Origin of the sequence: Pseudomonas sp. Sample_21 (assembly GCF_004307525.1) — a bacterium.
GTDB lineage: Bacteria > Pseudomonadota > Gammaproteobacteria > Pseudomonadales > Pseudomonadaceae > Aquipseudomonas > Aquipseudomonas atacamensis.
Genome location: NZ_RCNZ01000104.1, coordinates 1 through 56,081, shown reverse-complemented (window position 1 = coordinate 56,081; position 56,081 = coordinate 1). Strand labels below are relative to the sequence as shown.

Below are 56,081 nucleotides of genomic sequence, written 5' to 3'. Positions count from 1 at the left end.
CAGATGAAGGCCGCGGCCGGCTACTTCGACTTCCTGCTCGACACCATTCCGGTGCAACACGATTTGAACCCGTACCTCGACACCCTGCGTTTCGACGGCGTGCACATTCTGGTCGGCCTGATCGAGCCGGTGAACCCGCCCGTTCACGCCGGCAAACTGGTGATGAGCCGCCGCGTATTGGCCGGCTCCTTGATCGGCGGTATCGCCGAAACCCAGGAAGTGCTGGATTTCTGCGCCGAGCACAACATCACCTGCGACATCGAAATGCTCGACATCCGCCAGATCAACGAAGCCTACGCGCGGATGATTGCCGGTGACGTCAAGTACCGCTTCGTCATCGACATGGCCACGCTGAAGGCCTAAACCTTCACGGCTTACACCTTCAAGCCCAGCTCCGCCGACAGCCGGGTTGTGACCCCTTTCAGCAGGGGGATCAACTCGGCCATTTTTTCCAGCGGCATGTACGGCACGGTGCTGGCGATACTGATCGCCGCGACGATGCCCTTGCTCGCATCACGAATCGGCGCCGCCACACAGCGGATCGACGGTTCGTTGTCTTCCAGATCGAACGCATAGCCACCGGCAACGTATTCGCCCATGCGCTGCTCAAGCTGTTCCCACGACTGCTGCGGATGCTGCGGCCAGAACTGACTTTTCCCACCTGCCGGCAGGCTGATGTCGTACAGCCGCCGCCAATCCTGCGGCGAATCATCGAGCATCAAGGCCTTGCCGATCCCGGTGCGCACCAGCGGCATGCGATGGCCGACCCGCGAGCGCATTTCCGGGCCGTTGCGTCCTGGATTCTTCAGCAGGTACAGCACTTCGTCGCCTTCGCGGATTCCGAGGTGCACTGTATCGCCAGTCAGTGCCGAAAGCTCGTCCAGATACGGCCCGGCCAGGGTCACCATCGGCAACTCTTCACGGGCCTGAAAGCCCAGTTCGATCAGTTTCGGCCCGAGCAGATAACCGATCTGCGGCACCACGCGCAGATAACGCTCGTCGACCAGGCAACTGGCCAGACGATGGGTGGTGCTGCGCGTGGTGCCGATCAGCCGGGCAATCTCCTTGAGATCACGCGCGCCACTGGCCACCGCCTGCACCACACCGAGGCCGCGCAGCAGCGTCTGGGTGCCGGTGGGCGCGGCGTCCTTGGTTTTTTCCGGGGCGTCTTCCTGCATATCCAGCCTTTTACCGTTGAGCGAAGGAACGGGCGGCATTATGGTCGCCCGAGACTGAGCACTACAACTCGATACGCTCGACCTTGCCCACCAGCAGCACGTAGGACAAGGCACCGACCAGTGCGAGCACGGCGATGTAGGTGATCGCCGGCGCGAACGAATCGCCGCTGGCGAGGAAGCCGATCACAATCGGCGTAGCAATCGCCGACAGGTTGCCGATGAAGTTGAACACGCCACCGGTCAGGCCGAGCAACCGCGCCGGTGCCAGCGTTGACACCAGCGACCAGGTGATCGACGCCAGACCGTTGCCGAAAAATGCCAGGGCGAGGAAGGCAATCACCAGCGGCGTCGACTCGACAAAGTTGGCGCCGATGATCGAAGTCGAAATCAGCAGCCCGCCAATGATTGGCAACTTGCGCGCGAAGCCCACGGTGTAGCCGCGCCGGATCAGGAAGTCGGAAAAGAATCCCGAGCACAACACGCCGACGAACGCGGCAAGAAATGGCAGCGATGCGAGCAGACCGGACTTGATGAAGTCCATGCCGCGATATTTCACCAGATAGGTCGGAAACCAGGTGAGGAAGAACCACAGCGTCGAGTTCAGGCAGAACTGGCCGAGGTAGATGCCCCACAACTTGCGCTTGCTGAGGACGATGCCCAGATCGGTCCAACTGAATCTGGCTTTGACCTTGGCCGCCTCGGCCTGGATATCGACCAGCCCGCCGCCTTCGCGGATCAGGTCGATTTCCGCCTGATTGGTGCCTTTGAAATCGCGCGGCTCGCGATACACCGCGTACCAGATCAGCGCCCAGAGAATGCCCACCGCGCCGGTGGCGACGAACACCATGTGCCAGCCGAATGCATGTTGCAGCCACGCCAGCACCGGGGTCAGGAAAGCCAGACCGACAAACTGTCCGGAGGTGTAGAAACCGATCGCCGTGGCGCGCTCGCGCTCAGGAAACCAGGTGGTGACCACGCGGCTGTTGATCGGATAGGCGGGCGCTTCCAGCGCACCGACGGCCATGCGCAGCACGAACAGCGCGATGAAGCTGCTGACGAATCCGAGCATCACTGTGGCCACCGACCACAGCAGCAGCGCGACGCTGTAAAGGATGCGCGGCGGCACCCGATCGACCAGCCAGCCGCCGGGGATCTGCATCGCGGCGTAAGTCCAGCCGAACGCGGAGAAGATCAGACCGACATGAACCGGATCGATGCCCAGCTCACTGGTCAGCGCCGGCGCGGCAATCGACAGGTTGCTGCGGTCGAGGTAGTTGATGACCACGGTGATGAACAGCAACACCATGATGAAAAACCGCTTGCGGCTAGGCGTGACTAAAGACGCCTGCCCGGAGAGGGTGTGCGTTTGCATGAGAGATGCCTCTTTTTATGTTTGTTGAGGTCATGACGCAGATCTCCTCTCCCTCGGAGAACTGATCGTTCCCACGCTCGGCGTGGGAATGCAGCCCGGGACGCTCCGCGTCCCAGCAGCGGACGCAGAGCGTCCATTGAGGCATTCCCACGCAGAGCGTGGGAACGATCTGATGCTAGCGAGTCAGAGACTCACCACTCGGCAAAGCTGCCATCGGCATGACGCCAGATCGGGTTGCGCCAGCGGTGGCCGACGGCGGCACGCTCGATCACGTATTCCTCGTTGATCTCGATGCCCAGCCCCGGGCCGTTCGGAATCTTCACGAAGCCTTGGTCGTAGTCGAACACACGCGGATCCTTCACATAGTCGAGCAAGTCGTTGCTCTCGTTGTAATGGATGCCCAGGCTCTGCTCCTGGATAAACGCGTTGTAACAAGCCGCGTCGAGTTGCAAACACGCCGCCAGGGCGATTGGTCCCAGCGGGCAATGCAGCGCCAGCGCGACGTCGTAGGCTTCGGCCATGTTGGCGATCTTGCGGGTTTCGGTGATGCCGCCGGCGTGGGAGGCATCCGGCTGGATAATGTCGACGTAGCCTTCGCTCAACACCCGTTTAAAGTCCCAGCGCGAGAACAGCCGCTCGCCGAGGGCAATCGGCGTGCTGGTCAGCGGCGCCAGTTCTTTCAATGCTTCGTAGTTTTCGCTGAGCACCGGTTCTTCGATGAACATCAGTTTGTACGGGTCGAGTTCCTTCATCAGCACCTTCGCCATCGGCTTGTGCACGCGGCCGTGGAAGTCGACGCCGATACCGACGTTCGGCCCGACCGCATCACGCACGGCGGCAACGTTGGCCAAGGCGAGGTCGACTTTCTCGAAAGTGTCGAGGAACTGCAGTTCTTCGGTGCCGTTCATTTTCACCGCCGTGAAACCACGGCTCACTGCTTCTTTCGCCGCACGCGCGGTGTCGGCCGGACGGTCGCCGCCGATCCACGAATAGACACGAATCTTGTCGCGCACCTGGCCACCGAGCAGATCGCTGACCGACACACCAAGGGCCTTGCCCTTGATGTCCCACAGCGCCTGATCGATACCGGCCAGCGCGCTCATGTGGATCGCACCGCCACGGTAGAAGCCGCCGCGATAGAGCACGGTCCAGATGTCTTCGATATTGCGTGGGTCTTTGCCGATCAGGTAGTCGGACAATTCTTCCACCGCAGCCGCTACGGTATGCGCGCGCCCTTCGACAACAGGCTCGCCCCAACCGGTCACGCCCTCGTCGGTTTCGACCTTGAGGAAGCACCAGCGCGGCGGAACGATGAAGGTCGTGAGTTTGGTGATTTTCATCTCTGCTCTCTTTTGTAAATGCAGCTTTTATTAGATGCAGCGCACACAGCGCCCAAAAATTCTTAACGCAGGGCTTTCCAGGCAGCCACGTAGGCCTTGGCATTGACCGCCACCTGCTCGGCCGTCATGCCCGGTTTGAACAGGCCGGAACCGAGACCGAAACCTTTCACACCGGCATCGATAAAGGCCTGCATGTTGTCCGGCGTAATGCCGCCGACCGGCGCCAGCACCGTGCCGGCTGGCAACACCGCGAGCCAGGCCTTGACGACCGCCGGGCTCGTTTGCTCGGCCGGAAACAGCTTGAGAATGTCCGCGCCCTCGGCCAATGCGGCGAAGGCTTCGGTCGGCGTAGCCACGCCCGGCGACAGGTACAGCCCCGCCGCTTTCGCCGCGCGCAACACCTTGGCATCGCTGTGCGGCATGACGATCACTTGGCCGCCAGCCGCTTTGACCTGCTCGACCTGCTCAGGGCTGAGCACGGTGCCGGCACCGATCAGGCAATCGGCGGGCAGCGCATCACGCAGGATGCGGATACTTTCGTACGGCGATGGGGAATTGAGCGGTACTTCGATGACGCGAAATCCGGCGGAATACAGGACTTCTCCGACAGCCGCCGCTTCCTGCGGTTGCAGGCCACGCAGAATCGCGATCAGACCGTTTTGTGCCAGTGCTTGCTTGAGCATGTCAGGCCTCCAGTCAGGGTTAACGGGATGAGGAATCGATCAGTCCGGCGGCGCGCGCCAGTTGCCACAGGCCACGCTCGGTGGCCTGCTCGGCCAGCGTCACCTGAGCAAAGCCGCAGGCGTCGAGGGCACGGCGATATCGCGTGCACAATTGCGCATTGCCGATGAGCACGATCGCTGGAAGATTCGCTTGATTGCGCCGGCGCCGCTGCACATTGGCGAGCGCGGCCAGCTCATGGCCGATCATCAGGCCGGACAGATAGTCCGCCTGAGCAGTCGGGCTCAGTTCACCGGTCAGGCCGAGGGTGCGGGCGCTGAACAAGGTCGAGAGCACACCGAGCGCGGCATCTGTCGACAGCGCGATCTGTACGCCGCGATCGAATGCCTGCGCATCGAAGGTCGCGCTCGGCTTCTGGGTACGGCCAAGAATGCTGTGCTCGCTGAGCACGGCAAACACTTCGCCGGTCATGAACGTGTCGAAATGGATGATGCGGCCATCGACCACATCCACCCATTTCGAGTGGCTGCCGGGCAGGCCGATCAGCAGATCGCTACCCGCCTCGGCCGGCAGACTTTGCAGCACGCCGAGGACTTGGGTTTCTTCGCCACGCATTACATTCGGCAGTCGCGAACGCTGAATCACGCCCGGGACGATATGCACCGGCGTACCGCGCAAGCTGACCACGGTTTGCAGGGAATTTCCGAGATGGGCGACGTCGGCCGGCGTCTCGCAGTAAGCCGCCTCGCGCCAGCCCTGCGCACTGCCGACCATGCCGCAAGCGATTACCGGCAGATCCGGCTGCGCATCGAGCCAGTCACCACAGGCTTCGTCGAAGGCCAGTTCAAAACCATCGGCGCATTCACGGCCGTGGATGATCCGCGGGGTCTTGGGCAACTGCATGATCCCGGACGACAGCGCACGCTGCTCCAGCACCACACCGTCCGCCGCGAGTTTGTAAGCACGTAATGAGGTCGTCCCCCAATCGAGCGCGATCAATTGCGCCTGCATCGCTTCACCTGTTTTGTTTTTGGCAGTGAGTGCGACGGACTATAAACCCGAGGGACGGGAAATCTCAATATATAAATATCAATCCCACATTATGGGAAGATCAACAGTAACGGTATCACCTCACTCAAAGCGCCCCCTCTTGGGCTGCAACGATGGCGATCGAAGGGCCGAGTCAGGCTTGCACGGACAAAAATGCAAGGTTCGCCATGCCGCTGCGGTCGGGAAATACTCAGGGAGAGCGGCCCTCGAAAGAGGCAAGGCCGGACGGGATACTTTTTATTTTGCAGGTCCAGTTGTCAGCAAATCCGCGCTAGGTACCCGCATAATCTTGGAAAAATACGTCTTGTATGTAGTGGAGTGGACTCTATAAACACAGGAAAAGGAATCTCTGGCTTTTAAAAAGGGATCCAGTGTTTCCCCTTTCAGGCGCCTTTCTCCCCCCTCATCGTCTACCGACTCGTCAAAAATGACATCTGCTCTATAGATTAACGAGTCCGGCGAAACCCTCTCGATAAACCCGAAGCCGGACTGTTTAATTCGGTGTGCCTGAGAGAAATCAAGGTCATTCGTCAACGAGCAGACCAGCCCACGCCCTATAGACGACTTGAACAGGCCGAGAAGTTCCACGTCGGACTTGAAATAAATTTGATAAATTCCGGTAGTACGAAGCCGCTCTGTCTTTTCGTATTTGAGGTTAGCAATGGGCCGACCATGATTCAAAGAACAAGCCGAGAGTACCGACATACATATTGTCAAGATTAAAACCTTCACAGGTAGTTACCCCTTAATCCATTTGAATATTGACTCCGCTACAATCTGTCGCGCTGACTTTCCACCGGGCAAGGCGTGAGCATACATAGAGTTGGCATCTGCGTGATTGATATCGAGCCGCCCCATGACGTTCGGTCCTTCGGAGATCTCCCATTGCTCACCGAAGTCTGCAACCAGATCTGACAGGTTCCAATCGACCGCAGCTGCCCTGATATTTATCCAATACTGCGCTTTAGGCTTGGGAACCTGACGATATATTTTCGAAATACCATATACGATTTTGCCGTGTCCTACGGGATCCAGGGTCACCAAAATTTTTATTTTGAAACCGCGCTCGGTTAAAATCGCAGACAAATGAGCACCGTTCCAGCCGCCCAAACTGTGGCCAATGATATAAATCGCAGTATTGCAACTTGGAATTTTTCGAATAACGTTACGCTCCAAATCCTCCTCACTCATAAATGAGTTATAACCAAGAGGCAACGTCGTACAAGATTTCTGTATTTCCAGCGCTTCGATGTCCGCGTCGACCATGTCTCGCACATAGTCGACATTGTGATTGGGACCATCAACGTAATACCGTTCCTGATCGCCAGCTCCACCAACAAGAAAAACCATTGCATCGCGGACGCTTACTGTTACTTGCTTGACCGATTGATCTGTCTTGCAAGTAAGTGTATGACTCACCGGATCCCTTTTCGCCATTGGCGGTGGTGGAGCCTCTGCTGTAGCACTTCCATTTGCCATCTCTAATTACTCCACAAATAATTTAATCGTCTCAGCCAGGTGCGAACTGACGGTATGGGTAAATCCCGCCGCATCCGTCACGCCAGACTCTTCACTGCCGTCACCCCGCTGAATGATGTAAGGGTGATAAGAGACCGGCTCTCCGGTGTCCTGATTGACTACTTGCAACCTGTCAGTGAAATGCACCGGCATCGGCGACAGCCCACTAAATGCGGCCCCTCCCCCACTTTGGCCGATGATCACCGTGCCCGAGCCACCGGTCACGACATTGCCATGCCCACCAGTGCTATCGAGCATCGCGGCATTCAGGCCGTTAATGAAAACAGTGCCGGAGACCGCTCCGGTGATAGGGCTGCCACACGCTGATTTATCGGTCATGCGCGCAGCAGCGAGGCCGTCGAAGAATACGTCCGGCGAGCCGGAGACAATCGGGTTGGTGCCGTGACCTGGCAGTGGGCAGGCGGTTGGGTCGGTGACGCGAGCTGCGGGTTTACCACTCAATTCAAAGCTCCTTGCTTAAGGGGTGCCGGGGATGGCTGATAGCTGTCGATGTCGGTCGCGGCAAAGCGCCAGCGATTATCGACCGGGTCGAACAGAGCATGACAATGCTCACGGCTTTCAGGTGATGTCGCGGTTTGTATGGCACGCCAGGCTTCGTTGGCTTGCCAACTCAACTCGGCAGGCGTTGCATCATCAAGTTCGTTGAGCCAGGCGTTGTAGTTGCGCAGGTGATTGCGCTCGAAAGTCGATTGCAGCAAGTCGCCCATTTCCACGCCAAGGTCCAGATGATGCCTGGAGGTCCAGCGCCCCACTTCGGAGTAGACGTGCCAGCCCATCGGGATCAACGCACCGTTTTTCAACAGAGAATGGCCGGCGAGAGCGACGAAGCCGCAACAGACGTGCAGCATCAGCCAGCCTTGATGGGCGTCGATAATCGCTGTGGGATCAAAGGTTCTCAGCGCTACCACGCGGTAGTCGCCAAGGTCGGCACTGCGCGTCATCAACTCGGCATCAAGCCGCGACACGAAAGCCCGTATAGCCACGCCGCCAGTGCGCTGGGCCATGCAGAGAATTTCCACAGCCTGTCGATTCGGGTCGTCAGAAGAGCCGGTAGTTTTCACCAGACCATACAGACGCATGGACGCCTGCAGTCCGCTCATAGCTGGTCACTCATTGACGCAGCGAGGGTTCCACAGGCGCGGAGAAATTTTGCCAGATGCATTGCAGGTGTCGTCCGTGAGCGCGCAAAAATGGCGCACAGAATGCCGGACTAGAGCGGTGGCGACAACTGAATCAGCAGTAGATTGCCATCATTGTGCTCAGCCCTCGGCAAATTCGCGCAACACCTTGCCATCCATGCGATACCGCACCCATTCCTCCTGCGGTTGCGCACCGAGCGATTTATAGAATTCGATGGCCGGGGTGTTCCATTCCAGCACGCTCCATTCGAAGCGGCCGCAGTCGTTGGCGCAGGCGATTTTCGCCAGGTGGCGCAGCAGGGTTTTGCCGGCGCCGCCGCCACGTTGTTCGGGGGTGATGTAGAGGTCTTCGAGGTACAGGCAATTGCTGCCCAGCCACGTTGAATAACTGAAGAAGAACACCGCGAAGCCAATCGGCAAGCCGTCGCGCAGGCAGATCAGGCCGTGGGCGGTGGCGCCTTCGCCGAACAGGCTGCGTTCGATGTCAGCGACGCTGGCGATGACTTCGTGACGGGCCTTCTCGAAATCTGCCAGTTCGGTGATGAAGGTGAGGATTTGCGGCGCATCGCTGGGGGTCGCCGGGCGGATTTCGATCGTCATGGACGGGCCTTGTATGCAAATTAAAGCGCCATACTAAGGCGCGCAGCGGCGCTCGTCACATGGCAAACATACTGATCTGTCCAATTTGCTGAACACTGTTGCCCTTGTGGGAGCGAGCCTGCTCGCGAAAGCATTCTGTCAGTTGAATCAACGTCTGACTGATATGACGCTTTCGCGAGCAGGCTCGCTCCCACAGTTGATATCGCAAATTCTGAAAGGATGCTTATGACCGTTAACTGTTTTGCGCCGCCGGAAACACTAGCGATCGGTATCGTCTGAACAGCAGACACGCGCGCCCGGCATAGACCGTTCGTCGATCATCAGGCACCAATCCGTCACCAGGGCTGACCAACCAAGTGTAAGGATTCCAATCACTGGAGAAGCCCTATGATCCCGTCAAGGTTGACCGCTTTAGTCTTCAGCGCCCTGCTTTGCCCTGCGGTGTTCGCCGCCTCGTCCACGGCAGCGGGCACTGGCCCTACCGATCCGACCCCGCCACGCGCGCCCGCCATTAACAGTGCCCCCGGTATGAATACCGATGGTTCCGGCGTGCCGCTGATCAATCAGCCACCCGCCACCGGCACCGATCCGCGCACTCAAGGCAGCGATCCGGGGCGTCAGGGTGGCATGAACACGCCTGATTCTCCTGCCACTGCGCCTGACAATGCCGGCCCCGGTGTCGGCTCGAAGACCACCACTGGTGGCTCCGGTTCCGAAGGTGCCGGTCAGTAGTTCGCCGACGCGAGCGCCCTATTCACTCCCATGAAGAGGTAACCATGAACGTCGACAAAGACCTGGAAAAAGAAGTCCTCACCCGCCTGCTGCACGCGCATCCCAACGGCTTGGGCAAGGAGGTGCTGGACAATTACCGGGGCGAGAAAGTCGTGGCCAGCGCCCTCGCCGCCCTGCAGGATCGCGGGCTGATTCATCATGGTCACGTGACCTTGAGCGAAGCGGGTGAACACTCGCTGAACCTGCCGATCAAGCTCAGTTCTGCCGGCGTCGAAGCGGCGCGCAAACTGGATCTGCAGTAGTGCCAAGCCGCTCGCCGTCGAAGCGGCGAGCGGCCGGATCCGCAATTTGAGGAGAAATCCCATGCCTCGTGGAAGCAAAGACAAATACACCAGCGAACAGAAGCGCAAAGCCGAGCACATCGAAGACAGCTACGAGAAAAAGGGCGTGTCGAAAGATGAAGCTGAGGCGCGCGCCTGGGCGACGGTGAACAAACAATCCGGTGGCGGCGAGAATTCCGGTGGCTCGGGGCGCAAGAAGCCCGCCAGTGCCAAGTCGGAAGATCGCAAAGAGTCATCGCGCCGCGCGGTGGCCAGCCGCAAGGGTCATTCGCGTAACAGCGAAACTTCGAAGGATACGCAGACTGTCGATAGCCTGATGAAAGAGGCCCGGGCAAAGAACATTCCGGGGCGCTCATCGATGCGCAAGCAGGAGTTGATCGAGGCGTTGCGCAAGGCGAGCTAGAACGACGCCCACTGTAGGAGCTGCCGAAGGCTGCGATCTTTTGCTTTTCAAGATCAAAAGATCGCAGCCTTCGGCAGCTACACAAGATTTGTGTACGACGTAGATATAAAGTGGGAGCGAGCTTGCTCGCGAAGGCGTCGGGTCACCCGCCGCAGGACTCGCGGATAAACGCATCCACCTCCGCCGTACCCGGCGATGTAGCCGGTCCCCAGCGAGTCACCGCCAGTGCCGCTGCCGCATTGGCCCGCCGTGCCGCTTCCAGTGCATCCAGCCCCTGCGCCAATCCGGCAATAAATACCCCGGCATGTGCATCACCAGCGCCATTGCTGTCCACTGCTTTGACAGCAAACCCCGGCACCTGTCGACGCGCGCCACGCTGCTGAATCCAGCAACCCTGCGGCCCGTCGCGCACCACCATCAGCACACTTTCCGGCAGCAGTTCCGCGAGGCGATCCATCGCGATACCAATCTCATCAGCTCCGGTAAACCGCAGCGCCTCGACACTGTTGCTGGTCCACACATCAATGCGCGGCAGCAACGTCTGCATCATCGGCGCGTCAGGTGACTCCACCAACGGCCCCGGGTCGAACACCACATTGACCGACGCCGGCAGCGCCAGCGTCCAGTCGAGCAACGCCTGCGCCTTGCCCTCGTGCAGCAGACTGTAACCGCTGAGATAAACGTAATCGTCGGGCTCGGCAGCCACACTGTTCAGGTCCTCCTCGGTCACCTCGCCTTCAGCGCCGATGTAGGAAATGAAACTGCGTTCAGCCGAGGCATCGGTCAGCGCCACGCACAGACCGGTATCGCGCTCGGCCGGTTCGCGGATGCCGATGCAGATACCTTCCGCCTGCATCGCTTGGCGCGCCAGGTCACCGAAACGCCCCGTGCCATGGCGACCGAGGTAAACCACCGGCAGGCCGTTGCGCACCGCAGCGGCCATCACGTTGAAGCCGCCGCCGGCTTCGAACCCTGCCGACTGCGCCAGCACGTCGCCGCCAATCTGCGGCAGTTTATCCACGGCCATGACCAGGTCGATGATGACCTGGCCGGTGTGCAACATCTTAGGCATGAGCATTCTCGGGTTGCGCGGCGCGGCGATCTTTCGCGCCGCCAAGGACCAGGTAAATGCCACCGGCGACGACGAAGGTCACGATCCAGCCGAGGCCGTTGTGGCCCAGCCAGGAGTCAGACAAAAAGCCCTTGAACCAGACGTTCTCCGCCGTGGTGCCGATGGTGGTGAAACTGAAACCAAGGACGATGGCGATCGCCCAGGCGCCAAACGCGCGCCACTCGATGCCGCCGCGATACCAATAGGCGCTGCTCGGGCTGACGTCGAGCAGGTCTTTGGGGCTGTAGTAGTGACGGTGAATCAGGTCGACCACGAAGATCCCGACCCAGGCAGTGATCGGCACTGCCAGCAGGGAAATGAAGGTGATGAACGGGCCGTAGAAACTGTCGGCGATCAGCATGAAGTAGATCGAGCCGGCGAAGATCGCGACGATATCCACCACTACCGCGTAGACGCGTTTGACCTTCAGGCCCAGGGTCAGCGTGGTCAGGCCGGCGGAATACACCGACAGGTTGTTCGACAGCAGCAGGCCACCGAACGCGGTGATCAGGTACGGCACGGCCATCCACGTCGGCAGCATGTCGCGGATCGCCACGATCGGATCAGTCGCCGACGCCAGATCATTGTTGCCCACCGACAACAAGCCGCCGAGAGTGATCAGCAGCACCAGCGGAATGCCCGCGCCGAACGCCGCCGACGCCACCAGGCGCACAGCCTTGACGCTGCGATGCTGATAGCGCGACATGTCAGCGCCAGCGTTGGCCCAGCCGATGCCCGTACCGGCGGCCATGGTGCCGATGCCGATGATCATTGCGCTCAGCGGTGCTGGCGTGGCGTTGAATACCGCGCTCCAGTCGATCGTCGCGCAGAGAAAACCACCGACGAGAATGTTCAGCGCGCCGAACACGTACGTCGCCCACTTCTGGATCACCAGCAGGGTCGCGTGGCCGAGGCCGGACACCGACAAGGTCAGCAGGACGAAGATGGCGATAAAGATCAGCGTCAGTATCGGCGCACTTTTCGCCTCGACCGGCGAGCCGAACAGGATCGAACACAGCGACAGCAGAACGAAGGCAGCGGTGGTGGTGTTGACGGTTTCCCAACCCAGACGAGACATCAGCGAAACCAGCGTCGGGCCGATGTTGCCGCGTACGCCGAAGATTGCCCGCGACAGCGTCAGGCTCGGCGCGCGGCCACGACGCCCGGCAATCGAAATGATCCCGACCACGGCAAACGAACCGGCGGCACCAAGAATCGCGACGATGATCGCCTGCCAGATCGCCAGCCCGCGAAACGCCACCAGCGTGGCGCCCAGCGGCAGGCCGAGGATGGAAATATTCGCCGCAAACCAGACCCAGAACAGTTGCAGCGGATGACCGTTGCACTCCGCTTCCGGCACCGGCTCGATGCCCCGGGTTTCCAATTGCCCGACGCTTTGCCCGGCGGTTGATGAACTCATGAAGATGCTCCTGTTTGCCTTTTTTGTGGTTGTGGCAATGATGCAAAACGACAAGACAACCGGCCTTCCGAGGCCTGTCTGTGCGATCCATTGCTGTGTGAATTCATTAGAAATGCGCGGCCCCTTTCGCGAGCAGGCTCGCTCCCACAAGGAAATGCATTCCAATTGTGGGAGCGAGCCTGCTCGCGAAGAGGCCAGCCAGTCAACGCAAGGCCAACAGCCCCTGCACCAAAGGCTCAAGCTCCAGCTGATTAACAGCTTTCACCGTTTCGATCATCGGCTGCGGCCAGCACTCAAGCCCCAGGCAAGCCCCGAGCATGGCGCCGAGAATCGCCGCGATGGTATCCGTGTCGCCGCCCAGGCTGGCCGCCATGCACAGCGCTTCGAATGCCGTCATCTCGCCGATGGCCACTTGCTGGGCCAGTGCGAATGAAACCACCACCGACTCCTGCGACGCCACCGATGTACCGATCACGTCATAGAGCAGATCGGCAAGCAATGCTTTGTCGCTGTCGACACTGATACTGCGCGCCCAACTGATGCGCGAGGCCATGCGCCCGCCAGCCACCCAATGCCCGTGCGCTTCGGCTTGCTGCGCGATCTGCTGGCCGAGGTTCAGCGCCTCGCCGAGATCGACGTCATTGATGCCAGCGGAGACCACCGCCGCCACCGCCGCCGCACTGGAAATCCCCAGCGTGGTGTTATGCGTCACTTGGCAAGCCTGCACGACCGCCGAAATGAAGCGCTGCGGATCGGCCACGTTCGCGGCAATGCCCACCGGGGTGATGCGCATCGCCGCGCCGTTGGTGGTGCCATAACGCCCGGCTTCTTCCGGGGAATGCCCGGCGAGGATCATCTCAATGGCGCGTTTGGTCGAGGGGCCGAGCAAGTCCTGCGAGCCTTTGGCCTGCATCTCGGCTTCCCATTCGATCAAGCGCTGGGCGAGAACCGCCGGCTCGATACGGCCGTGACCTTCGACCAATAACTCGCCGACCAGGATCGCCTGCTCGGTGTCATCGGTGATCGAGCCTTTGGGCATGTTCGCGGCGATCGGTTGCAGTGGGCCGGCGTCTTGCAGATCAGTGATCTGGCCGAAGCGCGCCTTGATCGTTTCACGATCGAGCGATTGCGTCGGCATGCCCAGCGCGTCACCCAGGGCCAGACCATAGAAAGCGCCAAGCGCACGATTGAGCGCGGTCATTTCGATTCTCCGAATTGCAGGTGCAGACGAAAGTGCACCGGGTCGAGCAGGCTTTCGACCTGTTCCATGAAACGGTTCTGCCGGTCGTAGGTGGTGCGCAGGGCTTTGAGAAACACCGTGCCGACCGGACGGCCGAGCAGCTCGGCGTCTTCGGCATTCAGCGGCTCGGCGCCGATCCACTGATCGCCGCGCTCGCCGATGTAGCCGTAGGCGGCCAGGGTGATGGTCAGGGAATTGTCGATCAGGCCAACGCGGGGCAGGCTTTCCAGGCCGCCGTTAGCCGGCATCAAGGATCGTTCCAGAGACACCAGCGTACCGTCGGTGGCGCGCCGGCGACGGTCGAGCGTGATGAATTGATCGGTGCCGAAACGCACCAGCAGATCCGGGCGAGTCACGGCTTCGAGGCGCAACACTTCGGTATTGATTAGCGCCCCGCTGTCGGCCAACGCCTGCGCCCAGCCGCTGCGCTGATCCAGCGCGACGCCGTCGAAAGTGACGATGGAACCGACACCGCTCTGCGTGGCGATGTAATTACGCCGCTTCAGTTCGGCCAGCGCCTCACGCAAGGTGCCACGGCTGACCTGGAATTCTTGAGCCAACTGATGTTCGCCGGGCAACAGAAAACCGTCCTCCATGAGGCCGCTCTCGATGCGTCGGACGAGCTCGTCGACCACCCTTTGTTTCTTGTCGAATCGTACCTGTCTAATCATGTACAAATTGATAACCGAAACGGGGCGTGGCGGGCAAGGGATATTTGTGGGAGGTGACCGATGGGAAGAGCAAAATCAAAAGCCCCTCACCCTAGCCCTCTCCCGGAGGGAGAGGGAACTGATTGGGGGATGCTCAGGAGATACGCCGACCTGAAAGTGTTGCGCCGAATCCGAAATCGACCTGTTGCCGAGTAATTGTCGAATCCGTAGTCAACTCGGTATTTCACGTCGATGCAGAACGCAAGACACCTCGGTCGGCCCCCTCTCCCTCCGGGAGAGGGCTGGGGTGAGGGTAGCTTTTGACGTTACCGTTGTTTCAAGCGGTCAATGACCACGGCCAGCAACAGAATCGAACCACGAATCACATACTGATAAAACGTATCGATGTTCTTCAGGTTCATCGCGTTTTCGATGATCGCGAGAATCAACACCCCGGCAATCACATGGCGAATCATGCCGATGCCGCCACTCAGCGAAACCCCGCCCAGCACGCAAGCCGAGATCACCGTCAGTTCAAAACCCTGACCAATCATCGGCTGCCCGGAAGTCATCCGCGAGGCCAGAATCACACCCGCCAGCGCACCGATCAAACCATGCACGGCGAAGATGATGATCTTGGTCCGGTCAACGTTGACGCCCGCTAGCAGTGCCGCTTCCTGGTTGCCACCGATGGCCATGGTGTTGCGCCCGTACGTGGTGTAGTTCAGCAGCCAGCCGAAAAACAGGAAGCAGACAATGGTGATCAGGATCGGCACCGGCACACCGAACAACTGGCCGTTACCAAAGACGAAGAACGATTCCTGCGACACACCGACCGCTTTGCCGTTGGCAAAAATATAGGCCAGACCGCGAACGATCTGCATGGTCGCCAGCGTCGTGATCAACGCATTGACGCGCAACTTGGCAATCACGATGCCGTTGATCAGACCAACGATCAGGCCCATCACCAGTGCTGCGCTGACGCCGAGAAACACGCTGTTGGTGTCACGCATCACCACCGCCGCGACCACGCCGGCACAGGCGATCACTGAGCCGACCGAGAGGTCGAAGTGCCCGGATGCCAAGCAATAAAGCATGGTGCACGCGGCGATGCCGGTGGTGGAAATCGCCAGGCCCAGGCCACGCATGTTCAGCGGCGAGAGGAAGTTGTCGATCAGCAAGGTGCAGGCGACAAAGATGCCGATCGCCGCCAGCAGCATGACCCAGTCATCGAGGAAGCGCCGCAGGTCCAGCGGTTTGCGCTCGGTCGGCAGGGTTTCGTTTTGCGTAGTCATCATAGTTACCTCTCAGTTCGCCACGCCGTCAGCGCGGTGGCGTGGCAAAGCCAGTTGCAGCAGGTTGGATTCATTGGCCTGGTCGCGGCTGACTTCGCCGCGCAGGGCGCCTTCGCACAGCACCAGGATGCGGTCGGAAATGCCCATCACTTCCATCAGATCGCTGGACACCACGATCACCGAAATACCGTCGGCGGCGAGGTTATGAATGATCTGGTAGATCTCGGCCTTGGCGCCGATGTCGATGCCACGGGTCGGTTCGTCGAGCAGCAGGACTTTCATCGGCATCGACAGCCAGCGACCGAGAATGGCCTTTTGCTGATTGCCGCCGGAAAGGAACTTGATCTGCTGGCCGGCGTGCGGTGTTTTCACTTTCAGGGCCTTGATCTGCTTGTCGGCGTTGCCCTTTTCCCACAGGCCGCGGATCAGGCAGCCGAGCCCGGAATGCGCGCCCCGGGCACTGATGTTGATGTTCTCGGCGACGCTGGCCAGGGGGATGATGCCTTCTTTCTTGCGATCTTCCGGGCAGAGCAGAATGCCGGCGGCAATCGCATCACGGGGCGAGCGCAGCTTCAGCTCATGACCGCGCAATTCGAGACGGCCGGCGGTGTTGCGCTCCAGTCCGCTGAGCAGGCGAAACAGCTCGGTGCGCCCTGCCCCGACCAGTCCGAACAGGCCAAGGATTTCGCCTTTGTGCGCTTCGAAACTGATCGGCTCGCGCAGGCCCGGGCCGAGCAAACCATCGACTTTCAACGCCACGGCGCCACGCGGACGATGGCGGTAATCGTAGATGTCCTGAATGTCGCGACCGACCATGCAGGTCACCAGTTGATCGTGGGTCAACTGGCTCATGTCCTCGAAGGTACGCACGTAGCGGCCGTCCTTGAACACAGTGACGGCGTCGCAGATACGGAAGACTTCTTCCATGCGATGGGACACGTAGAGCACCACTTTGCCTTCGTCGCGCAGACGACCGATGATCGCCATCAAGCGATCGATCTCGCGCGCCGAAAGGCTGCTGGTCGGTTCGTCGAAAGCGATAACGTGGGCGCCGCGCGACAGCGCTTTGGCAATTTCCACCAACTGCCGCTGACCCAGCGACAAGCGTCCGACCTTGGTTTGCGGATCGATTTCGTCGGCCAGGCCTTTCAGGCAATTCAAGGCTTTCTGACGCAGCTCACTGCGATTGATCAGGCCGAAACTGGCCGGCAGATGCCCGAGAAACAGGTTCTCGGCCACGGTCATTTCCGGGACCAGATGCAGTTCCTGGTGAATCACCGCGACGCCGCTGCCGATGCTGTCAGCGGTGGACTTGAACGCCATCGCCTGCTCGCCGATCTGCAGCTCGCCGCTGCTCGGAATGTAAGCGCCACCGAGGATTTTCAGCAGGGTCGATTTGCCCGCGCCGTTCTCGCCCATCAAGGCATGAACCTGGCCGGGGTGGGCGACGAAGCTGATGCCGTCGAGCGCTTTCACGCCGGGAAAGGTCTTGCCGATCCCGTTGAAGCGCAGGCTGCCGCTGGCGCCGTGTTGTTCTTGTGTCTGTACTTGCGCGTGCATAAAGCCACCTCTTCACACCGAAAAACGGCCCGGCTGCCCGGGCCGTCGCTGCCTCAGTTCCACAAGCCGATTTTTTCCAGCTCTTGCTTGAAGTTTTCGCGGGTGATCAGGGTGACGTCATCCATGGCGGTGTACTTCGGCGGCTCTTTGCCGGCGGTGATCCACTCGTACATCATCTCGGCGGTCTTGTAGCCTTCGATGTGCGGGCTTGGCAGCATCGAACCGAAGAAGCCGCTGTTAGGCTTTTTCAATTCGCCGATGGCGTCGGTGCCGTTGATGCCGATGCCGATCACGTTGCTCGCGGCAAAACCGGCCGCTTCGGTGGCGCGCACGCCGCCGAGCACGGTGTTGTCGTTCATGCCGCCGATGATCAGGTTTTTCGCCGCGCTCGGCAGTTTCACCAGCGCCGAGTTGGTGGCGTCCATGCTGCCCGGTACGTCGAGGGTTTTCAGCGCGGCGAAAAGGATGTGGTCCTCAGGCATGCCGGCCTTCTTCAGGGCATCGACCGAACCGTCGGTGCGCTTCTTGCCGGTGTCGAGTTCGTTGTAGGTGTTGACCACCGCGTAGGTGTCTTTCCAGTCCCAGTTACGCTTCTTCGCTTCGGCAGCCATGGCGGCGCCCTGCTTCTGGCCGACTTCAAACGCGGCCATGCCCAGGTACGGCACGTCTTCCATGAATTTGCCGTTGGCATCGACAAAACGGTCGTCGACGGCAATTACTTTCAGGTCGTTGATCTTGGCTTTGGCCATGATGGCCGGGCCGAGGGACACGTCCGGCGGGCAGATCACGAAGCCCTTGGCGCCGTTGGCGGCCAGACTATCGATGGCCGAGAGGGTCTTCTCGCCATCCGGTACGGCAATCTTGATCAGTTCAAAGCCTTTGTCCTTGGCGGCTTTTTCGGCAAAAGCCCATTCGGTCTGGAACCACGGTTCTTCGGCCTGCTTGACCAGAAAACCGATCTTCACCGCGTCGGCGGCGAGCAGCGCACTGCTCAGGCTGAACGCAGTGACCGCCAGGGCAGTGCTGCACAGGGTACGAATCCCGAAACGACGTTTCATCAGATGACTCCTTGTTATTTTTTTTGAGCAAGGTTTGAAAAGCGTTGAAGCGTGTTCTCAGTGAAGCTGGTTGAAAATAGTCATATCGTATGATGATTGGATTTCAAGCGTATTTCAGCGCTGGAGATCCGTTTTGTTCAGTCGTGGTACATCACCGAGCGACCACCATCGATGGTGATGCACGAAGCGTTGATAAACGGTGCCTCATCGCTGGCCAGAAACACCGCCGTCATTGCCACTTCGATCGGCTGGCCGATGCGCTTGGGCGGGTGCAGGTCAAAGGCGCGTTGACGCTCGGCATGCGGATCGGCAAAGCCATTCCAGTAATCGACGTTCAGCTGCGTTTCGATGTAGCCCGGCGCGATGGCGTTGACGCGAATGCCCTTGGCCGCGTATTCGATGCCGAGCGCACGAGTCAGGCCGAGCAAGCCATGCTTGGCCACCGGGTACGGAAAGCAGCCGGGAATGATGTGGCTGGAATGGGTCGAGGCGATGTTGATAATGCTGCCGACGCCCTGCTCGATCATCTGCGGCAGCACCGCTTTGCAGCCATACCAGGCGCCGTCCAGATCGATGGCGAAGCAGCGGCGCCAGTCTTCTTCGGTCATCTGCAAAGGATCGCGGAATACATTGACCCCGGCACAGTTGACCAACACATCGATGCGGCCATGCAATTCCACAGCACGTCGGGCCAGGGCATGCAGATCCTGCTGATTCGATACGTCGACCTTGAGCGCCTGCACGTCATGGCCCTGATCGCGCCAATGGGCGGCGACCTGCTCGACCTTGTCGGCCTGGATATCGCTGATGAGTAATCTGGCTTGCTGCGAGGCGAACGCGGCAACGATAGCTTCGCCGATGCCCTGAGCGGCCCCGGTCAACAGCACGACCTTGTTTTTCAGGCGCTCGCCTTTCGGCGGCGCCGGCACTGCCGGCAATGTCAGCGCTTCAGCCATGGCTCAGGCCTCCTGCACGCTGGCGCAAAAAAACCGGGCATTGGTCGATGTCCGGTTTTGACGGCTGGGGAAAACAAACAGGCAAGCGTCGCCGACGGCATTAAGCCGTGACGAAAGGCGGATCCCGCTTGCGCGGGCGAGAAGAATTCGCTGCATCACTTCACCTGTTTTGTTCTTTTTAAGTGTGAGTGCGTGTTACTGCTGGAGCCGACTATAAACCCGACCGCCAAATAATCTCAATATATAATTTTGCATCCCATATTTTGGGATCTAACCAGCAAAACGCGTACAGAGTTTTCCTGCAACATCAACGCGCATGCTCAGCACCGCACCGTCCAAAGGATGATTCAGCGGGCTCTTGGCACTGGTGATGAACAGGGTTTTCAAGTCTTCGCCACCGAACACGCAACTGGTCGGGCGACTGATCGGCAGATCGATTTTGCGATCCACCTGCCCGTCCGGCGTCAGGCGCAACAGGCAACTGCCGTCCCAGCGTGCATTCCACACGTAGCCTTCGGCGTCCATCGCAGAGCCATCGGGACCACCGTGTTGATCGGACGAGTAAAACACCTGCGGCGCATCAAGACTGCCGTCGGTGCGGATGAAATATCGATTGAGCGTGCTGTCGAGGCTGTCACCAAACAGCAGCGTGGTGCCGTCGTCACTCCACAGCAGGGTGTTGGGGATGCCCAGACCGAGTATCAGCGGTGTGACGCGCTGATCGGGGTCAATGCGGAACAGGCCACCGGAACGGCGTACGAGCGGCAGATCCTCGCCGTGCTCGCCAATGTTGTTCTGCATGGTGCCCAACCACAACCGGCCCAAGGCATCGCAACGGGCTTCGTTGGGGCGGTTGCCCGGTTGCGGGTCGGCGACGCAGAACAGCGTCAAGCGTGGCTCGAGGCCGGGCGAATCGAGATCCAGTCGATAGACACCGCTGCTCAGCGTGACCAGCGCATCGCCGCTGGCGCAGGGAATGAAGGCGGAGATGTGCTCCGGCATCTGCCAGATCTGCACGTTCTGACCGATCAGGCGCAACGCTTGTTTACCGGCGATATCGACCCAGTACAACGCCTGGGTCGGCGCATCCCAGAACGGGCCTTCGCCGAGTTGCGCGCGGTGTTGGGTCAGGGCGGTGAACGGCATATCAAGTCCTTCTGAGTTGTTGTTTTACTGTGAGAGCGAGCTTGCTCGCGAAGGCGGAGTGTCAGTCAATGATGATTTATCTGACCTGACGCATTCGCGAGCAAGCTCGCTCCCACAGGATGTCTCGACATTTTCAGCTAGCTTTTTTACTGGCCATGACTTTCGGGTAAAAGCGTTTTATCGCCAGATCGGCGTTGTCGATCAAGGTCATGCACGCCCACACGCCACGGGTCGAATCGCGCGCGGCGATGGCGTCGGCCATGTCTTTATGGATCGGCAAGGTGCGGCGCAGTTCATCGGGGTCGGCGGCGGAGACTTCGAACGACACCGCCAGCAACGCGCCGAGGGCCGGGACCATTTGTTCGATGAACTGATTATGGCTGGCGGCCAGGATGCATTCGTGGAAGGCCTGGTCGGCACGGTTGTAATCGATGCCACTGTCGACCGCACGTTCCAGTGCGTTGAAGGCCAGTTGCACCGCTTCGATCTGCTCCGGCGTCGCCCGCTCACAGGCCCAGCGCACCGCCATCGGCTCGATGGTGCGACGCAAATCCAGCAGGTCATCGACGAAGTTTTCCGGCAAGCCGTTGCGCGATAGCCAACCGACCACTTGCGGATCAAACAGATTCCAGCGCCGGACCGGCAACACCCGCGTGCCGACTTTCGGCCCGACTTCGAGCATACCTTTGGCGACGAGGGTTTTGATGGCTTCGCGAATCACCGTGCGGCTGACACCAAGCTGTTCGCCCAGATCCGCCTCGACCTTGATGGTCTGCCCCGGCTTGACCTGACCGGCAGCAATCCAACTGCCCAGCCAGTCAACGGTCGACGCATGAAAGCTGCTGGACATGTACACCTCACGGCGAATCGCGATGGGTGCCTACGCTAATCATCATACGAATAACAGTCAATCGGATTTTTTTCAGCTTGCACAAACCATTGTGGGAGCGAGCCTGCTCGCGAAAGCGTCGTGTCAGTCAACATTGCTACCGACTGATACAGCGCATTCGCGAGCAGGCTCGCTCCCACATTTTGATGTTGTGTCAGGGTTCCAGGCCGATGCGAAAGAATTCGCCGCCGCTCCACACGCCCAACCAGCGCTGGCCATCGATCTCGCGGCTCACCGCCAGTTCCACCAACTGGTAAAACACATTGCGGTGAATCAGCGCTTCAAGGTTGCTGCGCACATGCACATAAGGCGCAGGCTCCTGGGTCTCAGGATTGATCTCGACGCGGATCGGATGTTCAGCCCCCGCCTCGATGGTTTCCTCGACATTGGTGGTAAAGCGCAAAACCTGCGCCTCGCCCTCGCCTTGCACTTCCACGGCAACCGCCACGAACGGCGCGTCATCGACCTTGATCCCGACCTTCTCGACCGGGGTGATCAGGAAGTAATCATCGCCGTCGCGGCGGATGATGGTGGAGAACAGTTTGACCATTGGCTTGCGCCCGATCGGCGTGCCAAGGTAGTACCAGGTGCCGTCGCGGGCGATGCGCATGTCGATTTCGCCGCAGAAATCCGGGTTCCACAAATGCACCGGTGGCAGGCCTTTGGTCTTGGGGATCTGCCCCAGCAGGTCATTGGCTGTTTGCGGGTCACTCATGGCGTACTCCTTGATTACTGGTCGCCGATCCCCAGCAGGCTGCGTGCGTATTGCGCCAGCGGCGGACCGATGAGGTCTTCGGGTTTGGAGTCATGGAACGTCAGTAAACCGCCACGACTCTTGATCCGTGCAGTATCAATCAAATACTGGGTGCTGGTCTCGATCAACATGATCTGAATCACGCCGCCGTCGATACCGAGGCGATCCACGGCTTCCTGGTCCAGCCACTCGTCAGAGTTGCCGATGCGGTCGTCAGCCTTGGCGAAACGTGTGTACAGCAGATAATGCGCGCCGGCATCACGGGCTTCGCCCATGGCTTGATCGAGGCCTTCCGGCGCACGGGCGCGGCGGACCATCGGGAAATATTCGACAAAGCCCTTGAAGGCTTCTTCGGCGACCACGTTCGGCCGCGGATAGGAACCTCCCGGCGGTGCGAACGCACCCTGGGCGATGAAGATGAACGAGTCCGGCTGAATGCGGATATTGTTCACCCGGCGGCTGTCGCTGTGGTCCAGAAGCCCCGCATCGCTCATGTGATAACGAGTGCCTTCGGCCATATCGCTGACATTCATGCAGCCACCAAGCGCCAAAACGGCCAGCAGCAAAACCAGGCTACGCATCCTATTCCTCCAGAAGCCGGTGTCGGAAAACCGGCGAATGGCCGTTGGATGCAGCTTTTGCGCCAGCTCGGCATTTTCCTTGAAAGGCGTTCCCTGTGGGAGCGAGCCTGCTCGCGAAGGCGATGAATCAGCCGCCAATGATCTTCATGACGGTCGCACCACCGGAAAACGCCACTTCCTGCTTGTCACCCAACGCTTTGACCAGCAAACGTTGCAGCGCCGGCAACGCCTGGTGGCGCGGCTTGTCGAGCAGATCGCCGACATAGTGGCGGTTGCTCGACGACAAACAGCCATGCAGCCAACCGGTCGATGACAGGCGCAAGCGCGAACAAGTGCGGCAGAACGGCACGCTTTCGTTGGCGATCACTCCGAAATTGCCGCGACCGGGAATCGAGTAGCGCACAGCCGTGGCGTCCACCGGTGCGTCGGTCTGGGCGTATTCATAGCGCTCGCCAATCAGGCCGAGCAACTGCTCAAGGCTGACGAACTGCTGCAGGAAGGCATTGGAATCCTTGGCCAGGTGGCCCATGCGCATCAGCTCGATGAAGCGCAGTTCGAAGCCGCGCTCCAGACAGTAATCAAGCAACGGCATGACCTGATCGAGGTTCTGCCCGCGCAACGGCACCATGTTGACCTTGATCTTCATCCCGGCGGCGGCAGCCTGATCCATGCCACCGAGCACGCTGGCCAGATCGCCGCCACGGGCGATGCTGCGAAAAGCCGCGGCATCGAGAGTATCGAGGGAAACGTTGATTCGACGCAGACCGGCATCGACCAGCAGCGGCAGTTTTTTCGCGAGGAGTTGACCATTGGTGGTCAGGCTGATGTCGTCGAGGCCCATCTGGCCGACGGCAGTCATGAAGGATTCGAGTTTGGGGCTGACCAGTGGCTCGCCGCCAGTGATGCGCAGGCGCTCGATGCCGGCCGCTTCGATCAGGTATTCGACGCCGCGCGCCATGGCTTCGGCCGACAGTTCATCCTGCGCAGCGACCAACCGCTTGCCGTTGGGCACGCAGTAGGTACAGGCGTAATTGCAGGCAGAGGTCAGGCTGATGCGCAGATTGCGAAAACGCCTGCCTTGACGGTCAACGATCATGAAACACTCCGGCGAAAGAAAATCAAGCGAGCAAAACTTGACTGAGAAATCAGGTTTTAGCAAGCCCTAGGCCTGAGTATATTCCTGTGCTATTGCGCCATGTTGCGAAAACACGGCGCAATCAGCCCGCTGAATGACTTATGTGCTCGGCGTTTCCGGGTCGCGCTTGCGCTTGTTGCCCATGCGCACGCCGATGTCCATCAGGAACTGGAAGAAGCCTTCCTGATCTTCCAGCACGTTGCTCCAGAACGGCGAGTGATACAGCGCCACCGCGCCGTGCACCAGCGCCCAGGATGCGCAGTAGTGGAAGTACGGCGGCACGTCTTCGAGCTTGCCTTCGCTGATACGCCCCTTGATCAGCAGGGTCAGGCGTTCGAAGTTCGAGGCACGGATCTTGTGCAGCTCTTCGACCATCTCCGGCACCTGATTACCCTTGACCACTTTCTCTTCGAGACGGTCGAACAGGCGATAGCGCTGCGGGTCGCGCATGCGGAATTCGAAGTAGGCGCGCGACAGCGCTTCCTTGTCCTTGTCGACATCCGCCGAATGCAGCAGCTCGTTCAGATCGCGCTCGTAGTCGAGCATCAGGCGCAAGTAGATCTCCGCCTTGGATTTGAAGTGCTTGTAGATCGTGCCTTTGCCGATACCCACGGCATCAGCAATCATCTCGACGGTGACACTGTCTTCACCCTGGTCGAGGAACAGCTTGAGCGCGGTATCGAGAATTTCCTGCTCGCGGCGACGAAATTCACGGACCTTACGAGGTTCTTTATGCATAAGAAAAAGGTCTGAAGGGTCAAAATTCGAAGCCGCGTATTATGCCTAACTTGCGCAAAAAAGCACGGTTCATCGACCAAATCTGTGTTTCTTGTTCATTTCGAGAACGATTCGGGGGCAATGAGAACTCAACTGAAGCAAACGTATTCCAAATTTGTTTAAAAACCCCGACCGGCTCACTGGACTGCACGCCAGACTGATCAATACTTGAACTGTCGGGCGACATCTCCCCCAAGTGTCGTGCCGATAAAGGTACCAACGGACCGCGTGCCTTTGTTTTACTCCTAATGGTCTTAACCCGGATTCACCCCCCAGAACCCGGGTTTTTTTTGCCTGCGATTTGGCCAGCCGTCACAGGGCAGATTTAACAATCGCCAGCGGGAACAGACGCTTGAAGTTCTCTGTGGTCTGCTCGGCAAAGCGCTCGTAGTTCTCACCACGCAACATCGCCAGAAACTCCGCCACTTCGCGCACGTACTGCGGGAGGTTCGGCTTGCCGCGATACGGGATCGGCGCCAGGTACGGCGAGTCTGTTTCCACCAGCAGGCGATCGGCCGGCACTTTGCTCGCCACATCACGCAAGGCGTCGGCATTGCGGAACGTGACGATGCCCGACAGGGAAATGTAGTAGCCCATGTCCAGTGCCGCTTTGGCCATGTCCCAGTCTTCGGTGAAGCAATGCAACACACCGGCCTGAGGCAACGCCGCTTCGCGCAGCAGTTCCAGGGTGTCGGCACGGGCGCCACGGGTGTGGATGATCACCGGTTTGCCGGTCTGCTGCGCCGCTTGCAGGTGCAGGCGAAACGACTCCTGCTGCAACTCGGCAGCTTCCGGCTCGTAGTGATAGTCGAGACCGGTTTCGCCGATCGCCACCACTTTCGGGTGATCAAGTTCGTGCAGCAGCCAGTCCAGCGCAGGTGCCGCGCCCGGCTGCACATCCAGCGGATGCACGCCGACCGAGCAATCGACGTCGTCATAACGCTCGGCGAGGGCTTTGACGTCGGCGGCGTTGTCGGCGCTGACGCCGATGCACAGAAAATGTCCGACCCCACGCTCGCGGGCCGCAGCGAGTGCGGCATCCAGCGAGCCGTCATGGGCGGCGAGGTCGAGACGATCAAGGTGACAATGGGAATCTACGAGCATAAAAAGGACTGCAACTTACATCGTATGAGTGGGACGGTCGGATTTCAGCGCTCCGGCCAGATGAGTTTCGATGCGACTGCGCGCAGTGTCGTCGCCGTCATTGAACTGCACGCCGACACCGGCGGCGCGATTGCCTTGTGCGCCTTTGGGGGTGATCCAGGCGACTTTGCCGGCGACGGGGATTTTTTCCGCTTCGTCCATCAGGTGCAACAGCATGAACACCTCGTCGCCCAACCGGTAGCTTTTGTTGGTCGGGATGAACAGGCCACCATTCTTGATGAACGGCATGTAGGCGGCGTATAGCACCGACTTGTCCTTGATGGTCAGGGACAAGATGCCGTTACGCGGCCCCGGGCTGACAGGTTCAATCATGTTCACCTCCACTGCTGATCTTCAGAGTCTAGGTACACATTCTTATCTTTGACCAGGCAATCCCACCCATTGCACCAACAATGCTTCCAGCAACAGGGCCGGATTGAGGTTGGCCTTGCTCAACACTTTCTGCCGTTGGGCGAGAATCCAGTCCTGAATATCCAGCACTTTGCCCTGCGCGCTCTTTTGGGCCAGGTACTGCACGACCTTGCGCATATCGGCCAGGCCAAGGCCGCCTTCGTCCTGAGTCAGTTGATAGCGCAGGATCAGGCTCGACCAGTCGCAGAACCAGTCGAACAGACGCAACATCGGAATGCTTTTCCACTCTTCCGCCAGTTGCGTCGGCGATTGCTGGCCCTTGAGCAACTTCTTCACGCCTTCGACCACTTGTGCACGTTGTTCACGCACACCCTGGGCTTGCAGGCTGACCGCCATCAGCGGCGAGCCGGCGGCCAGCGTCAGCAGTTCGACGCGTTCGTCTTCCGCGCAATCCGGCAGCGCCTGGGCCAGCCATTGCAGGCTCATCGCCTCGCCAGGCAGCGGGCAGGCCTGCTGCACGCAACGGCTCTTGATGGTTGGCAATAAACGGCTTGGCTGGTGGCTGACCAATAGCAGCACGGTATCGCCGGACGGTTCTTCAAGGCTTTTGAGCAAGGCGTTGGCAGCGTTGATGTTCATCGACTCGACCGGCTCGATCAACACCACTTTGCGCCCGCCGAGCTGCGCAGTCTGCACGACGAAACTGACCAGATCACGAACCTGATCGACCTTGATCGCCTTGTCCGCCTCTTCCGGTTCCAGGATGTAATTGTCCGGATGACTGCCGGCCTTGAGCAGCAAGCAGGATTTGCACTCGCCGCACGCCTCAGGCGTAGGACGCTGACACAGCAGGCTGGCCATCAGGCGTTCGGCCAGAGCACGTTTGCCGATACCGGCGGGACCGTGCAGCAGGTACGCGTGGGCATGCTGACTGCGTCCGGCCAGTTGCTGCCAGAGGCTGTCCTGCCATGGATAGGCCTCAGCCACGAGCCAGCTCCAGCAGATTCGGCAGCAAGGTGTCCAGCGATTGCTGGACCTTGGCCAGTGGCTGACCGGCATCGATGCGCACGTAACGCGATGGGTCGGCTTCGGCGCGCTTCAGGAACGCATTGCGCACGTTCTCGAAAAATGCCCGGCCTTCGAGTTCGAAACGGTCCAGGCGACCACGGGCACTGGCGCGGGCCAGACCGATCTCTACGGGCAGATCGAAAATAAGTGTCAGATCGGGCCGCAAGTCGCCCTGCACGAAAGTTTCCAGGGTGGCGATGCGTTCCAGCGACAAACCACGACCGCCGCCCTGATAGGCGTATGTCGAGTCGGTGAAACGATCACACAGCACCACAGCGCCACGGGCCAGCGCAGGGCGAATCACCTCGGCCAGGTGCTGGGCGCGCGCGGCGAACACCAGCAACAGCTCGGCGTCCGGATGCATCACTTCGTCGGCCGGGGTCAGCAGAACGTCACGAATCCGCTCGGCCAGCGGCGTACCGCCAGGCTCACGGGTGAGCAGCACTTCGATACCGGCGGCGCGCAGGCGCTCGGCGAGGTATTCGCGATTGGTGCTCTTGCCCGCGCCTTCCGGGCCTTCCAGGGTAATAAACAAGCCAGTCACAGGCAGTCCTTCATCAAAGTCATTGCGCGTTCTGTGGTGCAGCGGCGTCCGGTTCTTGGGCTGGCGCCGGATCTTGCGGCGGCGCTTTCGATGGCACTTCGGGCAGCACCTCGGGCGCGGTGTTCGGCGAGGCCGCCGGAATGGCCTCATCGGTGGCCGGCGCGGTTACTGGTGCCGGGCTGGAACGGTAATCGGCACGGCGCTTGAGCTGGTATTCGCGCACTGCGTTGTTGTGCGCATCCAGATCATCGGAGAACACATGGCTGCCATCGCCACGGGCGACGAAATACAGGCTGCTGCCCTCCACCGGGTTGAGCGCAGCATGAATCGCTTCGCGCCCGACCATCGCAATCGGCGTCGGCGGCAAGCCTGGAATCACGTAGGTGTTGTAAGGCGTCGGCTCTTTCAAATGTGCGCGGGTCAGTTTGCCGGTGTAGCGATCACCGAGGCCATAAATCACCGTCGGATCGGTCTGCAACTGCATGCCCAGCGCCATGCGCCGTACAAAGACGCCGGCAATCTGCCCGCGCTCCTGCGGAACGCCGGTCTCTTTCTCGACCAGCGAGGCCATGATCAGCGCTTGATAAGGTTCGCTGTAAGGCACGTCGGCAGAACGCTGCGCCCACTCTTTGGCGAGCACCTCATCGAGACGATCAAAGGCTTTTTTCAACAGCTCGGCATCGGACATGCCGCGCACGAAGCGATAGGTATCCGGGAAAAACCGGCCTTCCGGGAACAAGCCTTTGTGGCCGATCTTCGCCATGACGTCGCTGTCGCTCAGGCCGGTGAGGGTCTGCTCGAGCTTGTCGTCCTTGGCCAGGGCGGCGCGCACTTGATGGAAAGTCCAGCCTTCGACCAGGGTCAGGCTGTACTGAACCACGTCGCCGCGCTTCCACGAATCGATCAGACCGTTGACGGTCATGCCCGGCTGCATGCGGTACTCGCCGCTGTGAATCGGCGTGCCGGCAAGATTGAAGCGCCAGTAGACGCGCAGCCAGAACGCGTCCTTGATGACGCCATCGGTTTCGAGTTCAAGGAAGGTACGGGTCGGTGTAGAGCCTTTCGGCACATCCAGCAGTTGTTCCTGCGGGATGTTCAGGGGCTGTTCCAGCGCCGAATGAATTTTCCAGGCGCTGGCGCCCAACAGCAGCCCTGCCAGAACCAGTCCGGTTTCCAGCAGCAGCAAAAGTTTACGTCTCACGAATCAAGCATCCAGTAGCGCGCGGGCAATGGTTTGCAGTTTACGGGTGAGCGGGCCAACCGGCCAGCTCAGTGCAGCACAGGCGCGTACCGGCCAGACGCCATAAACGCTGTTGCAGACAAACACTTCATCAACCCATTGCAGCTGTTCGAGGCTGATATCGGCGATTTGCGTGGAGATAGCCAGTGACTCGGCCTGAAACAAAATTTCCGCGCGCATCACCCCAGCGACGCCGCAGCGCTTCAAGTCGGGCGTGATCAAGCCACCGTCGCGCACCAGGAAAATATTGCTGTACACACCTTCGACGACGCGCCCGGCCTGATCAAGCATCAAGCCTTCGGCATGCTCGCTGTCCTGCCACTCGGCGCGGGCGAGTACCTGTTCCAGTCGATTCAGATGTTTGAGCCCGGCCAACAACGGCTGCGTAGATAAACGCGTGTTGCAGGGAAACAGGCGGATGCCGTGCTCGGCATGGGCAGCAGGATAAGCCGCCGGCGGATTGCCTTGCAGAATGCGTCGGCCCTGCGCCGCAGGATCGGGCGCATAACCGCGCAAGCCGTCGCCACGCGTGAGGATGAGCTTGAGCACGCCCTCGCCCATCGCAGCGGCATAGCTGAGCAGCTCATGGCGAACCAGCTCGAGATCGGTCGCAATGGCCAGACGCGCGCAGCCATCGGCCAGGCGCGTCAGGTGTCGATCCAGCAGGACCGGCTGTCCACTGCGCACGGCAATGGTCTCGAACAGACCATCGCCGTAAGCCAGGCCGCGATCTTTCAGCGACAGCACGTCAGCCGGTTGACCGTCGACCCAGCTGTCCATCAGCCGGCGAACCGACGGAACGCCAGCGTGCCGTTGGTGCCGCCAAAACCGAAGGAGTTGGACAGCACGACATCGATGTCCATGTTACGCGCGGTGTGCGCAACGAAATCGAGATCGCAGCCTTCGTCCGGTTCATCAAGGTTGATGGTCGGCGGTGCCACCTGGCTGTTGATCGCCAGCACGCTGAAAATCGCTTCGACCGCGCCCGCCGCACCCAACAGGTGGCCGGTCATCGACTTGGTCGAGCTGACGGCCAGCTTGTAGGCGTGATCGCCGAACACCGACTTGATCGCGTTGGCTTCGGCAAGGTCGCCGGCCGGCGTCGAGGTGCCGTGGGCGTTGATGTACTGCACTTGGTCGACGTTGATTTTCGCATCGCGCAGGGCATTGGTGATGCAGCGCGCGGCACCGGCGCCATCGGCGGGTGGCGAGGTCATGTGGAACGCATCGCCACTGGTGCCGAAACCGATCAGCTCGGCATAGATCGTCGCGCCACGGGCCTTGGCGTGTTCCAGTTCTTCAAGAACCAGAGCGCCGGCACCGTCGGACAGGACGAAACCGTCCCGACCCTTGTCCCATGGACGGCTGGCGCGGGTCGGCTCGTCGTTGCGGGTCGACAGCGCACGGGACGCGCCGAAGCCGCCCATGCCCAGACCGCAAGCGGCCATTTCCGCGCCGCCGGCAATCATCACGTCGGCTTCGTCGTACATGATGTTGCGCGCCGCCATGCCGATGCAGTGCGTACCGGTGGTGCACGCGGTGGCGATGGCGTAGTTGGGTCCCTGTGCGCCCAGATGGATCGACAGGAAACCGGAAATCATATTGATGATCGAGCCAGGCACAAAGAACGGCGAGATCCGTCGTGGACCGGTCTCGTGCAGGGTGCGGCTGGTCTCTTCGATGTTGGTCAGACCGCCGATACCCGAACCCATGGCCACGCCAATGCGTTCACGGTTGGCATCGGTGACTTCCAGGCCGGCGTTGCGCACGGCTTGAAAGCCTGCGGCGAGGCCGTACTGAATGAACAGGTCGAGCTTGCGCGCTTCCTTGACCGACAGGTATTCCTCGACATTGAAGCCTTTGACCGAACCACCGAAGCGGGTCGAATAGGCAGAAAGGTCGGTGTGTTCGATCAGACCAATGCCACTGCGGCCAGCCAGAATGCCCTGCCAACTGCTCGGCACATCCGTGCCCAGTGGCGACAACATACCCATACCGGTGACTACGACGCGTCTACGCGACACAGCACTCTCCTTTTTCAAATGACGACTTTGCATCAGGCCTAAAGAAAAAACCGCACGCCATGATGGCAGTGCGGTTTTTCCATGACAGCAAGCAACGATTACAAACTGTTACGCCTGGTGGCTGGTAACGTAGTCGATTGCAGCTTGTACAGTAGTGATCTTTTCAGCTTCTTCGTCAGGGATTTCGGTCTCGAATTCCTCTTCCAGAGCCATCACCAGCTCAACGGTGTCAAGGGAGTCGGCACCCAGGTCTTCTACGAAGGAAGCGGTGTTGACCACTTCTTCTTCTTTAACACCCAGTTGCTCGGCAACGATTTTCTTGACGCGCTCTTCGATGGTGCTCATACCTTGTTTTCACTCCTAATGGACAAATTCAGGCAGCTGGCCAGTGGGTAAGTGTATAGAAAGCCTTTTCAGTTTTTCAACTGAAAGCTTCACTCCTCAAACCCTGCGGCCCTCTGCCTATAAATAGATTGCAGCTTTATAACGGATTTTAGACAGCTCGTATGACATTTTTTTGAAGCAATCCGTCACATTTTACTTACATGTACATCCCACCGTTCACCGGGATTGTAGCCCCGGTAACGTATGCCGCACCGTCGGATGCAAGAAAAGCGACCACGGACGCGATCTCTTGAGCTTGCCCCAGACGACCCAGCGGAATCTGCGTCTGCAAGGCTTCACGCTGTGCTTCAGGCAGCTCGCGGGTCATATCGGTGTCGATGAACCCAGGGGTTACCGAGTTGACCGTAATCGAACGCGAACCGACTTCACGCGCCATCGCCCGGCTGAAACCTTCCAGACCGGCTTTGGCGGCTGCATAGTTTACTTGGCCGGCGTTGCCCATGGCACCCACCACCGAGCCAATACTGATAATTCGACCCCAGCGCGCCTTGGTCATGCCACGCAAAACGCCCTTGGACAGGCGATACAGACTGTTCAGGTTGGTATCGATCACGTCGTACCACTCGTCGTCTTTCATGCGCATCATCAGGTTATCGCGGGTGATGCCGGCATTATTGACCAGAATCGCCACCGGCGCACCGAACTGCTCCTGAATGCCTGCCAGCACGGCGCTGACCGATTCGTCGCTGGTGACATTGAGTTCGAAACCGGCGCCCTGGATACCGTGTTCCTTCAGGGTCGCGGCAATGCGCTCGGCGCCCGACGCGGAGGTCGCGGTGCCGACAACGATGGCGCCCTGACGACCCAGTTCCAGCGCGATGGCCTGGCCGATACCGCGGCTTGCACCGGTAACCAGTGCAACTTTACCTTGCAGACTCATGCAAGTTTCTCCTGATTCAGGCCTGCGCTGCGCGAGCGGCAGCGAAGGCATCTGGGGTATTGAGATTGGAAGTCGAAACGCCTTCGGCGCAACGTTTGTTCAGGCCAGCGAGGACTTTGCCCGGGCCGCATTCGACCAGATTGGTCGCGCCCTTGGCGGCTAAAGTCTGCACCGACTCAACCCAGCGCACTGGCTTGTAGAGCTGTTCGAGCAGATCACGCTTGAGGGTTTCCAGATCGGCCGGCACTTGCGCGCTGACGTTCTGCACCACCGGGATCTGCGGCGCCTGCCAGTCGATGGCGGCGATGGATTCAGCGAAGCGCTCTGCAGCCGGACGCATCAGCTCGCAGTGCGACGGCACGCTCACTGGCAACGGCATGGCGCGCTTGGCACCACGGGCCTTGCAACCCTCGATGGCGCGCTCGACGGCCGCCTTGGCACCGGCGATCACCACTTGGCCCGGCGAGTTGAAGTTCACCGCGCTGACGACTTCGCCTTGCGCCGCTTCGGCGCAGGCAGCCAGCACGTCGGCATCTTCCAGGCCGAGGATCGCGGCCATGCCGCCCTGCCCGGCCGGCACCGCTTCCTGCATCAACTGACCACGGCGCTCGACGAGCTTGACCGCGTCAGCCAGGGTCAGGCTGCCGGCGGCAACCAGCGCACTGTATTCACCCAGGCTGTGGCCGGCGACGAACGCCGGACGCGCGCCGCCTTCGGCCAGCCACAGACGCCACAGGGCGATCGAAGCGGTCAGAATGGCCGGTTGGGTTTTGTCGGTTTGATTGAGCAGCTCTTCCGGGCCCTGCTGAGTCAGTGCCCACAGGTCGTAGCCCAGCGCAGCAGAGGCTTCTTGAAAGGTTTCGAGGATCAGCGGATGTTGCGCGCCCAGCTCGGCCAGCATGCCGAGGGACTGCGAACCCTGTCCTGGAAAGACGAATGCGAGGGAAGCAGACATGTAACAAGCCCCTAATGATCTTGTCGTCGGAAAATAACGCCCCGTTCGGGACGTCAGAAACTGACAGTTTGGATGACCCTTTGAACCGGGCGGTCACATTTAAGCATTGTCCGACGAAAACGCCTAAGACAACAGTTCCTCCAGACGACCGTGGAGACGCTCGGGCAGGTTCTCCTGAATCTCGATCAGCGCCCGCTGAATGGCACTCTGAAAGCCCTGCACCCCGGCCGATCCGTGGCTTTTCACAACGATGCCCTGCAAGCCGAGAAAGCTTGCGCCATTATGTCGCGCCGGGGCCAGATCAGCTTGCAGACGCTTCATCAACGGCAGCGCGAGAGCGCCCACAGCACGCGAGGCTAAGTTTTTCTTGAACAACGCCTCGATGCGCGCCGCAATCATCGTCGCCAGACCTTCGCTGGACTTGAGCAGGATGTTGCCGACGAAGCCGTCACACACCACCACGTCGGCCTCACCGCGATACAAGCCGTCGCCTTCGATAAAACCGATGTAGTTGATCCCGCGCGCGGCCTGCAACAACGTTGCGGCCAGTTTGACCTGCTGATTGCCCTTGATGTCCTCGGTGCCGATGTTCAGCAGTGCCACACGCGGACGGGCGATACCCAAAGTCTGCGCGGCCACCGAACCCATCACCGCGAACTGCAACAGATGCTCGGCACTGCAATCGACGTTGGCGCCCAGATCGAGCAGCTGGCAATAACCGGTCTGCGTCGGAATCGCCGCGACCATGGCCGGACGATCAATGCCCGGCAATGTCTTCAACACGAAACGCGACAAGGCCATCAACGCACCGGTATTGCCGGCACTGACACAGGCCTGCACCTTGCCATCGCGCAGCAGTTCGAGGGCCACACGCATCGACGAATCCGGCTTGCCACGCAGGGCCTGAGCGGGTTTTTCGTCCATGGTGATGACTTCGCTGGCCGCAACAATCGTCAGGCGCGCGCGATCGGCAGCCGACTGGCCGTTGATCAGTTCTTCAAGAAGGGAGGGTTGACCGACAAGGGTCAGGTGCAGCGAGGGTGTAGCAGACAGGCAAGCGAGACTGGCCTGAACAATGCTGCGGGGACCGAAGTCCCCGCCCATTGCGTCAATCGCGATGACTTGAGCAGACAAGTGATTACTCGTCAGCGCCCTTGTCGATCACTTTACGGCCACGGTATACGCCTTCTGGCGATACGTGGTGACGCAGGTGAACTTCACCAGTGGTTTTTTCTACAGACAGGGTGCTAGCCTCGAGAGCGTCGTGCGAACGGCGCATGTCACGGGCAGAGCGGGATTTTTTGTTCTGCTGAACAGCCATAATTGATTAACTCCTAAACGTTTGGGTCACGCTTTAACTGCGCCAATACACTGAACGGGTTGGACCGCGTTACCTCGTCCTCGCTCGGTTCGGGCTCATCTGCTCCCGCCGGCTGCTGGCATTCTTCCGGATGATGAGCAGGCACAATGGGCAAGGCGAGCAAAAGCTCCTCCTCGATCAGTGACTGCAGATCCAATGGATCTTCGCCCAGTTCCAGCACGTCATAACCTTTCGGCAACGACTGGGTATTCGCACCCTCCTTCACCACCGCGTAACTGCATTCGCTGTGGATCGGCAGGGTGACCAGCTCAAGACAACGCTGGCAAACCATTTTGACTTCGGTGTCGATAAAGCTGTGGATGACCACAGACTTACGTTCATCTCGTTCAAAAACGAATTTTGCCTGCACCGTACCGACATCGTCGGAAAGCGGGTCGCAGAGTCTCTTCAAATCGGCCAGCAGCAGTTCACCTTGAAGGGTGGTGCCACGGTCAGCCAATTTGCGCGGGTCAACGTGAGGTGGAATCGGGTCATTCAACATAGGCGCAGCATTATAGGGATGCACCCACCCATGTCAAAGGAAATTGTGCCCTGTCCGTCACTTGCGCGCCTCCGCTAGAATCCGCACCTGCCTCAGGAGACGTCCATGCTGCCTTTATTACTCGCTTCAAGCTCGACTTATCGCCGCGAATTGCTCGCCCGCCTGCACTTGCCGTTCGTCTGCAGCTCGCCGGACATCGACGAAAGCCATCGCCCGGGCGAGTCCGCAATCGACCTGGTCAAACGCCTCGCCGAAGAAAAGGCCCGCGCCCTGGCGGACAGCCACCCTGCTCATCTGATCATTGGCTCGGATCAGGTCGCCGTCCTCGGCGAACAGATCATCGGCAAGCCGCACACCTTCGAGAAGGCTCGCGAGCAATTGATGGCGGCGAGCGGCGCGAGCGTGACCTTCCTGACCGGCCTGGCACTGCTCAACAGCCACACCGGGCAATGCCAGGTCGACTGCGTGCCGTTTACCGTGCACATGCGTCAGCTGGATCAGGCGCGCATCGAACGCTACCTGCGCATCGAGCAACCGTACGACTGCGCCGGCAGCTTCAAGGCCGAAGGACTGGGCGTGAGCCTGTTTCAATCGACCGAAGGCCCGGATGCCACCAGCCTGATCGGCCTGCCGCTGATTCGCCTGATCGACATGTTGTTGGTCGAAGGCGTGCAAATCCCTTAAAAGCAAAAGATCGCAGCCTTCGGCAGCTCCTACACCGATCCGTGCAAGAGTTGCCGCCGACTGCGATCTTTCGATCTTGAACCGTCTTACCGCAACGACGGCCCGTGAAAACCCATCCACATCGCCAACTGCTCTGCCACGCTGGCGCCGAGCTTTTTCGAGAAGCGATCGAACGGCGATTCCTGCACGGTGAAGTCCACCAGCTCCTTCTCGCCAATCACATCACGCGCCACCGAACTGGCACTGCCCAAGCCATCGATCAGACCCAGCGGCAGCGCCTGCTCACCCGACCAGACCAGCCCGGAAAACAGCTCCGGATGCTCTTTGTCCTTCAGGCGATCACCACGACCCTGCTTGACGCTGTTGATGAACTGCTTGTGAGTGGTGTCGAGCACGCTTTGCCAGAAGGCGGTTTCTTCAGGCTTTTGCGGCTGGAACGGATCAAGGAATGCCTTGTGCTCACCCGAGGTGTAGGTGCGACGCTCAACCCCAAGCTTTTCCATGGTGCCGACAAAACCGTAACCCGCTGCTGTCACGCCGATTGAGCCGACCAGACTGGCCTTGTCGGCGTAGATCTGATCCGCTGCGCTGGCGATGTAATAGGCGCCCGAAGCACCAAGATCGGAAATCACTGCGTAGAGCTTGATCTCCGGGTGCAAAGCTCGCAGACGCTTGATCTCATCATAGACATAACCGGACTGCACCGGACTGCCGCCCGGACTGTTGATGCGCAGGACCACGCCCTTGACCTTTTTGTCTTCGAACGCCGCGCGCAGGCTGCCAACGATATTGTCGGCGCTGGCCGGCTCCTTGTCGGCGATTACACCGTCGATCTCGATCAACGCCGTGTAGTTCGGGCCGCGGGTGGCGCTTTTTTCCATGTCCATCAGCGGCGTGAACAGCAGCAGCGCAACGAAAAGATAAACAAACGTCAGCAGCTTGAAGAAAATCCCCCAGCGCCGCGAACGGCGTTGTTCCTGCACGCCGGCCAGCAAAGTCTTTTCCAACAGCTTCCAGCTTTTCGCGTCACCGTCGTCGGCACTTGCCTTGGCCGGTGCTTTCCATTCGTCGGTCATGCCATCTACCCCAGCAAAAACGTATTAAGCCCGCTGACCCAGCCAGGCGTGCAATTGAGAAAAACGGTCGATCGACAGGCGTGGCTCGAACTGCTGCAGGGACTCGATCGATTGCGCGCCATAACTGACCGCCACCGAATCCATCCCCGCGTTGCGCGCCATCAGCAGATCGAACGACGAATCACCGACCATCAAAGCCTGCTCCGGGCGTACGCCGCAGTGGCTGACAATCTGCTCAAGCATCAGAGGGTGTGGCTTGCTGGCAGTTTCATCGGCAGCGCGGGTGATATCGAAATAATCTTCCCAGCCATTGGCCTTGAGCACCCGATCCAGTCCGCGACGGTTCTTGCCGGTCGCTACCGCCAGGTGATAACCCTGCTCGCGAAACGATGCCATCGACTCGACCACGCCCTCGAACAGCGGCGAAGGCACGGCTTCGGCAGCGATGTAGTGATCGGCGTAGTACTCGCGAAACGCGAGCATTTCTGCGTCGCTGATTTCGGGATATAGGGTGCGAATCGCTTCCGGCAAACCAAGACCGATGATGCCTTTGACGGCGAAGTCATCGCGCAGCTCGAAACCGGAACGCCCGGACGCCGAGTGCATCGCCTCGACGATCCGATGAATGGAATCGGCGAGGGTGCCGTCCCAGTCGAAAATCAACAGCTTGTAATCAGATGGGCGCACTCAATCGCTCCACGGTCTTGGCCCACATTTCATCGACGGGCGCTTGCAGATTCAGCTTGCCGCCGTCGGGCAGCGGCACGGTCAGCATGTAGGCGTGCAGGAACAGGCGCTTACCACCCAGATCGCGGATTTCCTTGGTGAAATCCTCGTCGCCATACTTGCTGTCACCGGCAATGCAATGGCCAGCATGCAAGGTGTGCACGCGAATCTGGTGGGTACGACCGGTAACCGGTTTCGCCTCGACCATGGTGGCAAAATCGCCGAAGCGGCGCAGCACCTTGAATAGCGTCAGGGCTTCTTTGCCCTCGTCATTGACTTCGACCATGCGCTCGCCGGAGCGCAGATTGCTCTTGAGCAACGGTGCGCGAACCTGCTTGATCGAGGTTGCCCAGTTGCCACGGACCAGCGCCATGTAGCGCTTGTCGACGCCATCGCCGCGCAACTGCTCGTGCAGGTGGCGCAACATGCTGCGCTTCTTGGCGATCATCAGCAGGCCGGAGGTGTCACGGTCGAGACGGTGAACCAGCTCCAGCTCCTTGGCGTCGGGACGCAACTGACGAAAGGCTTCGATCACGCCGAAATTCAGCCCGCTGCCGCCATGAACCGCAATGCCGGCGGGCTTGTTGATCACGATCAGGGCCTTGTCTTCGAAGACGATCGAGGCTTCCAGGCGCTGCAACAGCCCCTGGGCCAGCGGCACCGGTTCGTCGCGCTCAGGCACGCGAACCGGCGGCACGCGTACGATATCGCCGGCCTGCAGCTTGTATTCGGGCTTGATCCGACCTTTGTTCACACGCACTTCGCCTTTGCGCAAAATGCGGTAAATCAAGGTCTTGGGCACGCCTTTGAGCCGGGCGAGGAGAAAGTTGTCGATTCGTTGGCCGGCATACTCCGGCGAGACTTCAAGCAGTTGAACGCCTGGAGTCGAAGGGGCAGTAGTTGTCATGCCGCGGATGATAACAATTTTTATGGAATTGAAGCACTTAATCATTGCTGCTATAGTCGCGAACGCCGCCAAAAGCGGCCTGGACAGCGGAACCACGGTCAAAGACCGGCCCTGACCAACGCAATTCACCAGGGCGCGAGGCCGTCCTACGGGGCTTTCGCTACGTAACGGTGGAGTTTGCGGTTGTAACGAGCGCAGGTGACATGAGGCCTGAATTACACCGCCGAGCAGAGTTCTCACTCGCCCGGCAGGCAACATTCAAGGCCAGTTCACAAAGTGCAGTCGACTGCGAATGACCCCGAGCGATTGCTTCGGAAACATCGCCTGAATTAGCCATGATGCGTGACCTCCCCTTTCGGAGCTCACGGTAAATGCCAACCCGCTGCGGATTCTGCGCGCGGCAGCACCCGAATTATCAGGGATACGTGTAGGGTGGAGATGCACAACCGCCGGACTGTGTAGCAACAAGCTTTGATCAAGACGCTTCATCTCGTCCACAGCCGCTGGTTGATTCCTCCTCCTGACTGAGTGCTTAAGTAGCCACAGCAAGCAGGACGCGTACGTCGCGGTATCGGCCCAATTGGCCGCACATCGCTGGACACGGGAATGGCCAACCACTCCCGACGCACCTGACACCGACCGTGAGAAGTCGTGTGTGCCGAACGCCGTTTCCGGCAGCCCGGAAACCGACGGTACTACATGAAAAGAATGCTGATTAACGCAACTCAACCCGAAGAGTTGCGTGTTGCACTGGTAGATGGCCAGCGCCTCTACGACCTGGACATCGAATCCGGTGCACGCGAGCAGAAGAAGGCCAACATCTATAAAGGCCGTATCACTCGCATCGAACCAAGCCTTGAGGCTGCCTTTGTCGATTTCGGCTCCGAGCGCCACGGCTTCCTGCCCCTCAAAGAAATCTCCCGCGAATACTTCAAGAAAGCCCCAGAAGGCCGCGTCAACATCAAGGACGTCCTGAGCGAAGGCCAGGAAGTCATCGTTCAGGTCGAGAAAGAAGAACGTGGCAACAAGGGCGCCGCCCTGACCACCTTCATCAGCCTGGCCGGTCGTTACCTCGTACTGATGCCGAACAACCCGCGTGCCGGCGGCATCTCCCGTCGCATCGAAGGTGAAGAGCGCAACGAACTGCGTGAAGCGCTGAACGGCCTGGTTGCTCCGGCCGACATGGGTCTGATCGTGCGCACTGCCGGCCTGGGCCGCAGCAGCGAAGAAATGCAGTGGGACCTCGATTACCTGCTGCAACTGTGGACCGCCATCAAAGAAGCCTCGCTGGATCGCTCCGCGCCATTCCTGATCTACCAGGAAAGCAACGTGATCATCCGCGCCATCCGCGATTACCTGCGCCAGGACATCGGCGAAGTGCTGATCGACAGCGTTGAAGCCCAGGACGAAGCCCTGACCTTCATCCGCCAGGTGATGCCGCAGTACGCCAGCAAGATCAAGCTGTACGAAGACAGCGTGCCGCTGTTCAACCGTTTCCAGATCGAAAGCCAGATCGAGACCGCATTCCAGCGCGTCGTCGAACTGCCTTCCGGCGGCTCCATCGTCATCGATCCGACCGAAGCCCTGGTGTCCATCGACATCAACTCGGCGCGCGCCACCAAAGGCAGCGACATCGAAGAAACCGCCCTGCAGACCAACCTTGAAGCCGCCGAAGAAATCGCCCGTCAGTTGCGCCTGCGCGACATCGGCGGCCTGATCGTCATCGACTTCATCGACATGACCCCGGCCAAGAACCAGCGCGCCGTGGAAGAGAAAGTCCACGAATGCCTGGAAGCTGACCGCGCCCGTGTGCAGATCGGTCGCATCTCGCGTTTCGGCCTGCTGGAAATGTCCCGTCAGCGCCTGCGTCCATCGCTGGGCGAAAGCAGCGGCATCGTCTGCCCGCGTTGCAACGGCACCGGCATCATCCGTGACGTTGAATCGCTGTCGCTGGCCATTCTGCGCCTGATCGAAGAAGAAGCCCTGAAAGACCGCACCGCCGAAGTTCGCGCGCAAGTGCCGATCCCGGTCGCTGCGTTCCTGCTCAACGAAAAACGCAACTCGATCACCAAGATCGAACTGCGCACCCGTGCCCGTATCGTCATTCTGCCGAACGATCACCTCGAGACGCCGCACTTTGAAGTTCAGCGTCTGCGTGACGACAGCCCGGAAGCCGCGACCAACCAGTCCAGCTACGAAATCGCTGCCGCCGCTGCCGAAGTCGAAGAAGTCCAGCCAGCCGCTGCGACTCGCACTCTGGTTCGCCAGGAAGCTGCAGTGAAAACCGCGCCGGCCCGTGCCAATGCACCGGTGCCGACTGAAGTTGCCCCTGCCGCACCTGCTCCTGCACCGGTTGCCGCACCTGAGCCTAGCCTGTTCAAGGGCCTGGTGAAGTCGCTGGTCAGCCTGTTCGCCACCAAGGAAGAGCCAGCCGCACCGGTCGCGGTTGCGAAACCGGCTGCCACCGAGCGTCCTGCCCGCAACGAAGAGCGCCGCAACGGTCGTCAGCAGAGCCGCAACCGTAACGGTCGCCGCGATGAAGAACGCAAGCCGCGCGAAGAACGTGCTCCACGTGAAGAGCGCGCACCACGCGAGCCGCGCGAAGAGCGCCAGCCACGTGAAGCCCGCGAGCCGCGTGAAACCCGCAGCGAAGCGCCGGTAGCCCGCGAAGAGCGCGCACCACGTGCCCCGCGTGAAGAACGTGCACCGCGTGCCCCACGTGAAGATCGCAAGCCGCGTGGCGAGCGTGAAGAACGCGTGCGTGAACTGCGCGAGCCGCTGGACGCCGCGCCAGCCGCAGCCGCAGCCGTTGCTGCCGTGACCGCTGAAGAGCGTCCGGCCCGTCAGCCACGCGAAGAACGCGCTCCGCGTCCACCGCGTGAAGAGCGTCAACCGCGTGCCGAGCAGGCCGCTGCTGCCGTCGCTGAAGAAGAAGTGAACAGCAACAACGAAGAGCAACTGCCGGAAGACGGTCAGGACAACGCCGAAGGCGATCGTCCACGTCGTCGCTCCCGTGGCCAGCGTCGTCGCAGCAACCGTCGCGAGCGTCAACGTGATGCCAACGGCAACGTGATCGAAGGTTCGGAAGAATCCGAGTCCGCTGAAAACGCTGGCGAGCCAAGCACTGCCGATCTGGCCGCTGGCCTGGCCGTCACCGCCGCCGTTGCCAGCAGCACCATCAGCGCTCCGGCAGAAGCCCAAGCCCACGAGCAGGCTGAACGCGCCACCGCCGCCACACTGGAAACTGCTCCAGTCGAAACGCCGGCTGTCGAAGCCACCACACCAGTGGAAGTGACTGCTGCACCGGAAATCGAAGTCGCTCCGGTCCGCGAAGCTCAACCTCAGGCTGAAGCAACTGCCGAACCGGAAGCTGTCGTCGAAGCACCAGCGGCCGTCACTGAGCCAGCGGTAGAAACCGTCAGCGAAAACGTGACCAAAACCGTGCGTGAAGTTCGCGAAGAGCAGACTGCGTTCAACTGGGTTGCCGAGCCAGCCGTCACCGAAGCCCCAGTGCCAGTCGCTGAAGCCGAAGTGCCGCAAGCCATGGTTTCCGAGCCAGTAGTTGCAGCAGCAGAGCCGGCGCCGACACCAGTAGTTGAAGCTCCGGTTGCCGAAGCTCAGGTTGAAGAAGCACCAGCCGCAGTCGAAGCGCCAGCGCCAGTGGTTGAAGCGCCGGCTCCGGTCAGCGCCCTGACGCCGAACGGCCGCGCGCCAAACGACCCGCGTGAAGTGCGTCGTCGCAAGCGTGAAGCCGAGCGTCTGCAGAAGGAAGCCGAACTGGCTGCCGCTGCGGCCCCTGTGGCTGCCGAACCGGCCCCTGCAGCTGAAGTGACCGAGGCAGCTCCTGCCCCGGTCGCGGAAGAAGCAACGGTAGAATCGGTGATCGCTGAAGCACCACGCTCCGTTCAGGACGCGGTTGAACAGCGCGAAGAAGCTCAGGAAAAAGAGCACGAGCCTAAACCACTCGTGTAATTCCTGAAGCCATTAAAAAGCCCCGCCTGGTGAAAGCCTGGCGGGGCTTTTTATTGCCTGAAATACCGGCATCATCCACAACCTTTGTGGGAGCGAGCCTGCTCGCGAAGGCGGTGGGTCAGACAATATTCATGTAACTGAACCAGCGCATTCGCGAGCAGGCTCGCTCCCACAAGGGATACAACACGGCTCAGGGCCGAGGAAATACCAGAGATTCAGGCACATCGATATCCCACAACACCCCCGGATCATCCACCGCCACTTCCACCACCCTGCCCTGCGCAAACAACGGCCTTGCGCCACGATCGCCGGTCAGCGCCTGCAACTGCGCGCCAAACGAACGACCAAACCCCACCGGATGGCCAAACTCGCCACTCACCACCGGCACGCTCACCGCGTCATCAGCCATCGCCGCGAGCACTCGCTCGATACTCGAAGATAGGATAAACGGCATATCGCCGAGCACAATCAACCAGCCATCAGCGCCCGGGCAAGCGGCAACACCTGCGGCAATGCTGTCGCCCATGCCGGTCGATTCGATCGACACCACGTCGCAGCCATAAGCCTGGGCCATGCGCATCGCCTGCGGTCGCGCTTCGGTGGTGACCAGTACACGCTTGTCGAGACTGGCTGGCAGATTCATCAGCACCTGCTCGATGACCGAGCGCACCGCGCCGTCACGCCCGGTGCAGTCAGCGAGCAATTTGTCTTTGTCGGGGCCGGCGATCTGGCGAAAGCGTTTGCCCTCGCCCGCCGCCAGCACAATCACTGCGATGGATTGGCTCATGCACCCTCCAGCGGTTTTTTCTGTTTCAGCTCCACACCGTTCTTGATCGCGACAATTTCCGCCAGCAACGACAAGGCGATCTCTGCCGGCGAATGACTGCCGATGTGCAGGCCGATCGGCCCGTGCAAGCGATCAATCGATGCTTGCGACAAGCCTAGCTGAGCCAGATTTTCCCGGCGCTTCTGGCTGTTGACCCGCGAACCGAGCGCGCCGACGTAGAACGCCGGCGAGTCGAGCGCGGTGAGCAAAGCCATATCGTCCAGGCGTGGATCGTGAGTCAAGGCGACAATCGCCGTGCGCTCGTCGGTCTGGATGTTCAGCACAGCCTCATCCGGCATGCCGGCGACGAAACGGCCATGCTGCTCTTCCCAGCCGTAAACGAACTCGCTGCGCGGATCGCAGATCAGCACTTCGAAATCCAGCAGCCGCGCCATGTCGGCGACGTAGCGCGACAACTGCCCGGCACCGATCAGCAACAAGCGCCAGCGCGGGCCGTAAATCGCCCGCAGAATCTTGCCGTCGAACACCAGCGAATCGGACTTGCTCGCCGGAACCAGCAGCACCTCGCCGGTTTCGATGTTCAGTTCCCGAGCAACGATTTCGTGGTTTTCGCACCGCTGCAGCAGCTCGGCCACCCACGCGGGGTCACCGACGCGCTCTTCGGTCAGGCGCAGGGTGCCACCGCAAGGCAGACCGAAACGCGCGGCCTCCTCGCGGGTCACGCCATAAGTGATCATCTGCACCGGCGGGCCGTCGGTGGCGATGCGGCCGTCGTGCAGCCGCGCGATCAAGTCATCCTCGACACAGCCGCCCGACACCGAGCCGATCACCACGCCGTCCTCGCGCAAGGCGAGCATGGCACCGGGCGAGCGCGGCGCGGTGCCCCACGTCTGCACCACGCTGAACAGCACCACCCGCTGTCCGGCGCGGCGCCACTCGAGGACGCTGCGCAGGACGTTGAGATCGACGCTGTCCATTACGCTTGCGCCTTCTGCCAGCCCTGCAACTGATACCGCACCGGCAGATTGCGGATGCGCTTGCCGGTGGCGGCGAAGATCGCATTGCACAGCGCCGGGGCAATCGGCGGCACACCCGGCTCACCAACGCCACCCAACGGCACGTCACCCGGCGGCGTCACCAGATGCACCGCGACTTCCTTGGGCGCCAGCGACATGCGCGCGACCTCGTACATATGGAAGTTGTCCTGCTGGACCTTACCGTCCTTGAAGCTGATCTCACCGAGCACGGCGTTGCCCAGGCCCATGACGCACGCACCTTCGAACTGCGAACGGATGCGCTCAGGGTTGATCTGCGGCCCGCAGTCCACGGCGATGTCGGCCTTGTGCACGATCAGCGAACCATCGTCCTTGACCTCGACTTCGATCACCGCCGCGACATAGGTGACGAAGCTGTAATGCACTGCCAGACCGAGGCCACGGCCCTTGGGCAGTTTGCGTCCCCATCCGGCTGCCTTGGCGGCGGTTTCCAGCACGGTGCGCATGCGCCCGGTGTCGATCGGATAACGCTCGGGCGATTCGCCGTAGTTCCACTCTTCGCTCAAGGTGCGAGGATCAATCTGCCGGTCCGGGCCGAGCAATTTGATCTGGTACTTGAGCGGATCTTCCCCGGCCTTGTGCGCCAGTTCGTCGACGAAACTCTGAATCGCGAAGCCGTGGGGAATGTTCGACACCGAGCGGTACCAGCCGACGCGGGTGTGTACCTTGGCTTCGGGGTTTTCCAGGCGGACGTTGGGAATCGCATAGGCCATGTTGGTAAAGCCCATGCCCAGCTCGAACGCCGCTTCGTGGTTCATGTCCGGCGCAAACAAGGCGGTGATGCTCGGCGCTACGGTGCGATGCAGCCACCCGGACGGCATGCCGTTCTTGTCGATGCCGGCCTTGAGATATTCCGCCGACACGGTGTGGAAATACGAATTGTGGATGTCGTCTTCGCGGGTCCACTGCACCCGTACAGCCTTGCCCGGAAACTCCTTGGCGAGGATCGCGGCTTCAACGACGAAGTCCGGTTTCGACTTGCGCCCGAAACCACCGCCCAGCAATGTCACATTGAAGGTGACCTTTTCGAACGGCACGCCCAGGCGTTCGGCGATGCGCTCACGGGTGACCTGCGGTGCCTGACTCGGCGCCCAGGCTTCGCAGACGCCGTCCTTGTAACGGGCGATGGCAACCATCGGTTCCATCGGTGCCTGCGCCAGATGCGGCAGGTAATACGACGCTTCGAGAGTGCTGGCAGCGCCGCTCAAGGCCTTGTCGATATCACCGGTATTGCGCACCACTTTGCCGGCCTTCAGCGACGCGGCTTCGAGTTCCTTGCGATAGGCAATCGAGTCATAACTGGCATTCGGGCCGTCGTCCCACTCGATCTTCAGCGCCTCGCGACCCTTGATCGCCGCCCAGGTGTTGCTGGCCACAACCGCGACGCCGCCCAGTGGCTGGAACTCTGACGGCAATGGCCGGCCTTCGATCTGCATGACTTTTAGCACGCCGGGGACTTTCAGCGCGGCGCTGTCATCGAGGCTTTTGACCTTGCCGCCGTACACTGCCGGGCGAGCGATAGTGGCGTAGAGCATGCCGTCGAAATGCACGTCGGCGCCGTACACTGCGCGGCCATTGACGATATCGGCACCGTCGATGGCCTTGGTGCCTTCCTTACCGATGTAGCGAAACTCCGACGGCTGCTTGAGACGCAGGCTGTCACGCGCCGGTACTGCCAGCGCACTGGCGGCAGCGGCGAGTTCGCCGTAGCCCAGTTCGCGGCCGGACGGTTTGTGAATGACTTTGTGCAGCTCCGCATGGCATTCGCCAACCGGCACTTTCCACTGCGCAGCGGCCGCCTGTTCAAGCATGGTCCGCGCGGCGGCGCCGCAACGCCGCATCGGCTCGTACCAGTGACGCATACTGCGCGAACCATCGGTGTCCTGGTTGCCGAAGCGCACTTCGTCACCCGGCGCCTGCTGCACTTTGACCTGCGCCCAATCGGCCTCGAGTTCATCGGCAACCACCATGCTAAGGCTGGTGCGCACGCCCTGGCCCATTTCCGAACGGTTGCACACCACGGTGACGCTGCCATCGGCAGCAATGCTCACGTAGACCTTGGGATCGTCGATCCAGCCATTCGGCATGCCATCGGCGCCAAACTTCTTCGCAGCGTCATCGGCCAGCGCATCCTGCCAGCCCCAGCTCGCGGCGAGGACCAGCGCGCTGGTGGCGCCGACGCCTTTGAGAAAACCACGGCGGCTGAGGTTGCTCAGGGCGAAATCATTCGGGACGCGGCTCATGCCTTCACCCCCTTCAGTTGGGTGGAGGCCTGGCGGATCGCGGTTTTGATCCGGTTGTAAGTACCGCAGCGGCAGATATTGCCGACCATGGCTTCTTCGATCTGCTCGTCGCTCGGGTTGGGGTTGGTTTTCAGCAGAGCGGTGGCCGACATGATCTGCCCGCCCTGGCAATAACCGCATTGAGCCACGGCGCTGTCGAGCCAGGCTTGCTGCACGACCTGGCCTACCGGGTCGGCGTGGAGATTGTCGATGGTGGTGACGTTCTGGCCGATCACCGAGCCGATCGGCGTGATGCAACTGCGTGCCGGCAAGCCGTCGATATGGATGGTGCAGGCGCCGCACAGGCCCATGCCGCAACCGAATTTGGTGCCGTTGTAACCGGCGATGTCACGAATCGCCCACAACAGCGGCATGTCTTCGGTGACATCGAGGGAGTGGTCTTGACCGTTGAGTTTCAGGGTAATCATGGGCACGCCCGCATATTTTTTAGTGGTTATGGGGTCGAGCAATCTGCCGCCGGAAAATCAGCGGTGGGTTCGCGCAGATCGACTCAGGCTAATCAGGCTCTCTTGCGCCGACGGGAACGTCTGCACCGGGCCTTTGGGTGGAGCAAATGGTTGGTATCGTTAGCTCGCTAAGTTAACCCAGCATTAACAAAAAAGCCCTGCACTTTTTTCATCAGTGCAGGGCTTTGGATGGCGTCAGGCAAGCGTAGCCTCAATACCGGTTGGGCTCCATTTCCAGTTCGACATGAAACCGTTCGGCGATGTCTTTCTGGATACGTTGCGCCAGGTCGAGCAGTTGCAGGCCGGTGGCCGTGCCGTAGTTGACCAGCACCAGCGCCTGCAACTTGTGCACGCCGGCATCGCCGTCGCGGAAGCCTTTCCAGCCGGCGCGTTCGATCAGCCAGCCAGCGGCCAGTTTCATCTGCCCATCGGCTTGCGGGTAAGCCACCAGATCCGGGTGCTGCGCTTGGATCTGCGTGACCACAGCGGCAGGCACCAGCGGATTCTTGAAAAAGCTGCCGGCATTGCCGAGCACCGCCGGGTCCGGCAGTTTTTCACTGCGGATGCTGCAGATGGCGCGGCTGACATCGCTGGGCGTCGGCTGCTCGATGCCCTGCTCGCTCAGGCGCTGACGGACCGGGCCGTATTCCAGATGCAGGTGCGCGGCGCGATCAAGCTTGAAGCGCACCCGCAGGATCAGCCAACGTCCCGGCTGCTGCTTGAACACACTGTCGCGGTAGCCGAAATTGCACTGCTCCAGGCTGAAATCCCGCAGCTCGCCGCTCTCGCGGTCCAGCGCAGTCAGGCCGGCAAACACGTCCTTGATCTCGACACCATAGGCGCCGATGTTCTGCATCGGCGCGGCGCCGACGGTGCCGGGAATCAGGCTGAGGTTTTCCAGCCCGGTAAAACCCGCGGCCAGCGTGTGCTGCACGAACGGATGCCACGGTTCGCCCGCTTCCGCCTCGACCACCACACGACTGCCATCGTCGCTGAGCACGCGGATGCCGCGCGTAGCCATGCGCAATACCAACGCCGGAATATCCGCCGTCAGCAGCAAGTTGCTGCCGCCGCCGATCACCAGCAACGGCACGTCATGGGACGCGGCATAGGCCAGCGCTTCGCGGACATCGTCATCACTGTGGGCTTCGGCAAACAGCTGCGCGCGCACATCGACGCCAAACGTATTGAAGGCCTGCAAAGATACTTGCGGTTGCACCTGCAAACTCATAAACGGCCCTTCACTTCGATCAGCAACTGGTCGCAGGCCGCTTCGATCAGATCGAGCACCTGCTCGAAACCCTGATCACCGTCGTAATACGGATCCGGCACTTCATCGAGCAGCCCGGCATAACGACGCAAAAACAGATCCAGCTCGGCCCTGCCGGTGGACGGCTGCAAGGCCTTGAGGTTGCGCAGATTGCTGTTGTCCATGGCGAGAATCAGGTCGTAGCTGGCGAAATCGGCCCGGCTGACCTGCTGCGCGCGTTGCGTCGACAGGTCATAACCGCGCACTTTCGCCGCGGCCTGGCTGCGCTTGTCCGGCGGGTTGCCGACGTGCCAGTCACCGGTGCCCGCGGAGGCCACTTCGACCACATCGGCCAGCCCGGCTTCACGCAACTTGTGACGCAACACGCCTTCAGCGGTGGGCGAACGGCAGATGTTGCCCAGGCACACAAACAGAACGCGCATCAGGCCCCCAGCAGGCGACGAACCCGCTCAAGGTCTTCAACGGTGTCGACACCGGTCGGCGGCGCGATCAGCGCGTCGGCAACATGGATACGCACGCCGTGCCACAAGGCACGCAGTTGCTCAAGAGATTCGGTATTTTCCAGCCAGCACGGCCCCCAGCTCACGAAGTCGTGGAGGAACCCGGCGCGATAGGCATAAATACCGATGTGGCGGCGATAGGGCACGCCTTCTGGCAGCTGCTCGCGGCTCTTGGCAAATGCATCGCGTGCCCATGGCAAGGTCGCGCGGCTGAAAGTCAGCGCGAGGCCGTTGATGTCGCTGGCGACCTTGACCACGTTGGGGTTGAACAGGGTCTCCACGTCTTCGATCGGCTCAGCCAGCGTGGCCATGCGCGCTTCGGTGTGGGCAGCAAGGTTGGCGGCGACCTGGTCGATCACGCTTGGCGGAATCAGCGGCTCATCGCCCTGGACGTTGACCACGATCGCATCAGGCGCAAGACCGAGTTTCGCTGCGACCTCGGCCAGACGATCGGTGCCGGAGTTGTGATCTTCACGGGTCAGCACCACTTCGGCGCCAAAGCTTTTGCATGCCTCGACGATGCGTGCATCGTCAGTTGCAACAACGACGCGGGTCGCGCTGCTTTTGCTCGCCTGTTCCCAGACATGCTGGATCATCGGTTTGCCGGCAATATCCAGCAACGGCTTGCCCGGCAGACGGGTCGAGGCGAACCGCGACGGGATGACAACGGTGAAGGCTGTGGTCATTTATCCAGACGCTCGTCGGTGGTCAGGGTGCGCGCTTCGCTTTCCAGCATCACCGGGATGCCGTCGCGGATCGGATAGGCCAGGCCGGCGCCCTTGCTGATCAGTTCGGTCTTGTCGGCGCTGAGCTTGAGCGGGCCTTTGCACACGGGGCAAGCGAGGATGTCGAGCAGTTTGGTGTCCATGAACATTCCCAGAAATAAAAGAGTTAAGGCAGCAGACGATCCGGCAACAGGCGCATCAGCTGAGTGTCGAACCAGGCCACGAAGGCTGGCGACGGCACGGCATCGACCGCCAGATACCACCAGTCGGCAGCAGCAAAGGCACGGCACTTCACCGCGTCCTTTTCGGTCATCACCAACGGCAATGACGGGGTGAAATTCAACGCCTGCACGCTGTACTCGGCGTGGTCGGCAAATGCATGGGCGATCGGCCGCCAGTCTAGCGCTTCGAGGGTATTGAAGAAACGTTGCGGATTGCCGATCCCGGCCACCGCATGCAGCGCTTGCCCGGGCGGGAAATGCTCGAGCGACTGACGTTCGCCGCTGCGCAGATTGACCAGCGCGGTGGGTTGCAGGCGGAAGGCGAAACCATCGTCGCGATCATCAAGGGCACCGTTGAACAGCACGCCATCGACACTTTGCAGGCGCTCGACCGGCTCACGCAACGGCCCGGCCGGCAGACAGCGCTGATTGCCCAGGCCCCGTGCGGCATCGATCAGCACCAGTTCCAGATCCCGCGCCAGACGATAATGCTGCATGCCGTCGTCAGACAGAATCAGGTCCAGTGGCTCACTGGCAATCAAGACTTTGACGGCGGCGCTGCGATCGGGATCGATCATCAGCGGCACGCCGGTGCGCTGGACGATCAGCAACGGCTCGTCACCGGCAATCTCGGCGCTGTGCTCGGCCTCAACCCGCCACGGCAGTTGCGGCGGTTTGGCGCCGTAACCGCGACTGACCACGCCGACGCGCAGTCCACGGCGTCGGCAATGTTCGATCAGCCAGAGAATCATCGGCGTCTTGCCGGTGCCACCAACGGTGATATTGCCGACCACGATCAACGGAACCGGCGATTGGTAGATTTCACCTTCGCCGTCGAGAAAGCGCTGACGTTTGTTGATCACCACGCGGCGATACAGCATTTCCAGTGGCCGCAGCAGCGTCAGGGCCGGATGCCCCTGATACCACGCGGCGAGCAGGCGATCGGACAGGCTCATCAGGATTTCGGCGCCGCCTCGACCGTGGTCATGCGCAGATGGCTGAAACCGAGCTTGCCGGCCGCGTCCATGGCGGTGATCACCGATTGATGCTGGGCCTTGCCATCGGCACTGATCGACAGCGGCATGTTGGTGTCGCCGTTGGATTCTTTCTGCATGGCTTCCATCAGCGTCGCCAGATCATTCTTCGGCAGAATCTTGTTGTTCACCGAGAACACGCCTTCGGCACTGATCGCGACGTCCAGCTGTTTGACCTGCTGATCTTCGGCAGGCGAACCGCTGACCGCTTCCGGCAGATCCACGCGCAACTGGGTTTCCCGAGTGAAAGTGGTAGTGACCACGAAAAACAGCAGCAGAATGAACACCACGTCGATCAGCGACGCGAGGTTGATGTCTACGGTTTCCCGGGGCTTGCGACGGAATTTCACGCTTTGCCCTCGGCCAGATCGACATCACGGTCGCCCTGCACTACTTCCACCAGTTTGATCGCTTCCTGCTCCATACCGACCACCAGCTCGTCGATGCGGCGCTGCAAAAACCGGTGGAAGAACACCGCTGGAATCCCGACCATCAGGCCCGCTGCGGTCGTGATCAGCGCTTTGGAAATACCGCCGGCCAGTACCGAAGCATTGGTGGTCATGCCGGAGCCGGTGAAGGCACTGAAAATGTCGATCATGCCCAGCACGGTGCCGAGCAGGCCGAGCAGCGGCGCCATGGCGGCTATGGTGCCGAGTGCGTTGATGTAGCGTTCGAGTTCATGAATGACCCGCGCGGCGGCCTCTTCGATGCACTCTTTCATGATCTCGCGACCATGCTTGGAATTGGCCAGGCCTGCGGCGAGGATTTCCCCCAGCGGCGAGTTGGCGCGCAATTCCTTGAGTTTTTCCTTGTTGAGCTGCTTGTCCTTGATCCAGACCCAGACCTGACCCAGCAGATGCTCGGGGGTGACGCGACTGGCGCGCAGTGTCCACAGGCGCTCGGCGACGATCGCCATGGCCGCGATGGAACTCAGAATGATCGGCAACATCATCCAGCCGCCGGATTTGACCAATTCCCACACAGTGACAGTCCCCTCGAAAAAGTGCGCCACTTTACCATACCGATCCGCGATTAAGAGTCGCCGCCCCGACGACCGTGAGGTGGCACTCATGCTGGCACCGATCAACGGCCAGCCACCGGTGGATCGCGCCAGAAACGCCGCTGTTGACGCATCGTCCACGGCGGTTTGAAGCTGCCCAGTTGCAGATGAATGGCACCGTGCTCGGCGCTGTCGTAGATGCGCAGACCTTGCTTGCGGTATCGCTCCAGCACGGTTGGATGCGGATGACCGAAGGAGTTGCCGTGGCCACGGGAGATCAGCACCGCTTCGGGCTGCAAGGCTTTGAGCAGGGCCATCGATGATGAACTGCGGCTGCCGTGATGGGGCGATTGCAGCCACTGCGTCGGCACGGCCAGCGGGCTGTCGAGCAGAACGCGCTCGGCGCGAATGTCGATATCGCCGGTGAGCAGCAGGCGTTCACCGTTGGCCACGATCTGCAATACACAGGAGCGCTGGTTGCTGTCATCGGCCGCCGACCATTGCCAGAGCTGGAACTGCACGCCGTCCCACTGCCACCGTTCGCCACTTGCGCAGACTTCGGCGTTCAGCTCCGGCGGTAGGTTTGGCGCATCGCCGCTGACCACGCGGTGCACCTTCAATCCCTGCATTACCGCCCGGGCGCCGCCAGCGTGATCGGCGTCAGCGTGGCTGAGCAGCATCAAGTCGAGCGCTTGGACATTAAGTTTACGTAACGCTGGCAGTACCACTCGCTCGCCGAGATCGAACTCGCCGAAACGCGGGCCGGCGTCATAGAGAAGCGCGTGATGGCGGGTGCGGATGAGGATGGCCAGGCCTTGGCCGACGTCGAGTTGCCAGACATCGGCCCGCCCTTCTTCTATTCGCTCTTGAGGCGGCAATGCCAGGAGCAACATTAGCGGCCAGCCCAACGGTCGCATTGGCACGCCTAGGGGCAACAGCAATAAAATCGCGCCAAGGCTGCCCAGGATCAACGCCCAGAGTGGAATGGCGGCAGGTATCCACGCCGGCCAGTGCCAGGCAATCAGCGCCAGCCCGATAAACAGCCAGTCGATCAAACCACCGGCCAGCCACAACAGCCCTTCGCCAACATAAGGCACGGGCAGCAATAGCGTGCCGAGCAATGCCGGCGGCAGCACCACGAGGCTGACCCACGGAACGGCCAGCAGATTGGCTACCGGCCCGCTGACGCTGATCGGCAAGCTCAGCGCCAGCAACACCGGACACAAGCCGATTGCGATCAGCCACTGCGCGCGGGTCCAGGTCTGCCACCAGCGCCAGGCCCCCAGCCGCCCGCCGAAAGTGAAGATCAACACTGCCACCGCCGCGAAGGACAGCCAGAAACCTGGACGCAAACTGGCCAGCGGATCGAACAACAGCACGCCATTGAACGCCAGCAATAACGGCCACCACGCACCAAGATGGCGAAAACGCAGGCGCCACAGCAGCACCAGCGCCACCATCACGCAGGCGCGCTGCACTGGCACATCGAAACCGGCGAGCAGGCCGTAACCCAGCGCCGCCGCGAAGGCCAGGCCACACGCCCACGGCAACCATGGCCAGCGCACCGGCCAGATTCCGAAACGCGCCAGCGCGGCGACCAGCAGATACATCATTGCGGCGAGCAAGCCGATGTGCTGGCCGGAGATCACCAGCAAATGCACGGTGCCGGTGTCTTGCAGCACCTGCCAATCCTCGCGACTGAGGCCTGAACCGTCGCCAAGCACCAGCGCCGCCAGCGCGCCCTCTCGTTCTTGCGCATCGGCCGCCAGCAGGCGCTGGCGGACGCCGTCGCGCCATGCATACCGGGCCTCAGCCAGGCGCTGGCCATCCTTGATCGTGCCGGTCGCCCCGATCCGTTGCGCCAGCAGCCAGGCCTCGTAATCGAAGGCGTGCGGGTTGAGCAAGCCACCCGGGCGCTTCAATTTCACCGCCAGACGCCAACGCTCACCACTATTCACCGCCGGCCCGGCGTACCAGGCCAGGCGCAGCAGCGATGGCAGCTTTTCGTGGCGTGAACGCGCATCAGCCAGCTCGAAACGCACCACGCCATCGTTGTGTTGCGGCAAGCCGACCACCCGCCCTTCAAGCCAACGGGTCTCGCCGTCCAGGCCCGGTGGCAAGCGGTCAGTCAGCGCCCACTGCGCACTGAAACAAGCCCACGTGAAACCAAACAGCAAAAAAGCCAATGGATAGCTGCGAAACGGCAGCAGCATCAGCGCCACCACTGGCAGCACTACCAGCAAGCCGACCGGCGGCAAGGCCGGCAAAAAAACCGGGGCCAGCAGACCGACTGCCAGCGCCATCATCCCTGTGCGCATATGCCCGTCCTTGAGAGTCCCCTCCTTAGGCATAGCGGGCCTGCGGCACCACCGTCGTCAACAATTGTCACAAAGTCTGAATGGGCGGTTCGTAGAATCCAGACATACTTGCCGCCTTAACCGACCGAGAAGCCTTATGCCCCGGCGCTTATTCAAACGTTACATGCCCGACCCGACGAGCATCAGGGAACACAAATCCTTACGCTTTCTCGGCACGTTGCTGCATGACCCGAACCTCTGGCATCTCAACCGCCACTCGGTCGCCCGGGCGATGGCGGTCGGCCTGTTTGCGGCATTCCTGCCGATACCCGCGCAGATGCTGGTCGCGGCGGCATTGGCGGTGATGGTGCGCGGCAATATGCCGATCGCGGTGAGTCTGGTCTGGCTGACCAATCCGATCACCATGCCGGCGGTGTTTTTCTGCACCTACCAGGCCGGGGCGTTCCTGATGGATGTGCCGGCGCGGCATCTGCCGGACGAGCTGACCTGGGAATGGATCAGCGGTGAGCTGTCGACATTGTGGCAGCCGTTTTTATTGGGCTCGGTGGTCGTCGGTCTGGTGCTGGGCGTCCTCGCGTACTTTCTGGTGATGCTGTACTGGCGCTGGTGGGTAGCGCGGCAATGGCGGCGGCGCAAGAAAAGCCGGCAGAAATGAATGCAAAACGGCCTCCGCGATGGGAGGCCGTTTTTTGTTGTGTCTGTGCTGGCCCCTTCGCGAGCAGGCTCGCTCCCACAGAGAACATCATTCCAATGCGGGAGCGAGCCTGCTCGCGATGGAAGCGCTGCGGTCGGGATCAGGTACGCATCCCGCGCCCGCTCACCAGCAACCGCGCACAGCCGAGATACAGCACCACGGTCGCCACCAGCATGAAGGTGATGGCGATGCCGATACGGATATCCGAGACACCAAGGATGCCGTAGCGGAAGGCGTTGACCATGTGCAGCACCGGGTTGGCCAGCGACACGGTCTGCCAGAACGGTGGCAGCAAAGTGATCGAGTAGAACACGCCGCCCAGGTAAGTCAGCGGGGTCAGCACAAAGGTCGGAATGATCGATATATCATCGAAGTTGCGCGCAAACACCGCGTTGATGAAGCCCAGCAGCGAGAAGATTGTCGCGGTCAGCACTACCACCAGAATGGTCACGCCGAGGTGATGCACCTGCAAATCTGTGAAGAACAGCGACAGAATCGTCACGATCAGACCCACTGCCAGACCGCGCAATACGCCGCCAATGGTGAAGCCGATCAGGATGGTGTGCGGTGACACCGGCGAAACCATCAGCTCTTCGATCGAGCGCTGGAACTTGCTGCCGAAAAAGCTCGAGACCACGTTGCCATAGGAGTTGGTGATCGCTGACATCATGATCAGACCCGGCACGATGTACTCCATGTAGGTGAAGCCACCCATGTCGCCGATCTGCCGGCCGATCAGGTTGCCGAAAATCACGAAGTACAGAACCATGGTGATCGCCGGCGGCAGCAACGTCTGCGGCCAGATCCGCATGAAGCGTTTGACCTCGCGGTAGACGATGGTTTGCAGGGCGACGAGGTTGGGACCGAACTCGGAACTCATACCGCCACCTTCGACAGATTTTTCTCCACCAGGGACACGAACA

At 60.7% G+C, this 56,081-nt stretch carries 59 protein-coding genes (1 of these 59 running past the window's edge); 7 read left to right on the top strand and 52 right to left on the bottom strand.

Annotated features, from left to right (window positions below; genetic code table 11):
• Window positions 1–363: the 3' portion of an alcohol dehydrogenase catalytic domain-containing protein gene (locus D8U71_RS19555; RefSeq protein ID WP_016770957.1), read on the top strand. Its footprint begins 690 nt before the window's first position; 363 of the gene's 1,053 nt are visible here — the last part of the coding sequence; the start codon falls outside the window, past its left edge; it ends in the stop codon at window positions 361–363.
• An 11-nt stretch (window positions 364–374) separates the two neighbouring features.
• Here the strand turns inward: D8U71_RS19555 and D8U71_RS19550 are convergent, their stop codons facing one another.
• The 9 genes from D8U71_RS19550 to D8U71_RS19505 all read right to left on the bottom strand — a co-directional run bounded on the left by D8U71_RS19550 (window position 375) and on the right by D8U71_RS19505 (window position 8,899).
• The gene (locus D8U71_RS19550; protein WP_130888510.1) at window positions 375–1,178 is read right to left on the bottom strand and encodes an IclR family transcriptional regulator; all 804 of its coding nucleotides are present in this window, start codon (window positions 1,176–1,178) and stop codon (window positions 375–377) included.
• 61 nt (window positions 1,179–1,239) lie between these two features.
• Window positions 1,240–2,550: an MFS transporter gene (locus D8U71_RS19545; RefSeq protein WP_130888462.1), complete on the bottom strand. Its 1,311-nt coding sequence runs from the start codon at window positions 2,548–2,550 to the stop codon at window positions 1,240–1,242.
• 191 nt (window positions 2,551–2,741) lie between these two features.
• Window positions 2,742–3,890: a galactonate dehydratase gene (dgoD, locus tag D8U71_RS19540; protein WP_016770960.1), complete on the bottom strand. Its 1,149-nt coding sequence runs from the start codon at window positions 3,888–3,890 to the stop codon at window positions 2,742–2,744.
• Between the two features lie 62 nt (window positions 3,891–3,952).
• A complete protein-coding gene (locus D8U71_RS19535) occupies window positions 3,953–4,573 on the bottom strand; it encodes a 2-dehydro-3-deoxy-6-phosphogalactonate aldolase (RefSeq protein ID WP_130888461.1) in 621 nt (206 codons plus the stop codon).
• A 19-nt stretch (window positions 4,574–4,592) separates the two neighbouring features.
• The gene (locus D8U71_RS19530; protein ID WP_130888460.1) at window positions 4,593–5,582 is read right to left on the bottom strand and encodes a 2-dehydro-3-deoxygalactonokinase; all 990 of its coding nucleotides are present in this window, start codon (window positions 5,580–5,582) and stop codon (window positions 4,593–4,595) included.
• A gap of 777 nt (window positions 5,583–6,359) precedes the next feature.
• Window positions 6,360–7,100 carry an alpha/beta hydrolase gene (locus D8U71_RS19520; RefSeq protein WP_125926393.1) on the bottom strand — a complete coding sequence of 247 codons (741 nt, stop codon included), beginning with the start codon at window positions 7,098–7,100 and terminating at the stop codon, window positions 6,360–6,362.
• 6 nt (window positions 7,101–7,106) lie between these two features.
• Window positions 7,107–7,601, bottom strand: coding sequence for a PAAR domain-containing protein (locus tag D8U71_RS19515; RefSeq protein WP_016770965.1), 495 nt, complete (start codon window positions 7,599–7,601; stop codon window positions 7,107–7,109).
• Window positions 7,598–8,260, bottom strand: a complete 663-nt coding sequence (locus D8U71_RS19510; protein WP_130888459.1) for a hypothetical protein — start codon at window positions 8,258–8,260, stop codon at window positions 7,598–7,600. The genes D8U71_RS19515 and D8U71_RS19510 overlap by 4 nt, the downstream gene beginning before the upstream one ends.
• 159 nt (window positions 8,261–8,419) lie before the next feature.
• A complete protein-coding gene (locus D8U71_RS19505) occupies window positions 8,420–8,899 on the bottom strand; it encodes a GNAT family N-acetyltransferase (RefSeq protein WP_016770628.1) in 480 nt (159 codons plus the stop codon).
• Between the two features lie 387 nt (window positions 8,900–9,286).
• Between D8U71_RS19505 and D8U71_RS19500 the strand changes: the two genes are divergently transcribed.
• The 3 genes from D8U71_RS19500 to D8U71_RS19490 all read left to right on the top strand — a co-directional run bounded on the left by D8U71_RS19500 (window position 9,287) and on the right by D8U71_RS19490 (window position 10,375).
• On the top strand, window positions 9,287–9,631 hold the full coding sequence (locus tag D8U71_RS19500; RefSeq protein WP_071173201.1) for a hypothetical protein: 345 nt from the start codon (window positions 9,287–9,289) through the stop codon (window positions 9,629–9,631).
• 44 nt (window positions 9,632–9,675) lie between these two features.
• The gene (locus D8U71_RS19495) at window positions 9,676–9,933 is read left to right on the top strand and encodes a hypothetical protein (RefSeq protein ID WP_024013907.1); all 258 of its coding nucleotides are present in this window, start codon (window positions 9,676–9,678) and stop codon (window positions 9,931–9,933) included.
• A gap of 61 nt (window positions 9,934–9,994) precedes the next feature.
• The gene (locus D8U71_RS19490; RefSeq protein WP_110601681.1) at window positions 9,995–10,375 is read left to right on the top strand and encodes a Rho termination factor N-terminal domain-containing protein; all 381 of its coding nucleotides are present in this window, start codon (window positions 9,995–9,997) and stop codon (window positions 10,373–10,375) included.
• A gap of 142 nt (window positions 10,376–10,517) precedes the next feature.
• Here the strand turns inward: D8U71_RS19490 and D8U71_RS19485 are convergent, their stop codons facing one another.
• The 27 genes from D8U71_RS19485 to D8U71_RS19350 form a co-directional block, all read right to left on the bottom strand.
• On the bottom strand, window positions 10,518–11,447 hold the full coding sequence (locus D8U71_RS19485) for a PfkB family carbohydrate kinase (RefSeq protein WP_130888458.1): 930 nt from the start codon (window positions 11,445–11,447) through the stop codon (window positions 10,518–10,520).
• Window positions 11,440–12,906 (bottom strand): cytosine permease, encoded by a 1,467-nt coding sequence (locus D8U71_RS19480; protein WP_024013910.1) that lies wholly within the window; start codon window positions 12,904–12,906, stop codon window positions 11,440–11,442. Before D8U71_RS19480 ends, D8U71_RS19485 begins: the two co-directional genes overlap by 8 nt.
• A gap of 202 nt (window positions 12,907–13,108) precedes the next feature.
• Window positions 13,109–14,107 carry an ADP-ribosylglycohydrolase family protein gene (locus D8U71_RS19475; RefSeq protein ID WP_130888457.1) on the bottom strand — a complete coding sequence of 333 codons (999 nt, stop codon included), beginning with the start codon at window positions 14,105–14,107 and terminating at the stop codon, window positions 13,109–13,111.
• Window positions 14,104–14,817 carry a GntR family transcriptional regulator gene (locus D8U71_RS19470; RefSeq protein WP_016770970.1) on the bottom strand — a complete coding sequence of 238 codons (714 nt, stop codon included), beginning with the start codon at window positions 14,815–14,817 and terminating at the stop codon, window positions 14,104–14,106. The genes D8U71_RS19475 and D8U71_RS19470 overlap by 4 nt, the downstream gene beginning before the upstream one ends.
• Before the next feature lie 305 nt (window positions 14,818–15,122).
• Entirely contained in the window at window positions 15,123–16,091 is a 969-nt protein-coding gene (gene araH, locus D8U71_RS19465; RefSeq protein ID WP_038861078.1) for an L-arabinose ABC transporter permease AraH, read from the bottom strand.
• Between the two features lie 12 nt (window positions 16,092–16,103).
• The gene (araG, locus tag D8U71_RS19460; protein ID WP_016770972.1) at window positions 16,104–17,651 is read right to left on the bottom strand and encodes an L-arabinose ABC transporter ATP-binding protein AraG; all 1,548 of its coding nucleotides are present in this window, start codon (window positions 17,649–17,651) and stop codon (window positions 16,104–16,106) included.
• Between the two features lie 53 nt (window positions 17,652–17,704).
• Entirely contained in the window at window positions 17,705–18,709 is a 1,005-nt protein-coding gene (locus D8U71_RS19455) for a substrate-binding domain-containing protein (RefSeq protein ID WP_016770973.1), read from the bottom strand.
• Window positions 18,710–18,846: 137 nt separating this feature from the next.
• Entirely contained in the window at window positions 18,847–19,665 is an 819-nt protein-coding gene (locus D8U71_RS19450) for an SDR family oxidoreductase (protein ID WP_076563800.1), read from the bottom strand.
• Window positions 19,666–19,935: 270 nt separating this feature from the next.
• A complete protein-coding gene (locus D8U71_RS19445; protein WP_130888456.1) occupies window positions 19,936–20,811 on the bottom strand; it encodes an SMP-30/gluconolactonase/LRE family protein in 876 nt (291 codons plus the stop codon).
• Between the two features lie 133 nt (window positions 20,812–20,944).
• Window positions 20,945–21,661, bottom strand: a complete 717-nt coding sequence (locus D8U71_RS19440) for a FadR/GntR family transcriptional regulator (protein WP_130888455.1) — start codon at window positions 21,659–21,661, stop codon at window positions 20,945–20,947.
• Window positions 21,662–21,854: 193 nt separating this feature from the next.
• Entirely contained in the window at window positions 21,855–22,415 is a 561-nt protein-coding gene (locus D8U71_RS19430; RefSeq protein WP_125926401.1) for a DUF1285 domain-containing protein, read from the bottom strand.
• A gap of 14 nt (window positions 22,416–22,429) precedes the next feature.
• A complete protein-coding gene (locus tag D8U71_RS19425; RefSeq protein ID WP_024013915.1) occupies window positions 22,430–23,035 on the bottom strand; it encodes a DUF4823 domain-containing protein in 606 nt (201 codons plus the stop codon).
• A gap of 127 nt (window positions 23,036–23,162) precedes the next feature.
• Window positions 23,163–24,131 (bottom strand): radical SAM protein, encoded by a 969-nt coding sequence (locus D8U71_RS19420; protein WP_125926402.1) that lies wholly within the window; start codon window positions 24,129–24,131, stop codon window positions 23,163–23,165.
• Window positions 24,132–24,269: 138 nt separating this feature from the next.
• Window positions 24,270–24,908: a TetR/AcrR family transcriptional regulator gene (locus D8U71_RS19415; protein ID WP_016770981.1), complete on the bottom strand. Its 639-nt coding sequence runs from the start codon at window positions 24,906–24,908 to the stop codon at window positions 24,270–24,272.
• Between the two features lie 351 nt (window positions 24,909–25,259).
• Window positions 25,260–26,051 carry a TatD family hydrolase gene (locus D8U71_RS19410; RefSeq protein WP_130888453.1) on the bottom strand — a complete coding sequence of 264 codons (792 nt, stop codon included), beginning with the start codon at window positions 26,049–26,051 and terminating at the stop codon, window positions 25,260–25,262.
• A 15-nt stretch (window positions 26,052–26,066) separates the two neighbouring features.
• Entirely contained in the window at window positions 26,067–26,423 is a 357-nt protein-coding gene (locus D8U71_RS19405; RefSeq protein WP_016770983.1) for a PilZ domain-containing protein, read from the bottom strand.
• A gap of 42 nt (window positions 26,424–26,465) precedes the next feature.
• Entirely contained in the window at window positions 26,466–27,449 is a 984-nt protein-coding gene (locus D8U71_RS19400; protein WP_130888452.1) for a DNA polymerase III subunit delta', read from the bottom strand.
• Window positions 27,442–28,074 (bottom strand): dTMP kinase, encoded by a 633-nt coding sequence (gene tmk, locus D8U71_RS19395; RefSeq protein ID WP_016770985.1) that lies wholly within the window; start codon window positions 28,072–28,074, stop codon window positions 27,442–27,444. Before tmk ends, D8U71_RS19400 begins: the two co-directional genes overlap by 8 nt.
• A 19-nt stretch (window positions 28,075–28,093) precedes the next feature.
• A complete protein-coding gene (gene mltG / locus D8U71_RS19390) occupies window positions 28,094–29,275 on the bottom strand; it encodes an endolytic transglycosylase MltG (RefSeq protein ID WP_016770986.1) in 1,182 nt (393 codons plus the stop codon).
• Between the two features lie 3 nt (window positions 29,276–29,278).
• Window positions 29,279–30,094 (bottom strand): aminodeoxychorismate lyase, encoded by an 816-nt coding sequence (pabC, locus tag D8U71_RS19385; protein WP_125926404.1) that lies wholly within the window; start codon window positions 30,092–30,094, stop codon window positions 29,279–29,281.
• Window positions 30,094–31,338, bottom strand: a complete 1,245-nt coding sequence (gene fabF / locus D8U71_RS19380; protein WP_038860467.1) for a beta-ketoacyl-ACP synthase II — start codon at window positions 31,336–31,338, stop codon at window positions 30,094–30,096. Before fabF ends, pabC begins: the two co-directional genes overlap by 1 nt.
• 108 nt (window positions 31,339–31,446) lie before the next feature.
• Window positions 31,447–31,683, bottom strand: a complete 237-nt coding sequence (gene acpP, locus D8U71_RS19375; protein WP_003175607.1) for an acyl carrier protein — start codon at window positions 31,681–31,683, stop codon at window positions 31,447–31,449.
• A 196-nt stretch (window positions 31,684–31,879) separates the two neighbouring features.
• Window positions 31,880–32,623 (bottom strand): 3-oxoacyl-ACP reductase FabG, encoded by a 744-nt coding sequence (gene fabG / locus D8U71_RS19370; protein ID WP_130888451.1) that lies wholly within the window; start codon window positions 32,621–32,623, stop codon window positions 31,880–31,882.
• A 16-nt stretch (window positions 32,624–32,639) separates the two neighbouring features.
• The gene (gene fabD, locus D8U71_RS19365; RefSeq protein WP_056788244.1) at window positions 32,640–33,578 is read right to left on the bottom strand and encodes an ACP S-malonyltransferase; all 939 of its coding nucleotides are present in this window, start codon (window positions 33,576–33,578) and stop codon (window positions 32,640–32,642) included.
• A 123-nt stretch (window positions 33,579–33,701) separates the two neighbouring features.
• On the bottom strand, window positions 33,702–34,712 hold the full coding sequence (plsX, locus tag D8U71_RS19360) for a phosphate acyltransferase PlsX (protein WP_130888450.1): 1,011 nt from the start codon (window positions 34,710–34,712) through the stop codon (window positions 33,702–33,704).
• A 4-nt stretch (window positions 34,713–34,716) separates the two neighbouring features.
• Window positions 34,717–34,899, bottom strand: a complete 183-nt coding sequence (gene rpmF, locus D8U71_RS19355; RefSeq protein ID WP_003179396.1) for a 50S ribosomal protein L32 — start codon at window positions 34,897–34,899, stop codon at window positions 34,717–34,719.
• Between the two features lie 13 nt (window positions 34,900–34,912).
• The gene (locus D8U71_RS19350) at window positions 34,913–35,440 is read right to left on the bottom strand and encodes a YceD family protein (protein WP_003204262.1); all 528 of its coding nucleotides are present in this window, start codon (window positions 35,438–35,440) and stop codon (window positions 34,913–34,915) included.
• Between the two features lie 105 nt (window positions 35,441–35,545).
• On the opposite strand from D8U71_RS19350, the gene D8U71_RS19345 reads away from it, so the two are divergent.
• Window positions 35,546–36,124, top strand: coding sequence for a nucleoside triphosphate pyrophosphatase (locus D8U71_RS19345; protein WP_016770991.1), 579 nt, complete (start codon window positions 35,546–35,548; stop codon window positions 36,122–36,124).
• A gap of 86 nt (window positions 36,125–36,210) precedes the next feature.
• Here D8U71_RS19345 and sppA read toward each other — a convergent pair whose 3' ends face one another.
• The 3 genes from sppA to rluC are packed head-to-tail and all read right to left on the bottom strand — an operon-like array spanning window position 36,211 to window position 38,833.
• Complete coding sequence (gene sppA / locus D8U71_RS19340) at window positions 36,211–37,200, bottom strand: signal peptide peptidase SppA (protein WP_076563808.1); 990 nt, start codon at window positions 37,198–37,200, stop codon at window positions 36,211–36,213.
• 24 nt (window positions 37,201–37,224) lie between these two features.
• Window positions 37,225–37,887 (bottom strand): HAD-IA family hydrolase, encoded by a 663-nt coding sequence (locus D8U71_RS19335; RefSeq protein WP_041479448.1) that lies wholly within the window; start codon window positions 37,885–37,887, stop codon window positions 37,225–37,227.
• Window positions 37,874–38,833: a 23S rRNA pseudouridine(955/2504/2580) synthase RluC gene (gene rluC, locus D8U71_RS19330; protein ID WP_016770994.1), complete on the bottom strand. Its 960-nt coding sequence runs from the start codon at window positions 38,831–38,833 to the stop codon at window positions 37,874–37,876. Before rluC ends, D8U71_RS19335 begins: the two co-directional genes overlap by 14 nt.
• A gap of 699 nt (window positions 38,834–39,532) precedes the next feature.
• On the opposite strand from rluC, the gene rne reads away from it, so the two are divergent.
• The gene (gene rne, locus D8U71_RS19320) at window positions 39,533–42,805 is read left to right on the top strand and encodes a ribonuclease E (RefSeq protein ID WP_130888449.1); all 3,273 of its coding nucleotides are present in this window, start codon (window positions 39,533–39,535) and stop codon (window positions 42,803–42,805) included.
• 190 nt (window positions 42,806–42,995) lie between these two features.
• Here rne and D8U71_RS19315 read toward each other — a convergent pair whose 3' ends face one another.
• The 12 genes from D8U71_RS19315 to D8U71_RS19260 form a co-directional block, all read right to left on the bottom strand.
• On the bottom strand, window positions 42,996–43,592 hold the full coding sequence (locus tag D8U71_RS19315; protein ID WP_130888448.1) for a nucleotidyltransferase family protein: 597 nt from the start codon (window positions 43,590–43,592) through the stop codon (window positions 42,996–42,998).
• Window positions 43,589–44,569: an XdhC family protein gene (locus tag D8U71_RS19310; protein WP_122611447.1), complete on the bottom strand. Its 981-nt coding sequence runs from the start codon at window positions 44,567–44,569 to the stop codon at window positions 43,589–43,591. The genes D8U71_RS19315 and D8U71_RS19310 overlap by 4 nt, the downstream gene beginning before the upstream one ends.
• Window positions 44,569–46,890, bottom strand: a complete 2,322-nt coding sequence (locus tag D8U71_RS19305; protein ID WP_130888447.1) for a xanthine dehydrogenase family protein molybdopterin-binding subunit — start codon at window positions 46,888–46,890, stop codon at window positions 44,569–44,571. Before D8U71_RS19305 ends, D8U71_RS19310 begins: the two co-directional genes overlap by 1 nt.
• Entirely contained in the window at window positions 46,887–47,357 is a 471-nt protein-coding gene (locus tag D8U71_RS19300; protein WP_130888446.1) for a (2Fe-2S)-binding protein, read from the bottom strand. The genes D8U71_RS19305 and D8U71_RS19300 overlap by 4 nt, the downstream gene beginning before the upstream one ends.
• Before the next feature lie 250 nt (window positions 47,358–47,607).
• On the bottom strand, window positions 47,608–48,627 hold the full coding sequence (gene murB, locus D8U71_RS19295) for a UDP-N-acetylmuramate dehydrogenase (protein WP_130888445.1): 1,020 nt from the start codon (window positions 48,625–48,627) through the stop codon (window positions 47,608–47,610).
• A complete protein-coding gene (locus D8U71_RS19290; protein ID WP_130888444.1) occupies window positions 48,624–49,088 on the bottom strand; it encodes a low molecular weight protein-tyrosine-phosphatase in 465 nt (154 codons plus the stop codon). Before D8U71_RS19290 ends, murB begins: the two co-directional genes overlap by 4 nt.
• The gene (kdsB, locus tag D8U71_RS19285) at window positions 49,088–49,852 is read right to left on the bottom strand and encodes a 3-deoxy-manno-octulosonate cytidylyltransferase (protein ID WP_024013932.1); all 765 of its coding nucleotides are present in this window, start codon (window positions 49,850–49,852) and stop codon (window positions 49,088–49,090) included. Before kdsB ends, D8U71_RS19290 begins: the two co-directional genes overlap by 1 nt.
• Window positions 49,849–50,034, bottom strand: coding sequence for a Trm112 family protein (locus D8U71_RS19280; RefSeq protein ID WP_003179363.1), 186 nt, complete (start codon window positions 50,032–50,034; stop codon window positions 49,849–49,851). Before D8U71_RS19280 ends, kdsB begins: the two co-directional genes overlap by 4 nt.
• Window positions 50,035–50,057: 23 nt before the next feature.
• On the bottom strand, window positions 50,058–51,068 hold the full coding sequence (gene lpxK, locus D8U71_RS19275) for a tetraacyldisaccharide 4'-kinase (RefSeq protein ID WP_130888443.1): 1,011 nt from the start codon (window positions 51,066–51,068) through the stop codon (window positions 50,058–50,060).
• Window positions 51,068–51,496: a biopolymer transporter ExbD gene (locus D8U71_RS19270; RefSeq protein WP_016771006.1), complete on the bottom strand. Its 429-nt coding sequence runs from the start codon at window positions 51,494–51,496 to the stop codon at window positions 51,068–51,070. Before D8U71_RS19270 ends, lpxK begins: the two co-directional genes overlap by 1 nt.
• A complete protein-coding gene (locus D8U71_RS19265) occupies window positions 51,493–52,128 on the bottom strand; it encodes a MotA/TolQ/ExbB proton channel family protein (RefSeq protein ID WP_016771007.1) in 636 nt (211 codons plus the stop codon). Before D8U71_RS19265 ends, D8U71_RS19270 begins: the two co-directional genes overlap by 4 nt.
• Window positions 52,129–52,229: 101 nt before the next feature.
• Window positions 52,230–54,464 carry a DNA internalization-related competence protein ComEC/Rec2 gene (locus tag D8U71_RS19260; RefSeq protein ID WP_130888442.1) on the bottom strand — a complete coding sequence of 745 codons (2,235 nt, stop codon included), beginning with the start codon at window positions 54,462–54,464 and terminating at the stop codon, window positions 52,230–52,232.
• A 136-nt stretch (window positions 54,465–54,600) separates the two neighbouring features.
• Between D8U71_RS19260 and D8U71_RS19255 the strand changes: the two genes are divergently transcribed.
• Entirely contained in the window at window positions 54,601–55,119 is a 519-nt protein-coding gene (locus D8U71_RS19255) for a DUF2062 domain-containing protein (RefSeq protein ID WP_016770668.1), read from the top strand.
• 139 nt (window positions 55,120–55,258) lie between these two features.
• On the opposite strand, the gene D8U71_RS19250 is transcribed toward D8U71_RS19255, so the two are convergent.
• Window positions 55,259–56,038 carry an ABC transporter permease gene (locus tag D8U71_RS19250; RefSeq protein WP_130888441.1) on the bottom strand — a complete coding sequence of 260 codons (780 nt, stop codon included), beginning with the start codon at window positions 56,036–56,038 and terminating at the stop codon, window positions 55,259–55,261.
• Between the last annotated feature and the right edge of the window lie 43 nt (window positions 56,039–56,081).

What these genes read in the sequence shown, in the direction of transcription:
- rluC (WP_016770994.1), bottom strand. Translation starts at nt 38,833, where the DNA reads ATGACAACTACTGCCCCTTCGACTCCAGGCGTTCAACTGCTTGAAGTC.
- D8U71_RS19260 (WP_130888442.1), bottom strand. Translation starts at nt 54,464, where the DNA reads ATGCGCACAGGGATGATGGCGCTGGCAGTCGGTCTGCTGGCCCCGGTT.
- fabD (WP_056788244.1), bottom strand. Translation starts at nt 33,578, where the DNA reads ATGTCTGCTTCCCTCGCATTCGTCTTTCCAGGACAGGGTTCGCAGTCC.
- D8U71_RS19305 (WP_130888447.1), bottom strand. Translation starts at nt 46,890, where the DNA reads ATGAGCCGCGTCCCGAATGATTTCGCCCTGAGCAACCTCAGCCGCCGT.
- sppA (WP_076563808.1), bottom strand. Translation starts at nt 37,200, where the DNA reads ATGACCGACGAATGGAAAGCACCGGCCAAGGCAAGTGCCGACGACGGT.
- D8U71_RS19415 (WP_016770981.1), bottom strand. Translation starts at nt 24,908, where the DNA reads ATGCATAAAGAACCTCGTAAGGTCCGTGAATTTCGTCGCCGCGAGCAG.
- D8U71_RS19405 (WP_016770983.1), bottom strand. Translation starts at nt 26,423, where the DNA reads ATGATTGAACCTGTCAGCCCGGGGCCGCGTAACGGCATCTTGTCCCTG.
- D8U71_RS19250 (WP_130888441.1), bottom strand. Translation starts at nt 56,038, where the DNA reads ATGAGTTCCGAGTTCGGTCCCAACCTCGTCGCCCTGCAAACCATCGTC.
- D8U71_RS19350 (WP_003204262.1), bottom strand. Translation starts at nt 35,440, where the DNA reads ATGTTGAATGACCCGATTCCACCTCACGTTGACCCGCGCAAATTGGCT.
- D8U71_RS19455 (WP_016770973.1), bottom strand. Translation starts at nt 18,709, where the DNA reads ATGAAACGTCGTTTCGGGATTCGTACCCTGTGCAGCACTGCCCTGGCG.
- D8U71_RS19535 (WP_130888461.1), bottom strand. Translation starts at nt 4,573, where the DNA reads ATGCTCAAGCAAGCACTGGCACAAAACGGTCTGATCGCGATTCTGCGT.
- D8U71_RS19510 (WP_130888459.1), bottom strand. Translation starts at nt 8,260, where the DNA reads ATGAGCGGACTGCAGGCGTCCATGCGTCTGTATGGTCTGGTGAAAACT.
- rpmF (WP_003179396.1), bottom strand. Translation starts at nt 34,899, where the DNA reads ATGGCTGTTCAGCAGAACAAAAAATCCCGCTCTGCCCGTGACATGCGC.
- D8U71_RS19490 (WP_110601681.1), top strand. Translation starts at nt 9,995, where the DNA reads ATGCCTCGTGGAAGCAAAGACAAATACACCAGCGAACAGAAGCGCAAA.
- D8U71_RS19280 (WP_003179363.1), bottom strand. Translation starts at nt 50,034, where the DNA reads ATGGACACCAAACTGCTCGACATCCTCGCTTGCCCCGTGTGCAAAGGC.
- D8U71_RS19530 (WP_130888460.1), bottom strand. Translation starts at nt 5,582, where the DNA reads ATGCAGGCGCAATTGATCGCGCTCGATTGGGGGACGACCTCATTACGT.
- D8U71_RS19520 (WP_125926393.1), bottom strand. Translation starts at nt 7,100, where the DNA reads ATGGCAAATGGAAGTGCTACAGCAGAGGCTCCACCACCGCCAATGGCG.
- pabC (WP_125926404.1), bottom strand. Translation starts at nt 30,094, where the DNA reads ATGGACAGCTGGGTCGACGGTCAACCGGCTGACGTGCTGTCGCTGAAA.
- D8U71_RS19450 (WP_076563800.1), bottom strand. Translation starts at nt 19,665, where the DNA reads ATGGCTGAAGCGCTGACATTGCCGGCAGTGCCGGCGCCGCCGAAAGGC.
- D8U71_RS19505 (WP_016770628.1), bottom strand. Translation starts at nt 8,899, where the DNA reads ATGACGATCGAAATCCGCCCGGCGACCCCCAGCGATGCGCCGCAAATC.
- fabG (WP_130888451.1), bottom strand. Translation starts at nt 32,623, where the DNA reads ATGAGTCTGCAAGGTAAAGTTGCACTGGTTACCGGTGCAAGCCGCGGT.
- D8U71_RS19310 (WP_122611447.1), bottom strand. Translation starts at nt 44,569, where the DNA reads ATGGACAGCGTCGATCTCAACGTCCTGCGCAGCGTCCTCGAGTGGCGC.
- D8U71_RS19475 (WP_130888457.1), bottom strand. Translation starts at nt 14,107, where the DNA reads ATGACCGCGCTCAATCGTGCGCTTGGCGCTTTCTATGGTCTGGCCCTG.
- D8U71_RS19315 (WP_130888448.1), bottom strand. Translation starts at nt 43,592, where the DNA reads ATGAGCCAATCCATCGCAGTGATTGTGCTGGCGGCGGGCGAGGGCAAA.
- lpxK (WP_130888443.1), bottom strand. Translation starts at nt 51,068, where the DNA reads ATGAGCCTGTCCGATCGCCTGCTCGCCGCGTGGTATCAGGGGCATCCG.
- araG (WP_016770972.1), bottom strand. Translation starts at nt 17,651, where the DNA reads ATGCACGCGCAAGTACAGACACAAGAACAACACGGCGCCAGCGGCAGC.
- D8U71_RS19445 (WP_130888456.1), bottom strand. Translation starts at nt 20,811, where the DNA reads ATGCCGTTCACCGCCCTGACCCAACACCGCGCGCAACTCGGCGAAGGC.
- rne (WP_130888449.1), top strand. Translation starts at nt 39,533, where the DNA reads ATGAAAAGAATGCTGATTAACGCAACTCAACCCGAAGAGTTGCGTGTT.
- D8U71_RS19255 (WP_016770668.1), top strand. Translation starts at nt 54,601, where the DNA reads ATGCCCCGGCGCTTATTCAAACGTTACATGCCCGACCCGACGAGCATC.
- araH (WP_038861078.1), bottom strand. Translation starts at nt 16,091, where the DNA reads ATGACTACGCAAAACGAAACCCTGCCGACCGAGCGCAAACCGCTGGAC.
- kdsB (WP_024013932.1), bottom strand. Translation starts at nt 49,852, where the DNA reads ATGACCACAGCCTTCACCGTTGTCATCCCGTCGCGGTTCGCCTCGACC.
- dgoD (WP_016770960.1), bottom strand. Translation starts at nt 3,890, where the DNA reads ATGAAAATCACCAAACTCACGACCTTCATCGTTCCGCCGCGCTGGTGC.
- D8U71_RS19300 (WP_130888446.1), bottom strand. Translation starts at nt 47,357, where the DNA reads ATGATTACCCTGAAACTCAACGGTCAAGACCACTCCCTCGATGTCACC.
- D8U71_RS19480 (WP_024013910.1), bottom strand. Translation starts at nt 12,906, where the DNA reads ATGAGTTCATCAACCGCCGGGCAAAGCGTCGGGCAATTGGAAACCCGG.
- D8U71_RS19410 (WP_130888453.1), bottom strand. Translation starts at nt 26,051, where the DNA reads ATGCTCGTAGATTCCCATTGTCACCTTGATCGTCTCGACCTCGCCGCC.
- D8U71_RS19345 (WP_016770991.1), top strand. Translation starts at nt 35,546, where the DNA reads ATGCTGCCTTTATTACTCGCTTCAAGCTCGACTTATCGCCGCGAATTG.
- D8U71_RS19430 (WP_125926401.1), bottom strand. Translation starts at nt 22,415, where the DNA reads ATGAGTGACCCGCAAACAGCCAATGACCTGCTGGGGCAGATCCCCAAG.
- D8U71_RS19440 (WP_130888455.1), bottom strand. Translation starts at nt 21,661, where the DNA reads ATGTCCAGCAGCTTTCATGCGTCGACCGTTGACTGGCTGGGCAGTTGG.
- D8U71_RS19545 (WP_130888462.1), bottom strand. Translation starts at nt 2,550, where the DNA reads ATGCAAACGCACACCCTCTCCGGGCAGGCGTCTTTAGTCACGCCTAGC.
- D8U71_RS19425 (WP_024013915.1), bottom strand. Translation starts at nt 23,035, where the DNA reads ATGCGTAGCCTGGTTTTGCTGCTGGCCGTTTTGGCGCTTGGTGGCTGC.
- D8U71_RS19500 (WP_071173201.1), top strand. Translation starts at nt 9,287, where the DNA reads ATGATCCCGTCAAGGTTGACCGCTTTAGTCTTCAGCGCCCTGCTTTGC.
- murB (WP_130888445.1), bottom strand. Translation starts at nt 48,627, where the DNA reads ATGAGTTTGCAGGTGCAACCGCAAGTATCTTTGCAGGCCTTCAATACG.
- D8U71_RS19470 (WP_016770970.1), bottom strand. Translation starts at nt 14,817, where the DNA reads ATGATTAGACAGGTACGATTCGACAAGAAACAAAGGGTGGTCGACGAG.
- D8U71_RS19550 (WP_130888510.1), bottom strand. Translation starts at nt 1,178, where the DNA reads ATGCAGGAAGACGCCCCGGAAAAAACCAAGGACGCCGCGCCCACCGGC.
- D8U71_RS19495 (WP_024013907.1), top strand. Translation starts at nt 9,676, where the DNA reads ATGAACGTCGACAAAGACCTGGAAAAAGAAGTCCTCACCCGCCTGCTG.
- D8U71_RS19485 (WP_130888458.1), bottom strand. Translation starts at nt 11,447, where the DNA reads ATGCCTAAGATGTTGCACACCGGCCAGGTCATCATCGACCTGGTCATG.
- D8U71_RS19290 (WP_130888444.1), bottom strand. Translation starts at nt 49,088, where the DNA reads ATGCGCGTTCTGTTTGTGTGCCTGGGCAACATCTGCCGTTCGCCCACC.
- D8U71_RS19420 (WP_125926402.1), bottom strand. Translation starts at nt 24,131, where the DNA reads ATGATCGTTGACCGTCAAGGCAGGCGTTTTCGCAATCTGCGCATCAGC.
- acpP (WP_003175607.1), bottom strand. Translation starts at nt 31,683, where the DNA reads ATGAGCACCATCGAAGAGCGCGTCAAGAAAATCGTTGCCGAGCAACTG.